Origin of the sequence: Streptomyces sp. NPDC059850, assembly GCF_042731515.1 — a bacterium.
In the GTDB taxonomy this organism is placed as follows: domain Bacteria; phylum Actinomycetota; class Actinomycetes; order Streptomycetales; family Streptomycetaceae; genus Streptomyces.
Genome location: NZ_JBHWJI010000064.1, coordinates 1 through 55,241 on the forward strand (window position 1 = coordinate 1; position 55,241 = coordinate 55,241).

Consider the following 55,241-nt stretch of genomic DNA (forward strand, 5'->3'; position numbering starts at 1 on the left):
GGGTTTGGGGGCGAAGCCCCCACGGGGGCCCGGGGGCGGAGCCTCCGGTTTCGGGAAGGGGCGGGGTGGGGGAAGGCCCCCTCAGCCCACCAGCGCCACCACCGGGGGACGAAGCCCCCGCCGGATGGCCCCTAGCCGGGTTCGGCGCACGCCGGGTCGGGGCCCATGGGCCGGGGTTCGGGGGCGAAGCCTCCACGGGGGCCCGGGGGCGGAGCCTCCGGTTTCGGGGAGGGGCGGGGTGGGGAAGTGCCCCTCTCAGCCCACCAGCGCGCCGCCTAGCCCCGCACGCCCCGCCCGGGTTCGGGGCGCCGGGGCCGGGGATCAGTGTGCGGTCAGGGAGCGTAGGGGGATCGCTTCTGCCATGGCCTGCAGGCCCGCGTCTCCCGGGTGCAGGTGATCGCCGCTGTCGTAGGCCGGGAGGATCCGGGAGGGGCGCGCCGGGTCGCGGACGACCGCGTCGAAGTCCAGGACCGCGTCGAACGCCCCACCGCTGTCGCGGATGAAGGCGTTCACCACGGAACGCCGCGCATCCGCGTCGGCGGTGCACAACGCCTCGCCCTCGCAGGGCGTGATCGTCCCGCCGACGACCCGCAACCCCCGTGCGTGCGCCCGCGCCGCGAGACCCTTCAACCCCGCGATGACGGACTCGGCAGACGTGCCCCACCGCAGATCGTTGATGCCCTGGAAGACGACGACCGTACGGGCCGAGGTCTGGGCCAGGGCGTCCCGCTCCAGGCGGCTGCCCGCGCTCACCCCGCTGGTGACCGTACTGACCCCGTCGCCCGGGTAGACGTCCGTGACCACGCGGTTGGCGGAGATGCCGCTGTTGACGACGCCGTACGCGGGCACGCCCGCCCCCGGCGCGCGCAGCCGACGGGCGAGGACGTCGGGCCAGCGCCGGTTGGCGTCCATCGTGGACTTGGTGCCGTCGGTGATGGAGTCGCCGAGCGCCACCACCGACCCCGGCCCGCCCCGCACGTCGACCCCGGTGAGGAACGGCCACGTCGTGAGGGTGCCGGTGTACGCCTCGCCGCCCGCCTCGCCCGTGCGGTCACCACTGCCCGGCGCGCTCAGAAACGAACGCTGCGTGGCCTGCGTGTGCACCGGCACCGCGGCGACCGGCCCGGGAAGGTGAATGCTGACCAAAAGGTTCGTGTCCGCCGGTACGTCGAAGTTCACGGGGTCGCTGAAGACCTGCGCGCCCGCCGGGATCGACGTACCGGCCCGCCCCCGGAAGGTCAGCGGCACCGGAGTGCCGTGCGCCGCCGCGCCCTTCGACTGGAGGGCGACCGTGGCGTGGCCGATGTCGACGGGCGCGGCGGCGAAGGTGTTCTCCAGCCGCACCCGCGCCCCCGGCCCGCCCGCGCTGGTGTGCACGACGAGCCGCAGTGTCTGGTCGGTCCACGGCCCGACCTTGGTGTAACCGGCGGTGCTCGCCGCCCAGCTGCCGGTCCAGCCCCGCGCGGGCTGCCGCAGCGAGGCGGCGAAGACGTGCAGATCGGCCCCCGGACCGGGGTCCTTCGGCAGGGTCACCGACGCGACCTCCCGGTCGCCGCGCAGGGGAACCGTCACCGCGTACAGCCGGGCCGCCTCCTGCCGCTGCCCGTCGGCGGTGTTGAGGTGGGGGAGGCCGACCGCCTTGGTGGCGGCGGGGCCCGCGCGCCAGTCGGGCGCGCTCAGGGTGTACGTACCGGACGAACCGTCCCGGTAGCGGACCCGGCCGGTGCCGCTCGCCCCGGCGCCGGGGCCGCCCGGCGAACTGCTCGCCACCAGGAAGGTGAGCGCGTCGCCGCGCCCCCGCAGCCGGACCTTCTGCCCATCCGCGATCACGTTGTCCGGCTGGCGCCCCGCGCTCCGCGGCCACGTGAGCCGCGCCGCGTCGAGGGCGATGGCGCGCCCGGGCGTCCAGCCCGCGGCGCGCAGGTCCTGCGCGGAGAGGGAGTTGCCCGCTCCGTCGAAGTCCGCCGTGCCCGGCGCCGCGTCGTCGCCGACCGCCCGGTTGTCGAAAAGCCGCTCCAGAGGGAGCGGCTTCGTGGTGGTGGGGCCTTGGGCCACCGAGGGTGCGGCCGGTGCGAGGAGTACGAGGGCGGCACCTCCCGCGACGATCCCGGCCACCGACCATGGTCTGCCGACGCGCATATGTGTCCCCTCTCGTAACCGACCCGACCGGCGATTCGACAGGTGCATGGCGAACGTAGGAAGTCGGCCGGGTGTCGTCAAGACAAGCAACGGGTCACGGAGCCCACCGCGCGCCCTGTGGTGCGCCCGTGCGCTTGGTGCGACGCTGAGCTGTATGAACATCCCCTTCCTGGACAACTGGCGCAAGCGGCATGGTGCGGCCTCCGGTACGGCGCTGGTGAGCGCCCAGGAGGCGGACCCCCAGGGCGTGGCGCAACTCCTCTCCGAATGCGAACTGCTGCGCGCCCGGGCCGAACAGGCGGGCATCGGGCTCGACGACTCGGCCGGATCGCTGGAGGCGCTGGACCAACTGGTCCCGCGCTGGCGCGACGACCCGGAGGAGTTGCCCTGGCTCGGTAACGACGCCGGGCTCTATCTGGGCACGGTCATCATCCGCACCGTCCCGGGCGCCGTCTGGCAGGTGTGGCCCAACGGCCGCCCCGTGGTCCGGCTCGGCTCCGGCCGGGAGGTCGACGTGGTCGAGGCGGGCCACCAATGGGCCGCCGACGGCGCCCCCGAGCTGTCCCAGCTGTACGCGGAGGTCTCGGAGGCGTAGAACGCCATCACCTAACGGGCGTCATCCGCCCCTCGGTGCGTGTCCTGGCCGAAATGCCGCTTTCGTGCGGATAGTTTGCGCGGTATGCCCGTTGGTGAACCGTTGATCGAGCTGCGCAACGTCAACAAATACTTCGGCGCGCTGCACGTCCTCCAGGACATCGACCTCACCGTCGGCCGCGGGGAAGTGGTCGTGGTCATCGGACCGTCCGGGTCCGGGAAGTCCACGCTGTGCCGGACGATCAACCGGCTGGAGACCATCCAGTCCGGCTCGATCGTCGTGGACGGACGGCCGCTTCCGGAGGAGGGGAAGGAACTCGCGCGGCTGCGGGCCGAAGTGGGGATGGTCTTCCAGTCGTTCAATCTGTTCGCCCACCGGACCGTGCTGGACAACGTGATGCTCGGCCAGGTGAAGGTCCGTAAGCGCGGCAAGGCGGAGGCCGCCCGGCGCGCCCGGGAGCTGCTGGACCGGGTGGGGCTCGCGGACCAGGCGGACAAGTACCCTGCCCAGCTCTCCGGCGGCCAGCAGCAGCGCGTGGCGATCGCCCGGGCGCTGGCGATGGACCCGAAGGTGATGCTCTTCGACGAGCCGACCTCGGCGCTCGACCCGGAGATGATCAACGAGGTGCTGGAGGTCATGCGGCAGCTCGCCAGCGACGGGATGACGATGACCGTGGTCACCCATGAGATGGGCTTCGCCCGCTACGCCGCGAACCGCGTGGTCTTCATGGCCGACGGCCGCATCGTGGAGGACCGCAGCCCGGAGGCGTTCTTCAAGGCGCCGGAGTCCGACCGGGCCAAGGATTTCCTCTCCAAGATCCTCAAGCACTGAGCCGGGCGATGACGCACATGACGCACATGACGCACATGAGGCGCACCCTGACCGCCGTCCTCGCGCTGCTCCTCGCGCTCACCGGAACCGGCTGCGGCAAGGAGGGCAGTCCGCCCGCCAAGGGCCCGAAGGCCGAGCAGCTGCCGCGCTACACGGTGGCCACCGACTTCCGGCTCCCGTCCTCGCCCACCTGGCGCAAGGCCAAGCGGCGCGGCTATCTGAACGTCGGGGTCAAGGAGGACCAGCCGTACCTGGGCGAGAAGGATCCGGCCACCGGCCGCTACTCCGGCTTCGACATCGAGATCGCCAAGATGATGGCGGCCTCCCTCGGCTTCCCGCCCCGGAGCATCCGGTTCCGGGCCGTCGCCTCCGCCAACCGGGAAACCGCGCTCCAGAACGGCCAGATCGACTACTACGTCGGCACCTACACCATGAATCCGCTGCGCAAGCGGCTCGTCGGCTTCGCCGGTCCGTACTACATGGCCGGTCAGGCGCTGCTGGTCCGCACCGATACGGACGACATCCACGGCCCCGCCGACCTGGCGGGCAAGACGGTCTGCTCGGCGGCCGGTTCCACCCCGCTGCAGCGCATCCAGCACGACTACCCCAAGGCCCACGCGGTCGCGTACGACAACTACTCGGTGTGCGTCGACAACCTGCTCAGCTACCAGGTCGACGCGGTCACCACGGACAACGTGATCCTGCTCGGCTACGCGGCCAAGGCCCCCGAGGAGCTGAAGGTCGTGGGCAAGCCCTTCTCCAAGGAGCCCTACGGCATCGGCGTCCCCAGGCGGGACAACGCGCTGCGCTTCGCGCTGGACGACGCCATCGAGGCCCACGAGCGCAACGGCGACTGGAGACGCGCGTACAACGCGACCCTCGGCCTCTCCGGTGTGCCCGCCCCGAAACCCCCCGCCGTCGACCGCTACCACTGAGGTCCGAGCCATGGACGTCCTCACCGACAACTTCTCGCTCTACGGCCGGGGCCTGCTCGGCACCGTCGAGCTGACCGTCTACGCCTCGCTGCTCGCCCTCGCGCTCGGCGTCCTGATGGCCGCCTTCCGGGTCGCGCCGGTCGCGAGCCTGCGCGCCTTCGGCACCGCCTGGGTGGCGGTGCTGCGCAACACCCCGCTGACGCTGCTGTTCTTCGCGGTGATGCTGGGGCTGCCGCGCTTCGGGCTGATCCTGCCGTTCACGGCCTTCGCGGTGCTCGCGCTCGGCTGCTACACCTCGGCGTTCATCTGCGAGGCGGTGCGCTCGGGCATCAACACGGTGCCGGTCGGGCAGGGCGAGGCCGCCCGCAGCCTGGGCATGACGTTCGAGCAGACGCTCGGGGCGGTGGTGCTGCCGCAGGCGTTCCGCGCCGTCATCCCGCCGGTCGGCTCGACACTGATCGCGCTCGCCAAGAACTCCGCCATCGCCGGGTCGTTCAGCGTCACCGAACTGCTCGGCACGTACAAGCCGCTCAATGAGATGGGCTACAGCATCATCTGGTCCTTCGTCTGGATCGCCGTCGGCTATCTGCTCGTGACCCTGACCATCAGCGCGATCTTCACCGTGCTGGAGAAGCGCTGGGGAGTGCCGCGTTGACCGCCACCGCCGTTCTCTACGACGCCCCCGGGCCCCGTACCGTCCGCCGTCACCGCCTCTACGGGGTGATCGCCACGCTGGTGCTGCTGGCCCTGATCGCCTGGGTGATCTATCTCCTTGTCGACACGGGTCAGTTCGCGTACCGGAAGTGGATGCCCTTCGAGTACGTGGGCATCCAGGAGCTGCTGCTGCGCGGGCTGGCCAACACGCTCAAGGCGTTCGGGCTCGCCGCCGTCCTCTCGCTGGCGCTGGGCGGGGTGCTGGCCGCCGGGCGGCTGTCGGATCACCGCCCGGTGCGCTGGCTGGCCACGCTGGTCGTGGAGTTCTTCCGCGCGATGCCCGTGCTGGTGATGATCTTCTTCGTCTTCGTGGCGCTCAAGGTGCAGCCGCTGCCCGCCCTGGTCACCGGGCTGACCCTCTACAACGGCTCGGTGCTCGCCGAGGTGTTCCGCGCGGGCGTGGCGGCGGTGGACCGGGGGCAGCGGGAGGCGGCGTACTCGCTGGGGCTGCGCAAGACGCAGGTCATGGCGTACGTCCTGGTGCCGCAGGGGGTACGGGCGATGCTGCCCGCGATCATCAGCCAGCTGGTGGTGGCCCTGAAGGACACCTCGCTCGGCTTCCTCATCACCTACGAGGAGTTCCTGCACGCGGGCAAGCTCATCGCGTCCAACCTGGACTACGACCTGCCGTTCATCCCCGTCGTGATGGTCATCTCGCCGGTCTACATCGGGATGTGCATGCTGCTGTCGTGGTGCGCGAACTGGGTGGCCAAGCGGCAGCGGCGCAGTGTGAAGACGGAGAAGGTGCACGTGGCGCTGCCCGGCCCGGCCGCGCCGCTGCCGGGCGACACCCGCGGTACTTAGTCCCTGGTTCCTAGTCGCGCACCGGGACCGACAGATACGAGGGGTCGGCCGCCGGGGAGGAGAACGTGAGGTGGGCGCCGTCCGGGTTGTGCTCGATGTAGAGCGGGTCGACGGTGTCGACCACCAGCGCGAGCCGGTGCCCGGCCGGGACGTCGTACGCCGTCGAGAACAGGTCCAGGTCGACCGGGAACGGCCTGCCGGGGGTGCGGTCGTGGAAGGTGACGGGCGCGTTGGTGATGAGCTTGCCGACGCCGAGCGGGCCCACGTCGTAGAGGTAGGCGACCGCGGTGCCGTCGGGCTTGTCGCTGGTGAGGGTGGTGTGGAGCTTCACCGTGCCGCGCACGCGCTGCTGGGTCGCGTACGTACCGGTCTGCCAGACGGCGGCGTACGAGCGCGGCAGCAGCGGGATCGAGGCGAGCGGCGGGAGCTTCAGGAACTGGTCGAGCGCGCCGCTGAGCATGACGGTTCCGGCGTTGGCGCCCGAGTCGTGGTTCGCGGTGACGGTCTCGGCCTTGTCGAGCGCGACCCGGCGCCGCTCCGAGGGCACGGCGGACCAGCTGGCGTAGCCCTCGTAGCCGCCGCCGGTACGGGACATGAGCTGCACCGGCCGCTCGCTGTCGATGCCGTTGCGCTCGCCCTTGAGGTAGCGGTCGAGCCAGCGCTTGCTGTGCTCCCAGGTGTCGTTCGGCAGCCCGAAGAGCCCGCCGAACTCGGCGGTCGCGTGGTCGCCCGGCCGGAACTCCAGCCGCTTGGGGCCGGTGAGCTTGTCGTAGAAGTCGGCGTAGCTGTTGGGCGGGAAGATGGAGTCGCCCCAGGCGTTGCCCAGCATGATGGCCGCGCCATTGGCGTTGATCTTGTCGAGGTAGGTGGCCGCCGAGCGCTTGGCGCCCCACTCGATCATCTCCGGTTCCTTGGCCAGGTTGGAGCCGAGGAAGTCCTTCATGATCTGCTGGAATTCATCGCTGGGGCGGCCGGTGAGCGCCCCGGCGCCGCCGAGCAGCCCGGCGGCCTGGGCGTGCTGGGTGCGGCCGCTGTAGATGGACGCGATCAGATCCGCCCAGCCGCTCATCGAGACAACCGCCTTGACGCGCTTGTCGAAACCGGCGGCGAGCAGGCTGATCCCAGCGCCGTACGACACGCCCGCCATGCCGATGTGGTCGGGGTCGGCGGCGGTGTTGGCCAGCGCCCAGTCGATGACTTTCGACGCGTCGGCGACATCGGGTGGCCCGGCCGTCTCGATCCGGCCGCCGGACTGCCAGAAGCCGCGGGTGTTGTAACTGACCACGACATAGCCGGAGTCGGCGAGCTTCTTGGCCTGCGCGAGGTATTCGATCTGCGGCATGGACCAGCTGGTGGGCAGCACGACGAGGGGGTGGCGGCGCGAGGTGTCCGCCGGGGCGACGACGTTGGCGGCCAGCGTGACGCCGCCGTCGCCCGGGATGTCGACGAACCGTACGGAGGTGTCGGCGGCCGTAGCCGTGGGTGGCGCGGTGGGGGCGGCCGTGGCGGCGGGGGCGAGGACGAAGGTCGCACCGGCCAGGACGGTTGCCGAAAGGGAGGCAGCGGCGGTCGTACGCAGCGCTCGGCGGGCAGGGGTCACTGTGGCTCCAGACGTGGGGATGCCGTGGGGGGCGGGGGAGCACCGGTGCGGGGCTAAGTGACCTGACGGTAACTCCGCGCCTTACCGCTGGTAATAGGGCGGTAAGTTACGCCTGGGTAACGATGCGGGCGTAGCGGGCCCGTGCATCGTCCGCGATGCGATATCCCCCCGGCTCAGCCCTCCTTGAGGAGCGACTTCGTGGACGCCCGGCCGCCTCCCGTGGTGGCCGCCTTGGTGACGTCCGCGACCAGCTCGACCACATCCGGGCCGTACGCCTGCGAGTTGACCACCTTCAGCAGCAGACAGAACGAGCCCTGCGAGCCGTATTTGCGGGCCAGCTTGGCGCGGTTGCGCACCAGGTGGCGTACGGCGGCGCGGTGGGTGACCGGGCGCTGCCCGGAGGCCAGGAAGACGGGACGGCCGCCGTCGCCCGCCGTCAGCCGCGCCACGAGTACGTGTTCCAGCTCGCCGGGCTCCGGGCGGTATTCGGTGCCGCCGATGGTGAAGGCGCCCCGGTTCACGCCGGACTCGTCGCCCGGGTCCACGCTCACGCCCGGCAGCAGGTTCGCCATGTGCGCGGCCAGGCGGCGGTGCGCGATCGGATCGCCGACGCAGAACTCGGTGCGCGCGCCGAAGCCCTGCAGCCCGGTGTCGTGCGGGGCCACCTCGGCGTGCGCCCCGCAGTTCTCCACGACGGAGGCGAGCCCGAGCAGCGCGAGGGCGTCATGGCGGGGGATGGACCAGTGCGCCGAGGTGCTGTCCCGGTGGGTGACCAGAACGCATTCCGAGCCGTCCGGCAGGCCGAAGAAGCGCTGCTCGCGGGCGCGCCCCCGGCGCCGGGCCGCCGCGTGCACGGCCCAGCCGAGCGCCAGCCCCACGATCAGGGCCGCTCCGGAAGCGATCAGGTCCTGCACGGTGTCAGTCATGGCCGCGCATCGTAGCTGCCATACGGGTGGGTGTTCGAGCGAATCCCAAAGGGGCACTCAAGGGGGCGCGCGAGCTGCTACTCAAGGTGCCGTTACAGAGCCACTCCGGGGGTACTCCAGCGGCGCTCCGGGATCACTCGCCCTCTGTCGTGAGCATGAGCGTCGCCGGTAGGCTCCCGCTCTCTGCCGTTCGCCAGGAGGTCCGGATGGGGCACGCCGCACGACCAGCCGCAGCAACCAGCAGCGCCACGGCCCGGGGAGCCGTCCGGCACCGGCTGCCCGCGCTCGCCGCCGCGGCCGGGATGGTCGCCGTGCTCGGCGTCGCCCCGGCCGGTGCGCACGCGGCCCCCTCGGGTGCTGGCACCCCCGCCAAGACGCCGGTGGCCACCGGCTACGGCGGCGCGGTCTCCAGTGTCGACCCGGACGCCTCGGCGGCCGGGATCGACGTGCTGCGGCGCGGCGGCAACGCGGTCGACGCGGCGGTGGCGACGGCGGCCGCGCTCGGGGTCACCGAGCCGTACTCGGCGGGCGTCGGCGGCGGCGGATACTTCGTCTACTACAACGCCAAGCGGCACACCGTCTCCACGCTCGACGGCCGCGAGACCGCCCCGCTCAGCGCGGACAAGGACCTCTTCCTGGACGACCAGGGCAAGCCGCTGCCGTTCGCCGACGCCGTCACCAGCGGGCTCAGCGTCGGCACCCCCGGCACCCCGGCCACCTGGCGGGACGCGCTCCGCGCCTGGGGCACCGAATCGCTCGCCCAGGTGCTGAGGCCCGCCGAGCGGCTGGCCCGCGACGGCTTCACCGTCGACAAGACCTTCCGCCAGCAGACCGCCGACAACGAGGACCGCTTCAAGGACTTCCCGGCCTCCGCCAAGCTGTTCCTGCCCGGCGGAAAGCTCCCGGTTGTCGGCTCGACGCTCCGTAACCCCGACCTCGCCCGCACCTACGCCCTGCTCGCCAAGAAGGGCGTCGGCGCGATCTACAAGGGCGAGGTGGGCCGCGACATCGTCTCCACGGTGCGCAAGCCCCCCGTCGATCCGGAGGCGCGGCGCACCGTGCACCCCGGCGATCTGCGCGCCGAGGACCTGCGGGAGTACGAGGCGAAGCGGCAGGCCCCGACCCGTACGTCCTACCGGGGCCTGGACGTGTACGGCATGGCACCCTCGTCCTCCGGCGGCACCAGCGTCGCCGAGGCGCTGAACATCCTGGAGCGCACCGATCTCTCCAAGCTCGGCGAGCGCGAGTATCTGCACCGCTTCATCGAGGCCTCCCGCATAGCGTTCGCCGACCGGGGCCGCTGGGTCGGCGACCCGTCCGCCGAGAACGTGCCGACCAAGGCGCTCACCTCGCAGCGGTACGCCGACTCCAGGGCCTGCCTCATCAAGCCCGACGCGGTGCTCAAGAGCCCGCTCGCCCCCGGCGACCCGACCGACCCGGGCGCCCCCGGCTCCTGCGACACGCGCGGCCGCGCCGCCCCGACCACGTACGAGGGCGAGAGCACCACGCACCTGACGACCGCCGACAAGTGGGGCAACGTCGTCGCGTACACCCTCACCATCGAGCAGACCGGCGGCAGCGGCATCACCGTCCCCGGCCGGGGCTTCCTGCTCAACAACGAGCTGACCGACTTCTCCTTCGCGCCCGCCGACCCCGCCGTCCACGACCCGAACCTGCCGGGTCCGGGCAAGCGGCCGCGCTCGTCCATGTCGCCGACCATCGTCCTCGACGGCCACAAGCCGGTGCTGGCGCTCGGCTCGCCCGGCGGCGCCACGATCATCACCACCGTGCTGCAGACCCTGCTGAACCATGTCGACCGGGGCATGCCGCTGGTCGACGCGATCGCCGCACCGCGCGCCAGCCAGCGCAACGCCGCCCAGACCGAGCTGGAGCCCGGGCTCTGGAACAGCCCGGAGCGGGCCCGTCTTGAGGCGCTGGGCCACGCCTTCAAGCAGAACCCCGAGATCGGGGCCGCGACCGGCGTCCAGCGGCTCGGCGACGGCCGGTGGCTGGCCGCCGCCGAGACGGAGCGGCGGGGCGGCGGCGCGGCGATGGTGGTGAGGCCGACGCGCTGATCGCCGGGCCCGCTTCACACTTCCCGCTTCCCACAGGAACCTCACAAGGTTGCCTGTCGTGTACGAATCCGGAAATCTACTCGTAGCGCATCAGTATCCAGGTCCGTAGCATGCGGGTGTCGAACGCGGGGGTGGCGATGGCGGGCAGGCAACTCCCGGCGGCGATCGAGGAGTTCGCGAGCTATCTGCGTGCGTTGACACGGCGGATCGACCCGGACACGGGCTGGTACGCCGTCTTCGCGCAACGCGACCCGGAGGGGCTGCGGGCCTGTCTGGACGGCGAGGAGATCCCGCCGTGGGACGTCGTCCAGGCGCTCCTCCAGGACCTCTCCGCTCAGCGTGGCGCCCAGACGGCGAACGTGGCGGCGGCCCGCGCGGCCACCCTGTACCGCGCCTCGATCACCGTCCACGACGCGGCCCCCGGCACCCGCGAGGCGCTCCGCGCCCGCCTGGCCGCGATGCACCGCGAACGGACCGCCGCCGCCGACCGCGAACGCGAGCTGCAGGCGGCCCAGCGCGCCGGTGCCGACGCCACGACGGATGGCGAGCCCCTGGACGCGGCCCTGGCCTGGGCCCAGGACGACCACCACCGCGCCACGGCCCGCTGCGAAGAACTGACCGCCCGCCTGGAAGCCCTCCCCGGGGCCGCGACCCCACCGCCCCCGGGCACGCCACCAGGCCCCGGCCCGGGGCGCCCGGCGGCGGACGCTGCCCCTGCCAGGGAGCCCGCCGGTGCCCCGCCCGGGCCCTGGCCCGGCCCGGAGCCGGGGCGACGGCCGATGGCAGGCGCGGATCCCGCCGCACGACCTGCGGGCGCCGCGCCCGGCGAGGCGCCCGGGTCGGGGCGGCGCCCGGCGGGGGGTGCAGATCCCGCCGCAAGGCCCGCTGGCACCCGGCCCGGTCCTGGCCCGGCACCGTGGCCGGTAGCGGGTGCAGAACCCGCCACAGGGTCTGCGGGCGCCGGGTCGGGGCCCTGGTCCGGCCCGGCGCGACAGCCGGGGGACCGTTCGGATCCCGCCGTGGGGCCTGCGGGGGGCGCGCCTGGGTCGTGGCCCGGGGTGGTGTCCGGTGCGGGGCGGGGGCCGGTGGCGGGTGCTGATCCGGCCGGGACTGCGGGTGCCCCGCCCGGTGCGGAGTCTGGGGCGGCGCCCGGTCCGGCGCGGCGACCCGTGGCGGGCACAGGGTCTGCGGGCGCCCCGCCCGGGCCGTGGTCCGGCCCGGGGCCCGGGTCGGCGCCTGGCCCGGATCAGTGGTCGGGGGCGGGCGCCGCCCCTGCCGGAGGGTCCGGGGACGCCTCGCCCGGCTCGGTGCCCGGCCCGGCACCGTGGCCGGTGGTGGGCCCGGACCTCGCCGCGCGGTCTGCGACCACCCCGTCTGCATCGGGGCCCGGCCCGGCACGGGGACCCGTGGCGGGGACAGGCCCCGCTGGCCCGGCGTCCGGATCGGCGTCTGGCCAAGATCGGTGGCCGGGGGCGGATGCGGACTCCGCCACAGGTCCCGCGGGTGGCGCGCCCCGGGCGGATCCTGGCGGTGGGCCCGCAGGCGCGCCATCCAGACCGGCGCCCGGGCCCGCGTCCGGAGCCGGGCGGGCGTCCTGGATGGCGGGTGGGTTGCAGGATCCCTCGATCGCGGGGCTTGCTGGGCGGTCCCAGACGGATCGGTCGCCGTCGCAGGCGGATGGGGCGCCGCCCCCTCGGCCTCGAGGGGCTCGGTTCGCCGCGGCGTACGACGACGCCCCGGGCCCGGCCGCCGAGGCGGCGCCACCCTCGCGGCCGCGCGGGGCGCGGTTCGCGGGGGCGGAGGCCGCGCCCGCGAAGAGTCGGTGGGGCGGGGGGCGGAAGCGGGGGCGGGAGGCGGAGCTGCGGGCTCGGGCCAGTGAGCAGCAGGAGCTGGCCGAGGCCCGGCGGGCGGCCGCCGGGGCCGTGACGCGGCTGGGGCGGCTGCGGGCGGAGGGCCGCAGCGGGGAGGCGCACGCCGTGCTGTGCGAGACGGCCGTCTGGCCCGCCGGACGGCTGCCGGTGCTGGCGGGGGAGCTGGAGCGGGCGGGGCTCGGGGCCGACGTGGCCACGCTGCTGTGGGAGATGGCCTGCCTGCCGCCCGAGCCGCTCGCCGCCGCCGCGCAAGCGCTGATCGCGGCGGGCCGCGAGCCCGACGGGGAGCGGCTGCTGCGGCAGAGCGTCGCGCGGCCCCTGCCCGAGGTGGCACAGACGGCGCTCGCGCTGCTGGGGAGCGCCGCGCACAGCGAGGTGGCGTTGCTGCTGACGGCGCTCATACGGGCCCGTACGCCCGCCGAGGTGGCCGAGGCGGCGGCCGAGGACCCGGGGGCGCTGGTGCCCCTGCTCCTGGACGCGGCGGGCTCGGTGTCCGCGGGCAGTCAGCACGATCTCGCCCATGCCTTCCGTGTGGCAGGGATACAGCACACCAGCTGAAGGCCCACCGGCTCAAGGTCCCGATTAAGCGCGACATCACACGAAATGTGATCGTCTTCGTTGAGTAACGGCGGCGGTATTGCCAGAGTGGTGAGTGCGCTTCTACGTTCTTCACCACAGCGAGACTCTACGTGCGTAGACACAGGCTGACGACGGGGGCGAGCCCCCGGAGCACTGCTGTGAAGGAGCTGATCATGGCCAATCTCGTCCGTGCCGCGCTCGTCCAGTGCACCTGGACCGGCGACACCGAATCGATGATCGCGAAGCATGAGGAGTACGCCCGCCAGGCGGCCGCCCAGGGCGCCAAGGTGATCGGCTTCCAGGAGGTGTTCAACGCCCCGTACTTCTGCCAGGTGCAGGAGCCGGAGCACTACCGGTGGGCGGAGCCGGTCCCGGACGGGCCCACGGTGCGGCGGATGCGGGAGCTGGCCCGGGAGACCGGGATGGTGATGGTGGTCCCGGTGTACGAGGTCGAGGGGTCCGGCTTCTACTACAACACCGCCGCCGTGATCGACGCCGACGGCAGCTACCTCGGCAAGTACCGCAAGCACCACATCCCCCAGCTCAAGGGGTTCTGGGAGAAGTACTACTTCAAGCCGGGCAACCTCGGCTGGCCGGTGTTCGACACCGCCGTCGGCAAGGTCGGCGTCTACATCTGCTACGACCGCCACTTCCCGGAGGGCTGGCGCGCCCTGGGGCTGGCCGGTGCGCAGCTCGTCTACAACCCGTCCGCCACCTCCCGAGGACTCTCCTCGCACCTGTGGCAGCTGGAGCAGCCCGCCTCGGCGGTCGCGAACGCGTACTACATCGCGGCGATCAACCGCGTCGGCACCGAGGAGTACGGCGACAACGACTTCTACGGCACCAGCTACTTCGTCGACCCGCGCGGCCAGTTCGTCGGGGACGTGGCCAGCGACAAGGCGGAGGAGCTGATCGTCCGCGACCTCGACTTCGACGTCATCGACGAGGTGCGGCGGCAGTGGGCCTTCTACCGGGACCGCCGCCCCGACGCCTACGACGAACTGGTGCAGCCATGACCACCGGCGACCAGCTGTACGCACGCCACCGGGCCGTCCTCCCGGACTGGCTGGCGCTCTACTACCAACGCCCCATCGAGATCACCCACGGCGAGGGACGCCACGTCTGGGACGCGGACGGCAACCGCTACCTCGACTTCTTCGGCGGCATCCTCACCACCATGACCGCCCACGCGCTGCCCGAGGTCACCAAGGCGATCACCGAGCAGGCGGGCCGCATCCTGCACAGCTCCACGCTCTACCTCGACCGCCCGATGGTCGACCTCGCCGAGCGCGTCGCCCGGCTGTCCGGCATCCCCGACGCGCGGGTCTTCTTCACCACCTCCGGCACCGAGGCCAACGACACGGCGCTGCTGCTCGCCACCACGTACCGCCGCTCCAACCAGATCCTGGCGATGCGCAACAGCTACCACGGCCGGTCGTTCTCGGCGGTCGGCATCACCGGCAACCGCGCCTGGTCGCCGACCAGCATCTCCCCGCTGCAGACGCTGTACGTACACGGCGGGGTGCGGAGCCGGGGGCCGTTCGCTGAGCTGTCGGACGGCGCGTTCATCGCGGCGTGCGTGGCCGACCTCGAAGACCTCCTCGGCCAGGCGCACGGCAACGTGGCCGCGCTGATCGCCGAACCGATCCAGGGCGTGGGCGGCTTCACCTCCCCGCCGGACGGGCTGTTCGCCGCCTTCCGCGAGGTGCTGGACCGGCACGGCATCCTGTGGATCACCGACGAGGTGCAGACCGGCTGGGGCCGCACCGGCGACCACTTCTGGGGCTGGCAGGCCCACGACGCCGCCGGTCCGCCGGACCTCCTCACCTTCGCCAAGGGCATCGGCAACGGCATGTCGATCGGCGGCGTCGTGGCCCGCGCGGAGGTCATGAACTGCCTCGGCGCCAACTCCATCTCCACCTTCGGCGGCAGCCCGGTCACCATGGCCGCCGGGCTCGCCAACCTCAACCACCTCGTCGAGCACGACCTCCAGGGCAACGCCCGCCGCGTCGGCGGACTGCTCATCGAGCGGCTGCGCGCGGCCTGTGCCGGGCTCGACGCCGTACGCGAAGTACGCGGCCGGGGGCTGATGATCGGCGTCGAACTGGTCGAGCCGGGCACCGGCGAGCCGTCCCCCGAGGCCGCCTCGGCCGTCCTGGAGGCCGCCCGCGAACGCGGGCTGCTCCTCGGCAAGGGCGGCGCCCACAACAGCAGCGTCCTGCGCATCGCCCCGCCGCTCAGCCTCACCGTGGCGGAGGCGGATGAGGGCGCGGACATCCTCGAAGCCGCCCTGAACACTACCCAGTCGGGAAGGAGTGCGGGCTGATGCCTCGTACCGTGATCCGCGGCGGGCTCGTCATCACCGCCGCCGATGAGACCCACGCCGACGTCCTGATCGAGGACGAGCGGGTGGTGGCGCTGGCCGCGTCCGACAGCGACATCGCACGCGGCTGGACCGCCGACCGTACGATCGACGCGACCGGCAAGTACGTCATCCCGGGCGGCGTCGATCCGCACACCCACATGGAGATGCCGTTCGGCGGCACCTTCGCCGCCGACACCTTCGAGACCGGCACCCGGGCCGCCGCCTGGGGCGGCACCACCACCATCGTGGACTTCGCCATCCAGACCAAGGGGCACGCCCTGCGGGAAGGGCTGGACGCCTGGCACCTGAAGGCGGGCGGCAACTGCGCCATCGACTACGGCTTCCACATGATCCTCTCCGACGTCGACGAGGGCTCGCTCAAGGAGATGGACCTTCTCGTGGACGAGGGGGTGACCTCGTTCAAGCTCTTCATGGCCTACCCCGGCGTCTTCTACAGCGACGACGGGCAGATCCTGCGCGCCATGCAGCGCGGCGCCGCCAACGGCGGGCTCATCATGATGCACGCCGAGAACGGCATCGCCATCGACGTCCTGGTCGAACAGGCCCTCGCCGAGGGCAAGACCGACCCCCGCTACCACGGCGAGGTCCGCAAGGCGCTGCTGGAGTCCGAGGCCACCCACCGCGCCATCCAGCTGGCGCGGGTGGCCGGGGCGCCGCTGTACGTCGTCCATGTGTCGGCCGAGGAGGCCGTCGCGGAGCTGACGCAGGCGCGCGACAAGGGGCTGCCGGTCTTCGGCGAGACCTGCCCGCAGTATCTGTTCCTGTCCACCGACAACCTCGCCGAGCCGGACTTCGAGGGCGCCAAGTACGTCTGCTCGACACCGCTGCGGCCGCGCGAGCACCAGGCCGCGCTGTGGCGGGGGCTGCGCACCAACGACCTCCAGGTCGTCTCCACCGACCACTGCCCGTTCTGCTTCACCGGGCAGAAGGAGATGGGCCGCGGCGACTTCTCCAAGATCCCCAACGGGATGCCGGGCGTCGAGAACCGCATGGACCTGCTCCACCAGGCCGTCGTGGACGGCCATCTGACCCGCCGCCGCTGGATCGAGATCGCCTGCGCCACCCCGGCCCGGATGTTCGGCCTCTACCCCAAGAAGGGCACCATCGCGCCCGGTTCGGACGCCGACATCGTCATCTACGACCCGGCCGCCGAGCAGACCATCTCCGCCGAGACCCACCACATGAACGTCGACTACTCGGCCTACGAGGGCAAGCAGATCACCGGGCAGGTCGAGACCGTGCTCTCGCGCGGCCTCCCGGTCATCGACGGCCGCGCCTACGCCGGGCGCGCCGGGCACGGCCAGTTCGTCCGCCGCTCCACCTGTCAGTACCTCTAGGGGGCTCGTCCATGGACTTCGGACTCGTACTGCAGACCGATCCGCCCGCCTCGGACGTCGTCGAGCTGATGCGCCGCGCCGAGCGCAACGGCTTCGGCTACGGCTGGACGTTCGACTCCGCCGTGCTCTGGCAGGAGCCGTTCGTCATCTACAGCCGCATCCTGGAACACACCGAGCGGATGACCGTCGGCCCCATGGTCACCAACCCCGGCACCCGCACCTGGGAGGTGACCGCCTCCACCTTCGCCACCCTCAACGACATGTACGGCAACCGCACCGTGTGCGGCATCGGCCGCGGCGACTCCGCGCTGCGGGTCGCGGGCCGCAGACCGAACACCCTGGCCCGGGTCGGTGAGGCCATCGACGCCATCCGCGACCTGGCGGAGGGCCGGGAGGCCGAGGTGGACGGCACCCGGATGCGCATCCCCTGGATCAAGGACGGCCGGTTGCCGGTGTGGATGGCGGCGTACGGGCCCAAGGCGCTCGCCCTCGCCGGGCAGAAGGCCGACGGCTTCATCCTCCAGCTCGCCGACCCTTATCTGACGGAGTGGATGGTCCACGCGGTCCGCACCGCCGCGTCCGACGCGGGCCGCGACCCGGACGCGATCACCATCTGCGTCGCCGCGCCCGCGTACGTCGGGGACGACCTGGCCCACGCCCGGGAGCAGTGCCGTTGGTTCGGCGGCATGGTCGGCAACCACGTCGCCGACCTGGTCTCCCGCTACGGCGACCACTCCGGCGCCATCCCCGAGTCCCTGACCGCGTACATCGCCCAGCGCCAGGGCTACGACTACAGCCACCACGGCCGCGCCGGAAACCCGGACACGGCCTTCGTCCCGGACGACATCGTGGACCGCTTCTGCCTGCTGGGCCCGGCGGAGGCCCATGTGGAGAAGCTGCGCACGCTGCGGGGGCTCGGCGTGGACCAGTTCGCGGTGTACGCGATGCACGACGCGAAGGAGGCGACGATCGACGCGTACGGGAGGGACGTCATTCCCGCGCTGAACGGGTGACCGAGCGGGTGACCGGTCGGCGATAGGCTTGATCCATGCTGAACAGGGTCGTGCGCGCACTCGCCTGCCCCCACTGCGGTGCCGCACTCACCCAGCGGGAACGGGCCCTCCTCTGCTCCGCCGGTCACACCTTCGACCTCGCGAAGCAGGGCTATGTGAACCTGCTGCCGGGCGCGACGAAGCACAGCGCGGACACCCGGGAGATGGTCGACGCGCGCGCCGATTTCCTGGCGGCCGGGCACTACGCGCCCATCGCCGACGCGCTGGTCGCGCTGGCGCGCCGTACGGCCGGGCCCGAGGTGTCCGGCTGCGTCGTCGACATCGGTGGTGGCACCGGCTACTACCACGCGCGGGTCATGGACGCGTTTCCGGACGCCGGGGGAGTGCTGCTCGACATCTCGAAGTTCGCCGCCCGGCGCGCGGCCAAGGCGCATCCGAGGATCGGCGCGGCGGTGGCCGACGCCTGGCAGGAGCTGCCCCTCCAGGACGGCGCCGCCTCGCTGGTGCTGAACACGTTCGCCCCGCGCAACGGCCCGGAGCTGCGGCGGATTCTGGCGCCGGGCGGCGCCCTGCTGGTCGTCACCGCCCGCCCCGGCCACCTCCAGGAGCTGATCGACGCGCTCGGCCTGCTGAGCGTGGACGACCGCAAGGAGTCGCGGCTGACCGACCAGCTCGCCCCGTACTTCACGGTCGCCGGGACCGAGCGGCTGACCCGCACGATGACGCTCGATCACCAGGCGCTGGCCCAGTTGGTCGCCATGGGCCCCAACGCCTGGCACCACGACCCCGAGGACGTCCGGGCCCGGATCCGCGAACTCCCGGACCCGTGCCCGGTCACCCTGTCCGTCACCCTGACCGCGTACCGCCCGCTGGCTTCCGCCAGATGACGCTGTAACGGAACAGCGCGTGGCGGCGGTACCGGGCGCCGGGCAGCGTCCCGGCGGCCAGCGCCCGCATCTGCGGATACGTCACCGGCGGCGGCCACACCGTGGGGGAGGGGTGCTGCCAGTAGCCCTTCACGGCGCGGAGGGCGGTGCCTGCGACGACCCCGCCCAGCACGTACGGCAGATCGCGCGGGGTGTCGCGGGCGAGGCCGACGACGGCGAGGACACCGCCCGGGCGCAGCAGGTCGCGCATGCGGGCCAGCCCGGCGGCGGCGTCCATGTGGTGCAGGGTGGCGACGGACGCGATGACGTCGAACGAGGCCGGTTCGAAGGGGTGGGTGAGGAAGTCCCCGAGGACGTAGTCGATGCCATCGCCCGGGTGCGCGCGGGCCTGGTCAAGGCTGGGGGCGTCGAGGTCGATGCCGGTGACCTGCGGTACGGACCGCCGGAGTTCACGGGCGAGCATGCCCTCGCCGCAGCCGACGTCGAGGGCGTGCCGGGCGCCCTCGGGGACCGCGCGGAGGATGCGGGGGTGGTAATGGATGTTGTGGTTCCATCGCCTGCCGTTCTTCGCCGTCATGCGGCCATTCTGCGGGGCACCGGCTCCCCGGCGGGGGCAAGGGGGCCGGTCAGGATGAACTCGTCGCGGCGGAACGCGCCAGCACGTCGCCGATTCCCTCGGGCGAGAGGACGTGTTCCACGCCGACCACCGTTCCGCCGACGACACCGGCGGACATCCCCAGCACGCTCTGGGTCAGCGACAGTTGACGGGTGGCCAGCGGGAGCGCCCGCCGGTAGACGACACCCCGGATCCTGGCCAGCAGGTCGTCGCTGGCGGCGGCGATGGCGCCGCCGATGACGATCCGCGCCGGGTTGTAGACGTGCACGAGCAGTGCCACCACCTCGCCGATCGTCACCGCGGCCTCGCGGACGACGCGTACGGCCCCGGGGTGGCCGTCGCGGACGAGCCGTGCCAGGTCGGCGGCGCCGCGCGGCCGGTCCTGCTCGGCGAGGCCCGAGTCCTCCCGGCGGAGCCGGGCCGCCATCGCGGTGGCCGAGGCCACGGCCTCGACGCAGCCGATGTTCCCGCAACTGCACACGGTGTCGTCGGCGCCCGGCACCCGTACATGTCCGATGTCGCCCGCCGCCCCCTCCGCGCCCCGGTGCAGTTCGCCGGAGGCCGAGACGAGGCCGCCGCCGATGCCGGTGCCGATCTTGATGAAGAGCAGCGGCGCCTCGCTCTCCGGCAGGGCGCGGGCCTCGCCGAGGGCCATCATGTTCACATCGTTGTCGACGAACGTCCGGCAGCCGAGCCGCTCGGTCAGGGTCCGGCCGACCGGGAAGCCGTCCCAGCCGGGCATGATGGGCGGCCGTACGGGCGTACCGGCGCGCGCGTCGACGGGCCCGGGGAGGCCGACGACGAGGGCGGAGGGCCCGTCGCCCGCCGCCGATTCGGCCAGCATGCCGCGCAGCCGTTCGGTCAGCAGGTCGAGCGTGGCTTCGGGGCCCCGCGCCACGTCCAGCGCGATCTCCTCCTGCGCGACGGGGTTCTGCGCCAGGTCGGCGAGGGCCAGCCGGGCGCTGTGGGCGCCGACGTCGGCCACCGCGACCACCCCGGCGCGGGGGTTGAGCGCCAGCCGCAGCGGCGGGCGGCCCCGGCCGGGCCGGGTGACGGTTCCGCTCTCGGTGACGACCCCGGCGTCGATCATCGTGTCCAGGTGCCGGGTCACCGTGGACCGGGCCAGACCGGTGGCCTTGACCAGGTCGGCACGGCTGTCGGCGAGGCCCGACGCGATGAGCCGGGCCAGCGAGCTGTGGACGGGGCCGCCGGTGTTCTGCGCCCGCAGCCCGGCGACCGACAGCCGGGGTATCGGGCGGGGGTCCGACGTCTGCGCTCCCATGACCGTTCCCATGGCCGGTCACCGTACAGCAATTCCGGCCGCTTTTATGACTCACAAGATGCCGAATTCCATGCCTTGTGAGGCGCTAATCGCCGTCTTAGGCTCACCGCCGTACGACGTCACGGGAGGCTGTCATCACATCTCCACCGCACGGCACAGCAACCGGCACAGCAATCGGCACCGCCATCGTCGGCGCCGGGATGATCGGCGCGATCCACCGCAGGGCCGCAGTGCTCGCCGGTGCCCGGATCACCGGCGTCCTGGCCTCCACACCCCCACGGTCCGAGCGGGTGGCCGCGGAGTGGCAGGTCCCCGCCTACCCGTCCTTGGACGCGCTCCTCGAAGATGACTCCGTGGACGTGGTCCACATCTGCTCGCCCAACGCCACCCACGCGCCCTACGCGCTGCGCGCGCTCGCCGCCGGGAAGCATGTGGTGTGCGAGAAACCCCTCGCGGTCTCCGTCGCGGAGGCGGAGCGCATGGCGGAGACGGCCCGCAGCGGCGGGCTGGTGGCCGCCGTCCCGTTCGTCTACCGCTACCACCCCCTGGTCCGGGAGATCCGGGCGCGCCGGATCGACGGCGAGTTCGGCGGCTGGCATCTGATCCACGGCAGCTACCTGCAGGACTGGATGCTCTCGCCGCAGGCGTCCGGCTGGCGCGTGGACCCGGTGGCCGGAGGCCCGTCCCGTGCCTTCGCGGACATCGGCTCCCACTGGTGCGACCTGGTCGAGTGGGTGTCGGGCGAACGGTTCGCCGAGGTCGTCGCCTCGACGTCGATCGCCGTGGACAAGCGGCCCGCCGCCGGTGCGCGCACCTTCTCGGCCGACTCCCCGGACCCGTCGTCGGCGGAGTACATGGACGTCCGTACCGAGGACTGCGCCGCACTGCTGCTGCGCACCGCCTCCGGCGTCCTGGCGTCCACCACCGTCTCCCAGGTCTCCGCCGGGCGGAAGAACCGGCTGTGGTTCGAGCTGGACGGCGCGCGGGCCAGCGCGGTCTTCGACCAGGAGAACCCGGAGACCATCTGGCTGGGCGGCGAGGACGGCGCCCGGCTCATCAGCCGCGATCCCGGCCACGGCTCGGCCGAACAGCGGCGTCTGTCGGTGCTGCCCCCGGGCCACGCCCAGGGGTACGCGGAATGCTTCGCGGCGTTCGTCGCCGACACGTACGCCGCGATCGGCGGCGACCGGCCGGAGGGCCTGCCGACGTTCGACGACGGACTGCGCGCCGCCCGCATCACCGAGGCGGTTCTCCGATCCTCCCGTAACAGCTCGTGGACAGAGGTGTGAACGCATGAAACTCGGGTTCCTGACGGCCTGTCTCCCCGGCTGGTCCCTCCCGCGCATCGCGGAGTGGGCCAGCGGCAACGGCTACGAGGCGCTGGAGGTCGCCGTCTGGCCGAGGACCGGCGGTCGCGACTTCGAGGCGAGCCATCTGCCGGTCGCCGACTTCTCGGCGGAGCACGCGGAGGAGACGCTCGCGCTGTTCGCCAAGCACGGTCTCGACCTGTCCGCGCTCGCCTACTACGAGAACCAGCTGCACCCCGACCCGGAGCGCCGGGCGGAGATCCGTACCCACTTCAAGCACGCGGTGGACGCGGCCTCGGCGCTCGGGGTTCGTTACGTCGGCACGTTCATCGGCCGGGACTGGACCAAGCCCGTCGCGGACAACCTCAGGGAAGCCGAGCGGATCTTCCCCGAGCTGGTCGACTACGCGGGCGAGCGCGGTGTGAAGGTCATCATCGAGAACTGCGTCATGGAGGGCTGGCACCCCGACGGCTACCCGGGCAACCTGGCCTACTCCCCGGAGCTGTGGGAGTGGATGTTCTCGCTGGACCTCTACCTCAACTGGGACCCCTCGCACCTCACCTGGATCGGCATCGACCCGGTGAAGACCATCGCGCCCTACATCGACCGCATCGTGCACGCCCAGGCCAAGGACGTCGAGCTGGGCAGCGGCGACCTCGACCGGTACGGCTTCTTCGGCAAGGCCGTGGACCGCCCCGACCCCTGGGACAACGGCTGGTGGCGCTACCGGGTGCCGGGGCTCGGCCAGGTCGACTGGGCGCGCGTCGTGGACCGCCTCTACGAGCACGGCTTCACCGGGACGCTCTCCGTGGAGCACGAGGACCCGGTCTGGGGCGGCACCGACGAGAAGGTCGTCCAAGGACTGCGCATTGCCCACCGCACCCTGCGCCCCCTGATCATCGACTGAGCACGCGCCCCCTCCGAGAGGAGCACCATGGTCCGCCTCGCGGAGATCGGCTTCCGCTACGTCGAGCCCTACGGCCTCGGGGCCGCGGCCAAGAGCGCCGCGGACCGGCTGGCGGCGTTCACGGACGCCATGAACGCCGCCGGGCAGGCCTTAGCCGGTGCCGGGCTGCGGCTGGGCTACCACAACCATGACTTCGAATGGGCGACGCTGCCCGACGGACGCAGCGCCGTGTCCGTCCACCTCAAGGACGGCCCCGCGCGCCGCGGCGAGCCGCAGACCCCGCTCGGCACCGGCGACATCGCTGGGTCTGAATCCCCGAGGCGGCCTGCGGGCCATTACACCGGGGTTTCCGGCCGCGCGCCATTGAAGGCCTCTTCGGGCATTCGGAATGGGGAGGTCGAGTTCAGGGAGCGGTATCCCTTGCTTCGAAGGTCCCCGATCTCGCCGGAGAGACTGGGGCCTTCGGATTCAGCTCGCGCTCGGCGGGGTCTGGGCCGCCTTCTTCGCGGGGCGGCCGCGCTTCTTGGCGGTGGGCGCCTCCGCCGGCCTCGACACCGCCGCGAAGGGCTGGAGCGCCTCCTGAAGAGCCTTCAGGGAATCCGGCCCCAGGTCCACGGCCCGGCGCTCCGCCGTCAGGGACGGCCGTACGGCGATGGTGTTGCTGCCGTCCTCGTTCTTCTCCCCGGTTTCGTACTCCTCGTCGATCCAGGTGGGAACGAGAATCTCCACCGAATGCACATCCGAGATGACATCCGAGATGACATCAGGGTCGAGATCGCACTGAATAACCGTACGTCCGTAGATTCGTGTTTCGACCGTCTGTCCGTTGACGACAACCGACGTGACGGTTTCCTGAACCCCTTCCTCATCCTTCTGGGTTTCCGGAACCTGAACAAAGCGAACTGCCACTGCTTCCCCTTTTCTTGGAACCGCTCAAATTCTAGCGGGGCAGCCGCTGTTGGCGCCAATCCGGAAATGCGGAAAGCCCCTTCCGGACGGAGGGGGCTTTTCCGGCGCACACGGCTGGAAATGCGTGAACGCGGTCTCAGGCGCAGTCGTTGCGGGAGCCCCCCGCCTACCAGCAGGTGACCCCGCCGTCCACCAGCAGATCCGCACCGGTGACGAAGCTCGCCGCGTCGCTCAGCAGGAACACGGTCGGGCCCACCATCTCGTCCACCGTCGCCATGCGGCCCAGCGGGGTGTCCGCCTCGAACTGGGCGACACGTTCGGCCACTTCGGGGCGCAGGTTCATCGGCGTGGCCGTATAGCCGGGGCTCACGCTGTTGACCCGGACGCCGCGGGTGCACCACTCCGTGGCCAGGCTCTTCGTCAGGTGCATCACGGCCGCCTTGGAGGCGTTGTAGTGGGCCTGGGTCAGCCCCCGGTTGGCGATGGTGCCCGACATGGAGGCGATGTTCACGATGGCGCCGCCACCGTTGCGCAGCAGCGCCCGGCCCTCGGCCTGGCACGAGAGGAACACACCGGTGAGGTTCACGTCCACCACCCGGCTCCACTGCTCCGGCGGCATGTCCTCGGCCGGGGCGGCGTTGGCGATACCCGCGGCGTTGACCGCGAGCCGGAGGGGCCCCAGGTCGCGTTCGGTCACGGCCACCGCTTCCGCCAGGTCCTCCGCCCGGGTCACATCGGCGGGGAGGGCTACCGCGCGCCGCCCCGCGGCCTCGATCGCCGTGACCGTACCGGCCAGATCGCTGCCCGGCAGGTCCAGGCATCCGACATCGGCTCCCGTCTCGGCGAGCCCGATCGCCAGCCGCCGGCCGATGCCGCTGCCGGCTCCGGTCACCAGGGCCACGCTGTCGTCGAGGCGGAAGGAGGGGACGGGCATGAGGACTCCTTGAGTGAGGCCGCCGCGGCGCTCGTCGCCGCTACGGCGCTTGTCGTTCCGTTCGGTCGGGGCGGCCCGCCAGCCGGCGGGCCACACCCAGGTCGGTGATCAGGACATCGACCCAGCCGCCCAGCACCGCGGCCCGTATCGCCGCGAACTTGCGGTCGCCGCCGGCGACCGCGACGCGGCGCGGCACGGCGCGGTAGACGTCGGGGGTGATACCGATGACGCGGTCGTTCAGCTCGGTGTCGAGCAGGGTGCCGTCCTCGTCGAAGAAGTGCAGGCAGATGTCGCCCACCGCGCCGAGCCCGCGCAGCTGTTGCTGGTCGTCGTCGGAGAAGATGTTGCCGCTGCGGCGCAGCAGCGGTGACGGTTCGAGGCTGCCGATGCCCACGATGGCGATGGTGAGGTTCTTCCACGCCGCGGCCACGGTGCTCACCTTCGGGTCGGCGAGTATGGCGTCCCGGACGGTGGCGTCGGCCACCAGCCCCGGGGCCGACATGAAGACCGGGTCCGCGCCGGTCAACTCGGCGAGCCGCCCCATCAGCCGGGTCGCCTGGACCTGGACCTGCGGATCGCCCACCCCGCCCATCAGCTGGACGACCTCCTCCAGGAACCGCCCGCCCGGCCGGGAGCGCATGGCCTCGACCGCCGCGAGCAGGGTGGCGCTCCACGACGAGATGCCCAGCCGGTCACCCTCCATGAGCGTGGTCTCCAGATAGACCGCGGTCGCCGCGCCGAGCGCCGGGATGACGGAGTCGGCCTCGCCCTCGACGTCGACGACCACCACGTCGCGCAGCCCGTACCGCGCCGCGAGCTCCTCCTCCAGCTCGGCGAAGACCCCCTCGGGCGGCACCACGATGGTGCGCACGATCCCGAGTTTGGCGGCCTGGGTGAGCAGTCTGGAGACGCGCGCCTGGGAGATGTGCAGCTCCTCGGCGATACGCGGCTGCCGCATCCCCTGCTCGTGGTAGAGCCGGGCGATCCGGGTCATCAGCCGCAACTGCTCGTCGCTGGTCGCCATGCGCGTGGTGCGGGTCATGGGGATGCCGGTCCTGTCGCGGTGATTCATAACGGCATCATGCCGTGGCCAGGCGCATGACCGCGGCGTCGGTCGCCTCGGCCGCCGGAAGGATGCCCCGCTGCCGCCCCCGGCTGAGGACGAGCACCCGGTGGGACAGGCCCAGGACCTCGTCGAGGTCGGAGCTGACCACGACGACGGCCATGCCGGACCGGGCCAGGTCCGCGATCACCTCGTAGATCGCGGCGCGCGCACCGACGTCGATGCCGCGGGTCGGCTCGTCCAGGATGACGACCTTGGGCTTGCGCTCCAGCCACTTGGCGATGACGACCTTCTGCTGGTTGCCGCCGGAGAGCGTCCGTACCGGCTGCCCGGCCCGTCCCTTGACGGTCATCAGGCTGATCGCCTCACCGGCGACCGCCGCCACCCGGCGCGGGCTCAGCCAGCCTCGGTGGGAGATGCGGTCGAGGTTGGGCAGAGCCACGTTGTCGCCGATCGACAGGTCCAGGACGGCGCCCTGGCCCTTGCGGTCCTCGGGCACCAGCACCACACCCGCCTCGATGGCGTCCTTGGGCCCGCGCAGCCGCAGGGCCCGGCCCTCGACGGCCACCGTGCCCCCGGTCACCGGATCGACGCCCGCGACGGCCCGCACCAGTTCGGTGCGGCCCGCTCCCACGATGCCCGCGATGCCGAGGATCTCGCCTTCATGGACGCTGAACGACACGTCCTGGAACGAGGGGCCGGCCAGGTTCCGCACCGTGAGCACTTCCCGGGGGCGGGCGGTTCCGGTATCGGGGAAGATGCGCTCGATGCTGCGCCCGACCATCTCCTCCACCAGCTGGACCACCGGCACCTGCGCGGTGTCGTGGGCGGCGACGAGCTGTCCGTCGCGCATCACCACGACGCGGTCGCAGATCCGGGCGATCTCCTCCAGCCGGTGGCTCACATAGACGAACGACATGCCCTCGTCGCGGAGGGCGTCGATCCGCTCGAAGAGGTGATCGGTCTCCTCGCCGCCGAGGGCGGCCGTCGGCTCGTCGAGGATCAGGAGGCGCGCATTGAGGGTCAGCGCCTTGGCGATCTCGACCTGCTGTTGCTCGGCCACCCGCAGGGTGCGCACCAGGCGGGTCGGAGAGATGTCGAGGCCCAGCCGCCGCAGCTGTTCCCGGGCCCGCCGATTCATCTCGCCGCGGTCGATCCGCCCGCCCCGGCGCAGCAGTCGCCCCAGGAACACGTTCTCGGCCACGGACAGGTCCGGCAGCAGGCGCATCTCCTGGTGGATGAGGCCGATGCCGTGGTTGATGGCGTCCCCGGGGGACTTCGGCTCGTACGGCCGTCCCTGCCAGGTCATCTCGCCGGTGTCGGAGGGGAAGGTGCCCGCGATGACGTTGGATACGGTGGACTTGCCCGCGCCGTTCTCGCCGAGCAGCGCCACCACTTCCCCGGGGCGCACCTCCAGGTCGAACCGGTCGAGTGCCTGGGTGACCCCGAACCGCTTGGATATCCCCCGTACGACCAGGCCCGGGGAGGGCTCCGCCGCCGGGTGCCGACTGACGTCTCTCATCGTCGCGTCTCCGCCCTGCCGCCGTTTACGGGTGGGTGTTGATGAACTGGGTGGCCTTCTTCTTGTCCTTGCTGGTCAGAAGGAAAGCGGGCTGCAGCTGTTCGGCCGGGACCTTCTTGCCCTTGATGATGTCCACGGCGGTGTTCACCGACATCCGGCCCATCTTGCGCGTCTGCTGCACCATGGTGGCGTCGATGGTGCCCCGGCGGACGGCCTTGAGCCCGGCGATGTCGCCGTCGAAGCCGACGATGAGGTGCTTCTTCTTCGAGCCGGACGCCTTGACGGCCTGGGCGGCGCCGAGCGCCATCGCGTCGGCCTGACCCCACAGGATGTCGATGCCGGGGTGGGCCTGCAGCATGTCCTGGGCGACGGAGTACGCCTTGTCCTGCGCCCAGTCGGCGGGCTGCTGGGACACCACCTTGATGCCGGGCGCCTTCTTGAGCGCCTGGCCGAACCCCTTCTGCCGGTCCACCTGCGGGGTGGTGCCGATCTGGCCCTGGAGGACGGCGAGCTGCCCCTTGCCGCCGGACTCCTTGGCCACGTAGTCGCCCAGCGTCCGCGCGGCCGCGACGCTGTCGCTGGCGATGAACGACTTGCCGGGCTCGCCGGGTGGGTTGCGGTCCACGGTGACCACGGGGATCTTGGCGCGGTTGGCCGCCTTCACGGGGACGCCCGCCGCCGTGGCACCGGCGGGGATGTAGATGATGGCGCTGACCTGACGGCTGATGAAGTCCTGGATCTGGTTGACCTGGGTGGCCGCGTCGCCGCGGGCGTCCGAGACGACGACCTTGATGCCCTTCTTCTTAGCCTCGGCGGTCACGGACTGCTTGATCTGGTTGAAGAAGTCGGCCTGGAGGTTGGCCACGGCCAGCCCGATGGTGATCTGTTTGCCGTCGGCGGTCTTCGCGCCGTTGCCACCGCGTCCGCAGGCGGTGGCGCTGACGACCATGGTGGCCGCGACTCCGGTGGCTATCACGATGCGTGTCGTCGCTCGTGCCTTCATGGGAACCAACTCCTTGGCTTGTGCCCGGGGGAGATAAAGAGAAGGGGAGAGGGGAGGAGGGTCAGCGCGCTTCGCGGCGGCGGAGCACGTCGAGCATGACGGCCAGCGCGATCACCAGTCCGATGACGATCTGCTGGATGAACGGCGAGACCCCCAGCAGATTGAGGCCGTTGCGCAGGACCCCGATGATCAGCACGCCGAACAGGGTCCCGGTGACCGAGCCGACCCCGCCGCTGAGGCTGGCCCCGCCGATCACCACGGCGGCGATGGTGTCGAGTTCGTAACCGGTGCCCGCGCTCGGCTGGGAGGAGTCCAGGCGCATCGTCAGGAAGATCCCGGCCACGCCCGCCAGCAGGCCGGTCACGGTGTAGACCAGCACGGTCCGCTTCTTGACGTCGATTCCGGCGAGCCGGGCGACCTCGGCACTGCCGCCGATCGCGTAGAGGGCACGGCCTCCGCTCCGGTAGCGCATATACGCCCACCCCGCCACGTACAGCGCGGCGAGCACGGCGGTGCACGCGGTGAAGATGCCGACGTACCGCGTGGTGGACAGGTTGTCGAACCAGTCGGGGAACCCGACGATCTGCTGACCGTCGGTGATGACGTTGGCCAGGCCGCGGGCGATCGACATCATGGCCAGCGTGGCGATGAACGGCGGCAGCTTGGTATAGGTGATGCCGAGTCCGTTGGCGAGCCCGCAGCCGCCCGCGACACCGATCGCGACCACCGCGCTCAGCCACAGCGGCCAGCCCTGGTCGTGCGAGAGCCAGCCGACGACCATGGTCGCGAGGGCCAGCACGGCGCCGACCGAGAGGTCGATGCCGCCCATCACGATGACCGCGGTCATGCCGAGCGCGAGCAGACCGAGGACGGCGGTCTGGTCGACGATGTTGAGCAGATTGCTCTGGGTGAGGAAGTACGGCGTCGCGATGAAGAAGACGACGCACATGGCGAGCAGGCCGAGGGCGGGACCGCGCGATCCGGTGAGGACGCCCGTCACCCAGGACGGCAGCCGGGGGCGGCGGGCGTCCGGGGAAGGTGGTGGTGTGTCAACGGCCGTTGCGGCGTTGCCGGTCGTGCTCATCGAAACCTCCGAGTGGTCTCCGACGTCGTCGGAGCTAGTTCATGAACATCCCGCCGTCGACGTTGATCGTCTGGCCGGTGATGTACTCCGCCTCCGACGAGGCGAGGAAGAGCAGCAGGTTGGCGATGTCGTCATGGGTGCCGGCGCGCCCGAGCGGGATGCCCGCGATCCACTCGGCCATCAGTTCCCCGGGCGCGTAGTCGCCGAGCAGCCCGCCCCACGCGCGGTCGTTGTAGTCCCACATCTCGCTGCCGACGATTCCGGGGCAGTAGGCGTTGACCGTGATCCGGTCCCCGGCCAGCTCCTTGGCCAGGGACTGGGTGAGGCCGACCACCCCGAACTTGCTGGCCGCGTAGTGCGGTGTGTAGACGAACCCCTGCCGCGCCTGTCCCGAGGCCGCGTTGAGGATGCGCCCACCGCGTCCGTACCGCCGCATGGCGGCCGCGGCGGCCTGGGCGCACAGGAAGGTTCCGGTGGTGTTGACGGCGAGGACCTTCTGCCAGTCGTCGTGGGTCAGGTCCTCGAGCCTGCTGATGGTGATGGTGCCCGCGTTGTTGACCAGGACGTCGAGCCGCCCCCAGACGGATTCGGCGAGCGCGAAGGCACGGGCCACGTCCTCGGGGGAGGTGACGTCCGCCCGGACGCCGAGGGTGCGGGTGCCGCTGTCGTCGGCCAGTTCCCGGGCCGTGTCCTCGACGGAGGCGGCCGCGTCCACCAGCAGGACGTTCGCGCCCTCGCCCGCGAACCGGGCGGCGATGCCCAGCCCGATGCCGCGCGCGGCCCCGGTGACCACGACGCCCTGTCCCGCGTATCGCGCTGTCATGACGCTCCTTTGGCGGCCGAGGGTTCGGGGGTGCGGTGCGGTGCGGCGGTGGTCCGCGGCGGTGTTGGGGCCGGGTCGCTGTCGCCGGGCGTGGCCCGGAGGCGGGCGCGCCGTACCGCCGTGTGCCAGTGCGCGACCCTCCGGGCCCGGGCGGCCTCGCCGTCGGACGGCGCGTAGCTCTCGCGGGGGCGGTCCATCCGTTCCAGGGCGTCCCGGTCCCACACCCCGCGGGTCAGCCCCGCGAGGTGGGCGGCGCCCAGCGCCGACAGGTCGCGGGCCAGGGCCCGTTCGACGACGCGCCCGCTGGTGTCGGCCTGCAGCCGCATCAGCACCGGGTTGCCGGTCGGCCCGCCGTCCGCGAGCAGCCGGGTGACGGGGCCGGTTTCCCGTTCGACCGCCGCCACCACGTCCTCGACCTGGAACGCGATCGACTCCAGCGCGGCCCGCGCGAGATGCCCGGCGTGGGTGCCCAGGGTGAGACCGCTGATCAGCCCCACCGCGTTCTCGTCCCACCAGGGGGCGCCGAGCCCACCGAAGGCGGGGACGATGACCACGCCCTCGCTGCTGTCGGCGGCCAGCTCCGCCAGCTCGGCGGGGCCGCGGCCGAGCACGCCCGCCAGCCAGTTCACCGTGGCGCCGGTGGAGCGGACGTTCCCCTCCACCGCCCAGGTCGGGGAGCCGCCGGTCTGCCAGGCGACGGTCAGGCACAGCCCGGAGGAGACCCGGGCCGCGGAGGGGACCACGGCCATCACCGACGACCCGGTCCCGTACGTCGCCTTGACCGTCCCCGGCGCCCAGCCCGCGTGGGCGAACAGCGCCGCGTGGGAGTCGCCGAGCACCGCGGTGACCGGCACCCCGTCGGCCAGTGGCGCCAGTCCGCGGGTGCTGGGGAACGGGCCCTGCGACGGTACGACCTCGGGCAGCACCTCCGGCGGTACGTCGAAGATCTGGGTGAGCCGCCGGTCCCAGGCACATCGGCGCACATCGAGCAGCTGGGTGCGCGCCGCGTTGCCGACCTCGATGAGGTGAGCGCCGCCGAGCTTGAACAGCAGCCAGGAGTCGACCGTGCCCAGGCACAGTTCGCCCGCGGAGGCGCGGCGGCGGTCGGGGTCGTACCGGTCCAGCAGCCAGGCGGCCTTCGGGGCCGAGAACATCGGGTCCAGCGGCAGCCCGCTGACCTCGCGGACCAGCTCCGCACTGGGCACGGCCCGCAGCAGCGCCGGATCGCCCGCGGTGCGCTTGTCCAGCCAGCTCACCAGCGGACTCAGCGGTTCCCCGGTCGCCCGGTCCCACAGCAGCAGCGATTCGCGCTGGGTGCTCAGGCCGATGGCGGCGACGCGCGAGGCGTCCTGGCCGTCGAGGCAGGCGGCTACGGCCCGCCCGCAGCCGGCCCAGATTTCCTCTGCCGACTGTTCGACCCAGCCCGGGGCGGGGGTGGACAGGTCCAGCGGGACGGCGGCGCGGGCGACGATGCCTCCGAACCGGTCGACCAGGATCGCCTTGGTCGCGCTGGTGCCCTGGTCGATGGCGAGGACGAGCGGTTCAGCGGTGCTCATGGGACAGCAGCTCCCGGACGGCGACGGCGATGCCGTCGGCGGTCAGGCCGAAGTGTTCCAGCAGGAAAGAGGCGCTGCCGGTGGGGGCGAACCTCCGGTGCACCCCCAGGATCCGCATGGGCACCGGACGGTTCTGGGCGACGAGGCTGGCCACCGCCGCGCCGAGCCCGCCCGTGGTGGTCGCCTCCTCGGCGGTGACGATGCCGCGGGTCTCGCGGGCGGCGCACAGCACCGCGTCGACGTCCATCGGCTCGACGAAGGTCATGTTCAGCACCCGGACGCCGATGCCCTCGGTGCGCAGCGTCTCGGCGGCGGTGAGCGCCCGGGAGACCATCGTGCCGACGGCCATCACCGTGATGTCGTCCCCGTCGGTCAGCTGGAGGGAGCGCCCGGGGCGGAACGGCGCGTCCTGCGGGGTGACGGCGGGGATCTTGAACCGTGGAATGCGCAGATAGACCGGGCCGTCGTGGGCGGCCGCCCAGCGTACGGCGGCGCGGGTCTGGGCCGGGTCGGCCGGGACCGCGACGGCGAGGTCCGCGATGGCCCGCATCCACGACAGGTCCTCGATCGAGTGGTGGGTGGGCCCCAGCTCCCCGTACGCCATGCCGGGGCTCTGGCCGCACAGGATGACGGGCAGCCCGTTGTAGGCGGCGTCGGTCTTGATCTGCTCGGTGGCCCGGCCGGTGAGGAAGGGGCCCGCCGCGCTCACGAAGGGGATGAGCCCGCCGTTGGCCAGCCCGGCCCCGACACCGACGAGGTCCTGCTCGGCGATGCCGACGTTGATCAGGCGGTGGGGGTACAGCTCCCGGAAGCGCACCAGGTTGCTCGATCCCACCGAGTCGTTGCAGACGGCGACGATGCGCGGGTCCTCGGCGGCGAGGGCGATCAGCTCCTCGGCGAAGGCCTGGCGGCAGTCGTAGGTCTGGGCGGCGTTCTCGGGTATGAGTCCGGCGGTCATCGGCTCAGCTCCTCCAGTGCGGTGCGCACCTGTCCGGCGTCGGGCACCTTGTGGTGCCACTCGACCCGGTCCTCGATGAACGACACGCCCTTGCCCTTGACCGTGTTCGCGATGACGGCGACCGGTCTGCCGGTGGGGGAGGGGCGCAGCGCTGAGAGCAGCTGCGCGTGGTCGTGCCCGTTCACCTCGCGCGTCTCCCAGCCGAAGCTGGTCCACTTCTCCGCCAGCGGCTCCAGGCGCTTGGTCTCCTCGGTGCGGGCGCCCTGCTGGAGGCGGTTGCGGTCGACGATCGCGGTGAGGGAGCCGAGGTCGTAGTGGGCGGCGGTCATGGCCGCCTCCCAGTTGCTGCCCTCCTGCAGCTCGCCGTCGCCGAGGACGACGTACGTGCGGTACGAGCGGTCCGCGAGCCGGGCGGCCAGGGCGCAGCCGACCGCGACGGGGAAGCCGTGGCCCAGCGGTCCGGTGTTGGTCTCGACGCCCGGGACCTTGGTCCGGTTCGGATGGCCGTTGAGCGCGGAGAGCGGGGCCATGAACGTGGACAGCTCGGAGGGCGGGAAGTAGCCGCAGCGGGCGAGCGTGGCGTACAGGGAGGCCGCGCAGTGGCCCTTGCTGAGGATGAACCGGTCGCGGTCGGGGCTGTGGGGCTGGGCGGGATCCACGTCGAGCACCCGCCCGAAGAGGGTGACGAGGATGTCGGTCACCGACAGGTCGCCGCCGATATGGCCGAGTTGCGCCTTGTCGATCATGTGCACCACGGATCGGCGCACTTCGGCGGCCAATTGCTGCAGCTCGCGGACCTGTGCGTGCGGGGATTGGGTGGCGATGCGGTTGCGGCGCGCCCGGAACTGTTCGGCGCCGGCTGGATCTGTGCTGAGCATCTGCACGTCCTTGGAAGTGAATATCTATTCACTAGTGAATTGTGGTGCTCGAAAAGTAGGTCGCGTTTCAGCCATGTGTCAATGGGTTGCGCAGCGGCCGCAGGCGTTCACGCCGATGCCATCGTCCGGCCGCCGCCCGGTCACCGGTTGTCGGCGGCGCGTGATTCGATGACCACATGTTCGATGACTTTCTCGCCAGTGATCTCGCCGAGGTGGAGCAGGCGGTGCGCTCGGCGGCCGCCGTGGAGATCATGCCGCGCTACCGGCAGCTCGCCGCCCACGAGATCGTGGAGAAAAAGGGCCCGCACGACCTGGTGACCACCGCCGACCGGCAGGCCGAGGAGCACCTCACCGCCTCGCTCACGGCGCTGCTGCCCGGTTCGGTCGTGGTGGGGGAGGAGGGCGTGCACGCCGATCCCGGGATCCTCAAGCACCTCGGCGGCGACGCGCCCGTATGGATCGTCGACCCGGTGGACGGCACCCGGCAGTTCGTCCACGGCGAGCCGGGCTTCTCGACCCTGGTCGCCCTCGCCCACCACGGCGAACTCCTCGCCTCCTGGACCTACGCCCCCGCCCAGGACCTGATGGCCATCGCGCGCCGGGGCCGGGGTGCCGTGCTCAACGGCGAACCGCTGCGGGCCGGTGCCCCGGAGCCCGGCGAGACGCTCGAAGTCGCCATCTCCCACTACGACTTCACCACCGACGGCGAGAAGCGCGCCCTGTCCGGGCTGCGGACCGACGGTGTGGAGCCGCGCCCGTGCGGCTCGGCTGGCCTTGAGTATCTGAACATCGCCCGAGGTCATCTCGACGCGATCGCCTTCACCTGGGAGAACGCCTGGGATCACGCCGCCGGGCTGCTGCTCGTCGCCGAGGCGGGCGGGGCGAGCGCGACGCTTTCGGGCGAGCCGTTCCGTATCGCCGGAGGCAACGCGCTTCCCTTCACAGCGGCGCGGGACGAGGCGACCGTACGGCATATCCTGGGCCTGCTGGCCGCCGCCGGCTGACCGCCCTTTTTGGATAGTTGCTCACGGATAGTTCCTCAACGACGAGGAGGAGGCCGACGTGCCGTCGATGCTCGACGCGGTAGTGGTGGGTGCCGGGCCGAACGGGCTGACGGCCGCCGTCGAACTCGCCCGGCGCGGCTGCGCGGTGGAGATCTTCGAGGCCGCCGACGCGATCGGCGGCGGCTCCCGCACCGAAGAGCTGACCCTGCCCGGCTTCCGGCACGACCCCTGCTCCGCCGTGCACCCCCTGGCCATCGGCTCCCCGGCCTTCGACCGGATGCCGCTCGGGCGGCACGGCCTGGAGTGGCTGCACCCCGAGCTGGCGCTCGCCCACCCCTTCCCGGACGGCAGCGCCGCGGTGCTGGCCCGCTCGGTCGGCGAGACCGCCCGGTCGCTCGGCCCGCGCGACGCGGGCGCGTACCGCAGGCTGGTCGCGCCCTACCTCGGCAAATGGTCCACGTTCGCCCCCGACGTACTGCGCGCCCAGTGGGACGGGGTGCCGCGCGACCCGCTGACCTGGGCCCGCTTCGGGCTGAACGCCGTCCTGCCGGTCTCGCTGCTGAGCCGCCGCTTCCGCGGCGAGAAGGCGCGGGCCATACTCGCCGGGCTCGCCGGGCACGCCATCGCGCCCACCAGCGCCCCCGCCACCGCCGGTCCGGCCCTCATCTTCGCGATCGCGGCCCATGAGGTCGGCTGGCCGATTCCACGCGGCGGCTCGCAGTCGATCGCGGACGCGCTCGGCTCGTATCTGCGCGAAAACGGCGGCGTCATCCACACCGGAGCGCCGGTCAAGCGGCTCGACGAGCTGCCCCCGGCCCGCGCGTACATCTTCGACACCTCACCGCGCGCCCTGGCCCGGATCGCCGGGCTCGGCAACGCGTACCGCGGCTACCGCTACGGGCCCGCCGCCTTCAAGATCGATTACGCGCTGGACGGGCCGATGCCCTGGACCTCGCCGGAGGCCCGCCGCGCCGGGACCGTCCACATCGGCCCGACGGCGCGCGAGATCGGCACCGCCCTGCGCTCCGCGTTCGACGGCCGCCCCCCGGCCGCCCCCTTCCTGATCTCCGCCCAGCCCAGCCTGCTCGACCCGACCCGCGCCCCCGAGGGCAAGCACACCTTCTGGGTCTACGGCCACGCCCCCAGCGGCTGGACGGGCGACCTCACCGACGCCATCGAGCGCCAGCTCGACCGCTTCGCCCCCGGCTTCCGCGATCTGGTGCTGGCCCGCGCGACGGCGGGTCCCCCCGAACTCGCCGCCCGCAACGCCAACTACATCGACGGCGACATCGCCTGCGGCGCCTTCGAGGGGCTGCAGGCCGTCATCCGCCCCCGGCTGGCCCGCGTCCCCTACGCGACGCCCCACCCCGCCGTCTTCCTCTGCTCCTCCGCCACCCCGCCCGGCCCCGGCGTCCACGGCATGTCGGGCCACCACGCGGCGCGTGCGGTGTGGCGGAGGCTGCGGGGCCGTTGACCGCCGGACGGGGCCCAGGACCTAGTACCCGGCGGTCGAGGCCAGGGTCTGGTTGTCGCAGATGAGGACGGCCCGGCTCTGGCGGCCGTTGTCGCCGTCTTCGTCGCCCCGCCGGGCACATAGGGCTGGGCGTAGTGGCCCGAGCACGAGGTCTGCTCGGGGTACAGGCCTTCGCCGGGCTGATTGCCGTAACTCACGCTCTGCCCGGGTGCGGCCTCGGCCGTCAGCGGGGTCAGGGCCGCCAGGCCGAACGCGAGGGCCGCGCCGAACAGAGTGCGCCGCAGGCCGCGTCGGCGGGGGCCCCTCTCGGTCCGGTTCGTCGTCGAGGTCATGTCCGTCTTCCTCCGGGAGGTCGGATGGAACGAGTGGGCTGCAGTGTCGTTAAGGCTGAAAGCGCCTCCAAGGCTGCCCAGTCGCGACCCGGACTTCCATCACCTTCGGTGGGTGCCTAAGTAAGCAGGCCAGATCGTAAAGTGAGGAAATTCAGCCGATCAGACGATCCTCCGGACGTGTCGTGGCATGGCCACTTCACCCTGTGCCCCCCACTATGGGGACGGACCGCCGCACGCGGTATCGGGGGAGGCCACTGTGTTGCGTCTGCACTTCACCTGCGAGGATCTGCTCAGAACCACCGTCGCGACCGGGCCCGACCCGCTGTGGGAGACGGTGCTCAGTGCCAATCTCCTCGGCACCGCCCAGGGCCGGGCCGTGTTCGACCGCTGTCGCCTGCACGCTCGCCCCCGGCTGTGCCGCCTGCCGCCCGGCTCCGTGCGTCTTGTCCGCACCCTGGCCCCGCCGCAGGGCCGGTTCCCCCGACTTCCTCAACCCGCGCGAGGCGGCGAGCGGCCTCACCGAAGGCATCGACGCCGTGCTGTCCACCCCGCGCCGGAGGCTGCGGCGGGAGATCGGCCTGCTGCGCTCGGCCCCGCCGTGGCTGCGCCCGCTCGCCGAGGGCGAACCCGACGCGCTGCGCACCCTCGGGCGGGCGCTCAAGGGGTACTTCGACGCCGCGCTCGCCCCCTGCTGGACGGCGATACGCGCCGAGGCCGAGGCCGACCGCGCGCTCCGGGCCCGGCCGTTGCTCACCGGGGGCACCGAGGCGCTGCTCTCCAGCCTCGGGCCGACGCTGACCTGGCGTTCTCCGGTCCTGGAGGCGGATTATCCGCTCGACCGGGATCTGTACCTCGGCGGGCGGGGGCTGCTGCTGATCCCCTCGGTGTTCTGCTGGCGGAACCCGATCACTCTGGCCGACCCGGGCCTGCCGCCCGTACTGGTCTACCCCGTGCGGCGCGGCCCCGGCTGGTGGTCGCCGCAGGGCGAGCGTCCCGCCAGCCGGAGCGCCCTCGGGTCGCTGCTGGGCCGGGGGCGGGCCGCCGTCCTGCGGGCGGTCGAGGGCGGCTGCACCACGAGCGAACTGGCCCGGCGCACCGGCGTGACCCCGGCGTCCGCGAGCGAGCACGCCCGGATCCTGCGCGACGCGGGGCTGCTGGCCTCCGTACGCGACCGCAACACGGTCCTGCACACGCCCACCCCGCTGGGCACGGACCTGCTGGCCGCGAATGCGCCGGGTGGTTAGTGCGGGATGGTGTCGATGACCTCGCGCGCGCCCTGCCGCAGCAGCGCCACCGCGACCGACGTCCCCAGGGTGGCCGGGTCCAGCGGGCCCGCCCACTCGTGCGCGTCCAGCACCGTCTTGCCGTCCGGGCTGAAGACCCGGGCGCGCAGCGAGAGCCGCCCGTCGCGCTCGGCCTTGGCGTAGCCCGCGATGGGGGAGTTGCAGTGCCCCTGCAGCACGTGCAGCAGCATCCGCTCGGCGGTGATCTCCTTCCACACGTCGGCGTCACCGAGCCCGGCGACCGCGTCGATCGTGGCGGTGTCGTCCTCCCGGCACTGCAGCCCCAGCACCCCGGCCCCGATGGGCGGGCACATCGTCTCCACCGGCAGGATCTCGCTGATCACGTCCGTGCGGTCGATCCGCTCCAGCCCGGAGACGGCCAGCATCAGCGCGTCGCAGTCGCCCGCGTACAGCTTCTCCAGCCGCCGGTTGGCGTTGCCGCGCATCGGGACGCACTCCACATGCGGGTGGGTGACGGCCAGTTGGGCCACGCGCCGCACAGACGAGGTGCCGATGCGGGTGCCCTCCGGCATCTGGTCCAGCGTCAGCCCCTCGGGGTGAATCACCGCGTCCCGGAGGTCGTCCCGCTTGAGGTACGCGGCGAAGACCGTGCCCGCGGGCAGCGGCCGGTCGGCGGGCACGTCCTTGATGCAGTGCACCGCGAGATCGGCCTCACCGGCCAGCAGCGCGGCGTCCACCTCCTTGGTGAACGCGCCCTTCCCGCCCAGCTTCGACAGATCCCCCATCCACCGGTCGCCGGACGTCGTGACCGGCACGACCTCCGTACGGATCCCGGGCCGCAGCGCGGCCAGTTCGGTGCGGACCCGCTCGACCTGGGCCAGGGCCATGGGGGAGGAGCGGGAGACGATGCGGATGAGTTCGGCGGACGACATGGCGTAGAGGATAGGCCCTCCCCGGGGCCGCTATTCCCCGGCCCCGGGGAACCCCTCCGCGACCAGCGCGGCAAGGTCGAGGTAGGCGTCGAGGGTCCTGGGGGCGAGCCGGTCGAGGTCGATCTGGCCTTGGGCGGCCACGTGCTCGTCGTACGGTACGACCACCACGCCACGGCAGCGGGCCCGGAACCCCTCGACCAGGTCGTCGCTCGGCCCGGTTTTGGCCTCGGCCCCTGTGGTGACCACGGTGATGGCGTGCCGCACCAGCTCCGCGTAGTCGTCCTGGGCCAGTCGGCTCAGGGTCGTGTGGGCGCTCCTGTTGTGTTCCGCGGAGGGGGAGGTGACGATGATCAGCTGATCGGCGAGGTCGAGCACGCCCCGCATACGGGTGTGCAGCTCACCGGTGTCCGAGTTGGTGAGGATGATCGGGTACTGCCCGCTCAACGCCTCGATGGCGCGGCGGTATTCCTCGTCGGTAATGAGCGGGCCTCCCGGATGCATGGGGGTGCGGTCCCCCGCGAGGATGTCGAGTCCGGACGGCAGCTGAGTGGCGTAGTGCTGTATGGACTGATGATCGTGGAGCAGCGGGCTGTTGTCCGCCAGATCACGGATGGTTGCCGTGGTCCCCTGCCAGACGCGACGGCTGAGGCTGTTGCCGTAGGGCGCCGCGTCGACCGCGAGGACGTTGTCCCGGCGCTCGCTCGCGAGAACCGCCCCGAGCGCGAGTGTCGTCGCGGTGCTTCCGATGTCGACGCGGCGGCCGATCACCGCGATGCGGTGGGTGGTCGTCAGCGGCCTGCGGATGAGGTCGAGTTTGCGCTGCCGCTGGGCCTTTCCGCCGAAGCGGAAACGGGACGTCAGGCGGCTGGGGCGGGGATGAGGTTCAGGGGTGGGCATGTCTGCTGTGTCGTCGGGGATTTGGGCGTCCGTGGACTGAACGTCGTACGGCAAGGTGGTGTAGCCGGACGCGGACGGCAGGCACCGCACGAAGACGCCCGCCACCTGGCCCGCTGTCGGGCGTCGTTCCGGACGGTCGCTCAGGCATGCGCCGATGACCGAGAGCAGCTGGGGTTCGCGCCATAGTTGTTCGTCCGCGAAAATCGAAGGGGTCGGTTGCGTGTCAGCTATAGCACGGAGCATCACCCCCAAGGCGTAGACGTTGTCCGCGCTGGTTTGGCGGGCGTCGTCGATGGCCGCGTCCGTCCAGCCGGTCAGCTTCACCGTGCGGCGGACGACGAGCACGCTGTCCGCTGTCAGCTTCCGGAGCACGATGCCCTTGAGCGCGCACATGTTGACCGCTTCAGCGAGGCGCAGGCCGATGGTGGCGGCGTGTACGGGATCCAGCTGGGGCGCGCCCGGGTCGAGGAGCGAGGACAGCGTGGGGGCCGGGGAGCCGTCGGGGAGGCTGACGAACTCCGTCGCGATCCAGGGCGGGACGGAATTGCACGCACTGGCGATGAGCAGTGGCGCGTAGTGCCCGGACATCCGCCGCAGCGCCTCCGCCTCGGCCCGCACTTCCCGGTGGGCGCCCGGGGCGGTGCGGATCACCACATCGCGGGACCCGCGTCCCGCGCGGGCCAGATAGACGTCGTACCCCCCGCTGCCGCCGAGCCTGCGATAGCTCTCGAACTCCTCGAACGACGGCAGGCTGCCGACAGGTTCCGGGCGCGGATCGTGGGCAACGGGCGCGGCCGTCGGGGCTTGGGCTTCGGCGACCTCCGGCCGGAAGTCCGTGAGGAATTCCCAGACCTCGTGCGCGGTGGGGCGGTTCCGCCGGGCCAGGCATGCCAGCACCAGGGCGCGGACCGGCGCCCAGGCGTCGCCGTCCCAGCACAGCATGTCGTAGTCGTCGCGGCGGGGCCGGTGCGTGTGGCCTCCGCCGCCGAGGCGCAGCAGGATCTCGCCCAGCGCCGCGACGTTGTCCTCGGGGGTCGGCGGGGGGCGCTGCGAGACCGGGGACGGCACGCCGTCGACGCAGGCCGAGGACCAGCCGCTCAGAATCACCTCCTCACCGGCGAGGTGCACGGTGCTGATGGTGAGGTCGCCGTGCGCTATTCCCTCCGCCGCACACACCCGCACGGCGTCCGCGATCCGCCGGGCGATCCGGAGGGCGGTGAGCGCGTCCCACTCCGTGGTGGTCGAGCGGAGGAGGTCGTCCAGCCGGTCCGCGACGAAGGGCTCCTCCGCGATCCACGGAGGGTCGTCGCCCAGCCCCTCGCGCAGCAGCACGCACGCATGGCGACCGTTCATCCGGCGCAGTGCCTCCGCCTGCACGCCCAGCAGCGCCGCGCCGTAGGGCTGATGCTCGGGGTGGACGACGCTGACGACGGCCTCCTCGCCATACGCGTCCCGTCCCAGGAAGGGGGCGACGCGCAGCCCCGGCGGACCGGCCCGCAGCACCTGGTACGGACCGATGACCTCCCGATCACGAATTCCGAGGCGACGCCACTGCCGCGCCGCCGTACGCGTCGCGAACGCCGAGGACGGCGACGGTGCCCCCAGGCGGGCCGCGAGCCGTCGCTCGACCGTGCTGAAGGGGCGGGCGCCGGGTGGCAGGCGGTCGGGGCCCGCCGTGTGGGCCAGCCAGGCGGGGAAGTCGGGGGAGCGGCCCGCCAGTTCCTCCAGGCGGCGGCCGATCGTGCGGCTGGTCGCGACCAGTTCGGCCAGCGGCACCGCGCCCAGCAGCGCCCGCTGGGCGGCGTCGGTGAAGGCGAAGGGCCGGTGTTCGGGCGGCAGCGGGTCCGGGCCCGCCGAGGCGGGCGGCTCGACCGGGCGCATCAGCCCGCCGAGGAACACCTCGGCCAGCCGACCGGTGTCGGACCGCCCGTCCACCGCCTTCTGCACCATCCGCATCACCGGCACCGGCAGCGGGGCGACCGCCGACAGATGGGCCGCCAGCCGGTACGCCTCCGGGGACGCCGCGTCCCGGAAGAGCTGGACCCGGCCCAGCTCATCGACCGGGGACGGGGACGGGGAAGGGGAAGGGGCTGGGCGCGCGGCCGTGGGGGCGAGCAGCGGGAGGACGGCCGTACCGCTCGCGGAGGCGATCAGCCGGGCCCAGTCGGCCAGCGGCCCGGCCTCCGGTTCCAGGACGGGCACGGGCACCCCGTCGAACCGGGCCAGCGCGGCGGGCAGCACCGGGTCGGCGACCGCCCAGTCCGCGTTGGCCGAGCCGGGCCTGCGGGTCCGTACCTGCCAGCGCCGCGACCGGATGCCGGAGCTGTCCCACAGCCGGGGCGGCAGGGCGTGCACCACCGCGGTGGGCCCCACCCCCGCCCAGCGCGCCAGTACCTCGCCCATCCGGCCGTCGCGCCACGCGGCCCCCACCCCGTCGCTCACCACCAGGACCAGCGTGTGCCCGGACGGGTCGACAAGCGCCGAGGTGGGGAGGTGGGGCGCGTCCGGGTCGTACGGCCGGGTGCGCAGCGCGGGGGCGCCGCCGCCGCGGGTGTGCAGGCCGAGCACCCGTACGACGCGGAAGGCGCCCGAGCGCTGCAGCACCGTACGCAACTCGACGGCGAGCCGCCGCCACAGCAGCATCGACGTGCCGTCGTCGACGACGAGCGCGAGGTCGAGCCAGCGCTCGCGGGCCGGGCGGGTGACTACGTCCGGCAGACCGGTCTCGGCGAGCGCCGCCGCGGTGGCGACCTCGTCGAACTCCCGCTTGAGGGGGTTGGGGCGGTGCTGTTTGAGGGGGCGCAGGGCGCGGCCGATGGAGAGTTCCTGGTGCAGCGCCTTGTCCTCGGGCACGCGCAGCGGCAGCCCGCGCCGCGCGTCGGGCGGCTCGGCGTCCGCGCCGCCGGGCCTGTCGTGCGGCGTGTGGCCGCCGCCGTAGAGGCCGGGCGGAGTGCGCTCGGCGGGGCGACGGTCCGGGGCCTGGTCCTGATGCGCGGCGGTGGGTCTGGGGTGTGCCTCTCGCTTCGGCGGCGGGGGCGGAACGCTCGGCCGGGCGGGCCGTTCGACGGGGGCTACGGCGGTGGGGGCGGCCGGTGCGGTGGGGCGCGCGTCGGGCAGGGGCGCGCCGTCGCGGGTCGCCGCGCGCTCCAAGGGCGCCCCCGCCGCGTCGCGCTCGGGCAGCCTCCCGGCCAGCCAGAGGGCGTCGAGCAGCTCCTCCCGCGACAGATACACGCCGCCGGACGCGAGGACCGTGATGGCCTCGTCCAGCCGCTCCAGTCGTTCAGGACCACCCCCGGCCACGGATCACACCGCCCCGCCCAGCCGGTGCAGCACCGCTTCCAGCAGCCCCCGCGCCGTCACGTCCACCCCGCCAGAGCGCAGGAACACGGCGTTCAGCAGCTGATCGGTGGCCAGCTCGCGCGCCGCGCGCCGCCGCAGGAAGACCTCCAGCAGCTGATCGACCTCCTCCAGCGCTTCCTCCCCCAGATGCGCGGTGACGATCGCCCGCAGCCGCTCCTCGTCGGGGGTGGGCAGTTCCAGCCGTACGCAGCGGCGCAGGAAGGCGGGCGGGAAGTCGCGCTCGCCGTTGCTGGTGATCACGACGACGGGGAACTCCTCGCAGGCCAGACGTCCGCGCCGTACCGTCGCCCGTTCGCCCGCGCGCTCGGTCAGCACCTCCACCACCGACTGCTCCTCCGGCAGCCGGGCCAGCTCGGGGATCTCGAACTCGCCCTCCTCGAACACGGTCAGCAGGTCGTTCGGCAAGTCGACATCGCCCTTGTCGAGTTCGTCGACGAGCAGCGCCCGGGGTCGTTCGCCCGGCACCAGCGCGGTGCCCAGCGGGCCGAGCCGTACGAAGGTGCCGATGTCGGGCTCGGCCTCGCCGCGCTCCCGGATGAGGTTGGTCTCGCGCAGCCGTCCGATCGCGTCGTAACGGTAGAGCGCGTCCTGCACGGTGGAGCGGCTGTTGACGGGCCAGCGCAGCACCTCGCCAAGACCCAGTTCGTGCGCGACCGCCCGCGCGAGGGACGACTTGCCGGTGCCCGGGCTGCCGGTGACGAGCAGCGGGCGGCGCAGGTGCAGGGCCGCGTTGACCACGTCCGCGTGCTCGGGCGAGATCAGATACGGCGACGGGCGCGCGGCACCGGGCGCCTGTTCGGCCTCCGGGTCGCTGCCGAAGCGGCGCCACGGCGGGGCGGGCGGCATCTCCACCCGCCGGGGTACGCCGTCTCCCCGGAACAGCCGCCAGCCGCCCTGCTGTTCGTGCTGCTCCCGTGCGTTCATCGGGGAACCTCCCTTTCGGCCCGCGTCAGCGGACATCGCGCGCGTCTCACCATCACTGCCCGTCACTCCGTGGGATCCACGAGGTCCAGCCGGGGCAGTGCCCGCCCGGCGTCGGCCCACGCCAGGACCGGACGCCCGGGGTACTCGGCCGGTTTCTGCAGGGTCTTCGTGCGGTATCGCCGTATCTCCTCGGGCAGTTCACGCGCCCGCACCTCGGCGGCGTGCCGCACCGCCGGAGAGCCCGGCTGCCCGCCGCGGTCCCACAGGACCACCGGAACGCCCGCCGCCAGGCACATCTGAACGACCCCCGCCCGCCGGTCGGCCGCGACATCGACCGTGACATGGGCGGTCAGCCGCTCCATCAGCAGCCCGCACACCGCCTCCGGGTCGGGGGCCGACGCGTCGTCGATGTGCACGGGCTCCTCGGCGTCCAGCCGGGCCCAGCGCTCGCGCCACTGGTCCAGCATCGCCTCGCCGTTCAGCTCCCGCAGCTCCGGGCAGTTGACGACCAGCGGATACGGCGCGCCGAGGGGGAGGGGGAGCAGCGCCCCGGCCGGTTTCCAGGAGTCGGCGGGCACCTCCAAGGTGTCCCGGTCCACGATCAGTTCGATGACGAAGCGCGGGCCCGCCGGGTCCGGGCGGCGCAGCGAGCCGACCGCGTCCAGGATCTCCCGGGCCGCCTCCTCCGTACTGCGCGGCCGCTCGCTGTCGTCCGACACCTGGCGCAGGCCGTCCCCGTCGTCGCACCACAGCCGCAGCCGGTAGCGCTCCGGCTCGTCCGGGTCCGCCACGGCGGGGCCCGCCGAGGGGCCGCAGGACGACAGCTTCGCCACGACCCGGGGCGGTGCGAAGCCCCGTTCCGGGCCCCGGGCCCACCGGCGCGCGTCGTGGCGGCGGTCCTGCAACGCCGCGTCATGGACGCCCAGACGGCGGGCCACGGCCGCGTTCCAGTGCCGCAGCTCGGCGCGTTGCGCCGCCGACGGGCAGCAGCCCGCGGCCACGAACTCCACGGCGCGCAGCAGCCCCGGGACGGCCATGCCGCCGTCCTCGCCCGGCGAGCCGTCGCCGTACAGCCCCTCCAGATGGGCGATCAGCGCTTCGAAACGCCCGGTGCCGCCGCTCTCGTGGAGGCCGTCGTCGCAGGCCTCGCCACCGAATCCGGCCAGCAGCGCGCTGGGCAGGGCCGCCAGCGACAGCGCCGCCCGCACCGCCCCGGGGACACCGGCGGCCGAGGCCGGGGGCAGGGCGCGCAGCAGCCGCAGCAGCCACTCGTACTCGCCCGGCGTGAGCAGCTTCGGCAGACCGCGCCGGCGCCCCAGGGCGAGGAGGGCGTCGGCGGTCGGCCCCGACGCCGGGCGCACCGCCTCGACCAGCGCCGGGAGGGCGCGCCCCCGGGAGAGCAGCAGCCGGGCGAACTCGTCGGCGGTCGGCGCGCCGTCCGCGCGGTGGTCCAGGCCGCACTGGCGGGCGACCGCGCGGCAGTACCGCACCCAGCCCTCGGACAGCGACAGCGGCCCGTCCAGCAGGGCGGTCAGCTCCGCGTAGACGGGGTGGTCGCGTACGTCCTCGTCGGGGCGCGGCAGGAGGTGGTCGACTCCGGCGCGCCCCAACTCCCGCGCCACCCGCTGCCAGGGGATGCCCCAGGCGCGCCGCATGCTGCCCTGGATGCGCAGCTTCGCCGTCACGAGCCCGACGACCGCGCTCTCCTCGCTCGACCACAGCGGGCCGCCGCTGTAGGCGGGTTCGACGTCGAGGGTGCGCTCGGCCCCGTCGAAGTAGCCGAACCGCCCGTCGCAGGAGCTCACTTCGGCGTCGGCGAACACCCCGGGCTCGCCGCTGCCGTGCCAGGCGCGGACGAACTGCCGCCGGGCCATGGGGTGCCAGCGCGGCGGCTCGAACGCGAGCGGCAGCGCTCCGGGCGCCAGCCGCAGTACGGCGAGGTCGCCGTTCCACTCGAAGGCGCCCAGGCCGCCGTCGTCCCGCCGGGGCGGGATCCAGGCCGTCAGCTCGGCCTCGGCTTCGACGGTGTGCTCCGGTCCGCGCATGCGGACCGGGACGGTGACCGCTCCCGGGTGGTCCGGGGCCAGCATGTCCTTGCCGAGGGCGCTGTTGACCACATGGGCGCAGGTCAGCAGGTGGTGATGGGGCAGCAAGACCCCGGCGCCCGCCGGTCTTCCGTCGTCCTTGGCCAGGATCGACACGGCGGGCCGCGGTGCGGATCCGCGGGGGTGGAACCAGCCCATCGCGTCAGACCGCGGGGTCGGGCGACGGGGGCTGTTGCGGGGGTGTCGGCTGGTCCGGCGGAGGCTCGTCCGGCGGCGGGGGCTGGTCCGGCGGGCGCTCGTCCGGGGGCCCTTGCTCCTCCAGCCGCCAGGTGGCCGAAATGGTGAGGCTGGCGTGCCCGTTCGTCCCCACGATGCCGAGCTTGAGGTCCTGGCCGACCTGCACCCCGAACTGGACGGTGAACTCCTGCGGCGGCTGGGGCGCGGAGCGGACCGCGTCGTGCACGTCCTGGAGCACCGAGCCCAGCCCCCGGAGCACGACCCCCAGGCCGGCGTCGGCGAGCGCGGCCGCCGCCCGCGTCCCGCGCCCCACCGGGGTCACGCCGCCCACGCCCCCTACGCCGCCCACGCTGCCGTGGGCGTCCGCGAGCACGGCGTCTCCCACGGGGGCGATTTCCAGCCGTACGGAGGTGCCGTCTGCCAGAGGTATCTCTCGGTGTTCCGTCACCTCTTCATCATGCCGACCACCAGGCCTCCGGTCTGCTGTTCCGTCGCAAATTCCTCCTACGGGGCGGTCGTTGCGCGCGGCGGGCGTCGCTCGGACGTCGATGTCGGATTCCCGCGAGCCCGGCGGCGCGCGGTGGCCGATGCTGGAGCCATGTACACCGATACCGACCGGTGCCTCAGGGCCGCACGGGCCAAGGACGCCCGCTTCGACGGATGGTTCTTCATCGCCGTCGTCACCACCCGCATCTACTGCCGTCCGAGCTGCCCGGTCGTCGGTCCGAAGCCCGAGAACATGCGGTTCTACCCGAGCGCGGCGGCCGCCCAGCAGGCCGGGTTCCGGGCCTGCAAGCGGTGCCGCCCCGACGCCAGCCCCGGGTCGCCGCGGTGGAACGAGCGGGCCGACCTCGTGGCCCGCGCCATGCGGCTGATCGCCGACGGGGTCGTCGACCGGGAGGGCGTACCGGGGCTGGCCGGGCGGCTCGGCTACAGCACCCGGCAGATCGAACGGCAGCTGCTGGCCGAACTGGGCGCCGGACCGCTCGCCCTGGCCCGCGCGCAGCGGGCGCAGACCGCGCGGCTGCTGATCGAGACCAGCGGGCTGCCGATGGCGGACGTCGCGTTCGCGGCCGGGTTCGCCAGCATCCGGGCGTTCAACGAGACCGTACGGGAGGTCTTCGCGCTCTCCCCGACCGAGCTGCGCGAGCGCGCCCGCAAGCAGCCAGGCCCCGCCGTGCCGGGAGCGCTGACGCTGCGGCTGCCGTTCCGGGCGCCGCTGTGCCCGGACAACCTCTTCGGCCACCTCGCCGCCACCGCCGTACCCGGCGTGGAGGAGTGGCGCGACGGCGCGTACCGGCGCACCCTGCGCCTGCCGTACGGGCCCGGGGTCGTCGCCCTCGCCCCGCGCCCCGACCACATCGCCTGCCAGCTGTCCCTGGCCGACCTGCGCGACCTGTCCGGGGCCATCAGTCGCTGCCGACGGCTGCTCGACCTGGACGCCGACCCGGCCGCCGTGGACGACCTGCTGCGCACCGACGACCAGCTGGCCCCGCTGGTCGACAAGGCGCCGGGGCGGCGGGTGCCGCGCTCGGTCGACCCGGAGGAGTTCGCGGTGCGCGCGGTCCTCGGCCAGCAGGTCTCCACGGCCGCCGCCCGCACCCTCGCGGCCCGCCTGGTGACCGCGCACGGCGACCCGGTCGCCGACCCCGGCGGCGGCCTGACCCACCTCTTCCCGACCGCCCGGGCCCTCGCCGCGCTGGACCCCGAGGCCCTGGCCATGCCCCGCACCCGCCGCGCCACCCTCACCGGGCTGATCGGCGCGCTCGCCGAGGAGCGGGTCGCCCTCGGCGTCGGCAGCGACTGGGACGAGGCCCGGGCGGGCCTCGCCGACCTGCCCGGGCTCGGCCCCTGGACCGTCGAACTCATCGCGATGCGCGGCCTGGGCGACCCGGACGCGTTCCTCCCCACCGACCTGGGCGTCCGCAAGGCCGCCGCCGACCTGTCCCTCCCCACCACCCCCGGCGCCCTCACCCGCCACTCCACCCACTGGCGCCCCTGGCGCGCGTACGCGGTCCAGTACCTCTGGGCCAACGACGCGGCCCACGCCATCAACCGGCTGCCCACGTGAAGCCTGCGATGCGCTGCCGCGCCTGGTCGGTGTCCCGCGCTGCGGTGGCGTCTGCGTATGGCGCTACCGGGCCTGGTCCGCGTGCCGCGCTACCGCGCTGGTCCGCGTGCCGCGCCGCCGGGCCTGATGCCAAGCCGCCTGCCGCCCGACGCGCTCGGCGGCTGCCCCAGCCCGGCCTGGCGGGTGGTGTGCCTCGCCTGTCGCGTCTGGCGGTGTGCCTCGCCCGGCATACACGGCGGACCGAACCGCCCGGTCTACCCGACCCACCCGACCCACCCGACCCACCCGATCCGCCTGCGCAAGGCGGGCCCTCACCAGGAGAATCCACCCGTGACCCGCACCCACACCACCGTCGACAGCCCGTACGGTCCGCTCACCCTCGTGGCCACCGGGGCCGGGCTGTCCGGGCTCTATATGAGCGGGCAGCGCCACCGCCCGCCCGAGGAGGCCTTCGGCGCTCCCGGGGATCCCGATGAGGACCCCTTCGCCACGGCCATCCGTCAGCTCACCGCCTACTTCGCGGGCGAGCTGACCGCGTTCGACCTGCCGCTCCACCTCGACGGCACGCCCTTCCAGCGCCTCGTCTGGGAAGAGCTGTGCCGTATCCCGTACGGCGAGACCTGGACGTACGGGCAGCTCGCCGACCGCATCGGGCGGCCCACCGCCTCCCGGGCCGTGGGGCTGGCCAACGGGAAGAACCCGGTCGGCATCATCGTCCCCTGCCACCGCGTCGTCGGCTCCACCGGCAGCCTCACCGGATACGGCGGCGGGCTCGACCGCAAGCGGCGGCTGCTGGACTTCGAGAGGAGCGGCGTCAGCCGCCCCCGTCGGTGATCCGTTCCAGCAGTGCGGGCAGCGCCGTGCCGATGGGCTCGCGGACGACCTCGTCCGCCAGCGCGTCGTACGGCGTCGGCTCGGCGTTGACGATGATCAGCCGGGCGCCGCTCTCGGCGGCCATCCCGGCGAGCGACGCCGCGGGCTGCACCTGGAGGCTGGTGCCGACCGCGATGAACACCTGGCACGCCCGCGCCACCGCGACCGCCTCGGTCAGCACCTCCGGGTCAAGCCCCTGCCCGAACATCACCGTCGCCGACTTGAGGATTCCGCCGCACTCCCGGCACGCCGGGTCCGCCTCGCCCGCCGCGACCCGCTCCAGCGCCTCGTCCATCCCGGAGCGCTCCTCGCAGTGGGTGCACTCCACGACGCGTGCGGTGCCGTGCAGTTCGAGCACCTTGCGCTCGGGCATCCCGGCCAGCTGGTGCAGCCCGTCCACGTTCTGCGTGATCACGCGCACCGGGACCCCCGACCGCTCCAGCCGCGCCACGGCCTCGTGCGCGCCGTTCGGCCGGGCGTGCAGCGCCTTGCTCTCCCGGCGCATCTGCCAGGAGCGGCGCCGGATGTCCGGGTCGGTCATGTAGAAGTCGTACGTCACGAGCTTCTCGGCCTCGGGGTCGCGCCGCCACAGCCCCTGCGGGCCGCGGTAGTCGGGGATGCCGGAGTCCGTCGAGATGCCCGCCCCGCTGAGGATCGCGACGAGGGGCCGACGCGTCGTCTCGCTGCTCATGCGGCGAGCCTACGCACGGCGCGCGGTCTGCGGCGAACGCGTTATTCCGGACCGGTAGAGTCCGCTCCGCACCAGGTCGGACATGGCGTGACGGGGAGAGTGCGAGGATGGGCCGTTTTCTGTGGCTGAGCGGACAGACGCTGAGCAAGAACGAAGAACCGCCGCAGGACGGGCGCGTCAAGTGGCAGATAAGGATGTCCGGCACCGGCCCCGAGGCGGGCCGCGCCTTCCATCCCCTCGCCTTCCCCGAGCGCCGCGACCCGCCCGGCGGTGACCTGAAGGCGTACCGCACCGCCTGCAAGGACGGCACCCGCGCTTTCACCCTCTGGGCCGACCAGTACCGCGGTCAGGTCTCCGCGCACGTCGTGACCAAGTCGGCGCTCAAGGGCGGCTCGGCCACGTACGAGGTGCTGGGCGCCGCCGGTGAACCCCTCGCCCTCATCACCCGCCAACCGGCCATGAAGGGCGGCACGGTCCGCACCCGCTGGACCGTCCAGCAGGCGGGCGCGCCGACCGCGGTCGGGCTCAAGGGGCGGGCCTTCTGGTGGTTCGTGTGGTGGCTGATCTCGCCCATCCAGCTGGCCATCGCGATCGCCAGCATCCTCGGCGGCGGCGACGTCGCCCGCACCCCGCGCCGCACCAAGTGGCGCGCCGACGGCCGCGTGGTCCTCGACTTCCACAACGGAGTCGGAGCCTTCGAGCTGGAGGTGCTGGCGGACTGGTGGGACGACCGCGTCCTCGCCGCCCTGGTCGCCCTCCTCGGCAGCCACGACGGCTGGCTGGGCAGCCGGTGGGACCTGGCGGCGGACTGACGCCCGTATCGCCCCTCAGATCGCGTGCACGGACTCCTCCCACAGGCGGTCGGCGGCGGCGGTGGCCGCGCCCTGCTCCAGCGTCTTGCGCAGTCCCTCCTCAAGGGTGACGCCCGAGGGCGCGCCCATGTGGCGGGTCAGGTTGGTCGGGACGGAGCCCGGGGAGAGGGCGTTGACGGTGATGCCGTCGTCGGCCCACCGGGCGGCGGCGCCGACCGCGAAGAGGATGTTGGCGGTCTTGGACTGGCCGTACGCGAGCCACGGGTCGTACGGCCGGAAGGCGAAGTGGATGTCGCCGAAGACGACCGGCGAGAGCAGGTGCGCGGAGGAGCTGACCGCGACGACCCGGGCGCCGCCGGCCGCCGCCAGGGCCCGCCGCAGGCCCACCGTGAGGGCGAAGTGCCCCAGGTGGTTGACGGCGAATTGGGTCTCCCGTCCTTCGGGTGTGAGCCGCAGTTCCGGCAGGGCCATGACGCCCGCGTTGTCGACCAGCACATGGAGCGGCCCGTCCCAGGCGGCGGCGAAGTCCGCGACCGAGGCGCGGTCGGCCAGTTCGAGCCGTGCCACGCGCACCTCCTTGTTGCCCGTGGCGTCGGTGATACCGGCGGCGACCGCCGCACCGGCGGTCAGGTCGCGGACCGCGAGGGTGACCTCGGCTCCGGCGGCCGCCAGCTCCCGGGCGGTCTCCGCGCCGATGCCGGAGGACGCCCCGGTGACGATGGCCCGCTTCCCGGGCCGTCCGGCGGCCGTACGGTGGACGGCATGGTGAGCGATCACCGGGCGGACATCCCGCTCGGCGCGTATCTGAGGGCCCGCCGTGAGCTGATCCGCCCGGTAGACGTGGGCCTGCCCTCGGCCGGGCGGCGCCGCGTACCGGGGCTGCGCCGGGAGGAACTGGCGCTGCTGGCCGGGATCAGCGCCGACTACTACCTGCGCCTGGAGCAGGGGCGCGACCGGCACCCGTCCGCCCAGGTCGTCGACGCCCTGGCCTGTGCGCTCCGGCTGGACGACGACGCCACGGCGCATCTGCACCGCCTCGCCGCGCCGGTCCGCCGCCGCCGCGCGCCCTCCCGCCGTCCCCTTCACGCCGGGCACCAACATGCTCCGCGCCCTCTTCCTCGACCCCGCCTCCGGCGCTCCCCATGGCCGCTGGGAGGCCAGCACCGAAAGCTCGGTCGCCGTGCTGCGCGGGCTCGTCGGCCCCGATGTGGACGACCCGGCGCTGATCGAACTCGTCGGCGAGCTGTCCGTACGCAGCGAACGCTTCCGGCGGCTCTGGGCCCGGCACGACGTCCGGCCCAAGCGCAGCGGCCTCAGCACGATCATGAACGCGCAGGTCGGCGAGTTGGAACTGCGGCATGAGAAGCTGCCGGTCCCCGGCACCGACCGCCAGATCCTGGTCATCTACCACGCGGAGCCGGGCACCCCCAGCGCCGAACGTCTCGCGCTGCTGGCCTCCCTCGCCGCGCCGCCCCCGGCTAGTCCTGTATCGCCAGGCGATGCGTACGGGCCGCGAGGTCGCTGACGCGGGCTCCGTCGAAGCCGAAGACGGCGCTGCGGATCCGGTCCTCCAGCGGCTCCGTCCACTGCGGCGGGAGGACGGCCGCGCCGCACAGGACGCCCGCGACGGAGCCCGCGGTGGCGCCGTTGGAGTCGGTGTCCAGGCCGCCGCGCACGGTCAGGGTGATGGTGGCGGTGAAGTCGCCCGCGCCGTAGAGGAGCCCGGCGGTGAGGACGGCGGCGTTCGGGACGGTGTGGATCCAGGGCAGGCCGCTCGTCTCGCGTTCCAGCTGGTCCAGCGCGTCCGGCCAGGTCACGCCCGCGTCGTACAGGGACGCGGCGCGGCGCACCGTACGGGCCAGGCGGCAGCGCGGCGGGATGCGGTCGAGGGCGGCCTCGACCGCCGTACGGGGGCCGTCGGCCGTGAACGCGGCGGCGATCAGCGCGGCCGCCCACATCGCCCCGTACACCCCGTTGCCGGTGTGGGACAGCACGGCGTCGCGGCGGGCCATGGCGGCGGCGCGGGGCGGGTCGCCGGGGTTGACCCAGCCGTGGATGTCGGCGCGGATCAGGGCGCCGATCCACTCTTGGTAGGGGTTGTCGACGGTCGCGGTCAGCGGGGGCCGCACCCCGGCCGCGAGATTGCGGTACGCGGCCCGCTCGGCGGTGAACGTCTGCAGATACGGCAGCCGCAGCAGCCACATCTCGCCCACCTGCTCGGTGGTGAAGCCGAAGCCGTGGGTCTCCAGCAGGTGCAGGCCGAGGACGGTGTAGTCGATGTCGTCGTCCCGAGCGCTGCCGTGGATCCGGCCGCGCACGCATGCCTGCCACTCGGGGCGCAGCTCGAACCCCACCGGATCGGGTGGCGGCTCCAGCGCGGGCAGATAGTCGGTGAGCGGGAGGGCGTCGGCGCGGCGCAGATAGCGGTCGATGCGGTCGCGGGTCCAGACGTCGCCGCGCTCGATGGGCTTGCCGAGCATGTTCCCGGCGATGCGGCCGAGCCAGCCGCCGAGGATCTGGTCCGCCAGTGCCGTGCCTGCGTGGCCCATGTGTCTGGTGTACCCGGATGATGTGGGTGTACCGGGTCGCCGTCCCAGCGGATAGGGTCAGGGCGGCTTCGACCGCCTGAGCGAAAAGCAAGGGGTACCAGGGTGACGGACGCTGCGAAGGCCGAGGCGACGGCAGAAGTGAAGACGTGGGCGCAGGGTCAGGCGACGCCCCCGACGCGGGTGCTGATCGCCGCCGACAAGTTCAAGGGCTCCCTCACCGCCGTCGAGGTCGCCGAACGGGTGACGGCGGGGCTGCGGCGCGGCTGGTCCGGCGGTGACGATCTGCTGCGCATCGACGCGCTGCCGGTCGCTGACGGCGGCGACGGCACGGTGGACGCGGCGGTCGCGGCCGGGTTCGAACGGCGCGAGGCGCGGGTGACCGGGCCGCTGGGCGCCCCGGTCACGGCGGCGTACGCGCTGCGCGACGGGACGGCCGTGGTGGAGATGGCCGAGGCGTCCGGCCTGCGGCACCTCCCGGACGGGGTCTTCGCGCCGCTCACCGCCACCACGTACGGCAGCGGTGAGCTGCTGCGGGCGGCGCTCGACGCGGGTGCCCGCACGATCGTCTTCGGCGTCGGCGGCAGCGCCACGACCGATGGCGGCGCCGGAATGCTGAGCGCGCTCGGCGCGCGCTTCCTGCGCGGCGACGGCACGCCCGTCGCGCCGGGCGGCGGCCCGCTGGGCGAACTGGCGACGGCGGACCTGTCCGGTCTCGACCCGCGGCTCGGGGCGGCGGAGATCGTACTGGCCAGCGACGTCGACAACCCGCTGACCGGGCCGAAGGGCGCGGCGGCGGTCTACGGGCCGCAGAAGGGCGCGAGCGAGGCCGATGTCGCGGCCCTGGACGCCGCGCTCGCCACGTACGTACGCGCCCTGGAGCGGGCCGTCGGGTCCCGCGCCGCCGAGTACGCGGCCGCGCCGGGCGCCGGTGCGGCGGGCGGCATCGGCTTCGGCGCGCTGCTGGGCCTCGGCGCGGCCTTCCGCCCCGGCATCGACGTGATGCTGGACGTGCTGGGCTTCGCGGCCGCGCTGGAGGGGGCCGACCTGGTGATCACGGGGGAGGGCTCGCTGGACGAGCAGACCCTGCACGGCAAGGCCCCGGCGGGTGTCGCGGCGGCGGCGCGGGCGCGGGGCATCGACGTGGTCGCGGTCTGCGGCCGCCTCGCCCTGACCCCGGCCGCCCTGGGCGGCGCGGGGATCCGCCGCGCCTACCCCCTGACCGACCTGGAACCGGACCCCACCCGCTGCATCGCCGAAGCGGGCCCCCTCCTGGAGCGCGCGGCCGAACGCCTGGCGGCAGACTTCCTGGCCTGACGCGGAGGTGCCCCGCCGGGGGCCTGTTCCCCACTCCGCCCCTTCCCGCAGTACCGATATGCGGCTCCGCCGCGTGGCGGGGCAAGCCCCCGGCCCCCACCGGTCTCCACTGGGCTCCGCCCAGGCCCTGCCCCGGGGCGCCCCGGACCCGGACCCAGGGCGGCCTTCCCGACCTGCCTTTGGTACATCTCCCGAATTCAGGGTACGGGTACGGGTGCGTACCCGTACCCTGTTGTCATGAGTGGAGGGAGCATCACCGTGTCCGACGCCAACGTCCGCATTCCCACCGAGGCACGAGATCGGCTGGCCGAGATAGCGGCTTCGGAAGGGCTTTCCCTGCGGGCGTATCTGGCCCGCCTCGCCGAGACCCTGCTCACCCCCGCCGAGCGGGCTGAGCGCGCTGAGCAAGCTCGCGCCGTGCTCCAGGGGTGGAACGGTTACAACCCCAGCGAAGCCGAGGTGGCCGACCTGGACGCCGAGCTGGATCGGCGTCTGGCCGAGGCGGACGCCCGGTGACCGAAGCTCTGCACGTCGTGCTGGACGACACGGCCATGGTGGCCGCCGGGCGCGGCAACATCCTGCTCTCGCGGCTGATCCACCGTGCTCACGCCGAACCGGGCTGGTTCCTCTACGCCCCGGCCTGTGCCCTTGTGGAGGCGGACCGGGCCCGCCCTGGAACGGCGGAGCACATCGCCGCCCTGCCCAGTCTCACCGTCCTTGACCTCGACCTGCCCGCCGCCTTGGCGGTGGCCCGCGACGCCGCCGGCTGGGCGGCTGCCCACACCGCGTACGTGGCGCAGCCGACGCCTGAGCGTCCTGCCGGGGCGGTGGTCGCGACGGCCGCGGCGGACGGGTGGAAGGGACAGCCGGTACGGATCCTCGACGTCGGGGAGTAGCGCCGGCCGCAACCCGGAAACGCCGTGGGCCCCGAGCGGGAAGCTCGGGGCC

Annotated in this window: 45 protein-coding genes and 2 pseudogenes; 24 read left to right on the forward strand and 23 right to left on the reverse strand. The window is 73.1% G+C overall.

What is annotated here, in order from left to right; all coding sequences use genetic code 11:
* Positions 1–321: 321 nt before the first annotated feature.
* The gene (locus ACFV9T_RS35780) at positions 322–2,139 is read right to left on the reverse strand and encodes an SGNH/GDSL hydrolase family protein (protein WP_385446694.1); all 1,818 of its coding nucleotides are present in this window, start codon (positions 2,137–2,139) and stop codon (positions 322–324) included.
* 154 nt (positions 2,140–2,293) lie between these two features.
* Here ACFV9T_RS35780 and ACFV9T_RS35785 point away from each other — a divergent pair, with 154 nt between their 5' ends.
* The 5 genes from ACFV9T_RS35785 (at position 2,294) to ACFV9T_RS35805 (ending at position 6,018) form a co-directional block, all read left to right on the forward strand.
* Positions 2,294–2,734, forward strand: a complete 441-nt coding sequence (locus tag ACFV9T_RS35785) for a DUF6278 family protein (RefSeq protein WP_385446695.1) — start codon at positions 2,294–2,296, stop codon at positions 2,732–2,734.
* Between the two features lie 84 nt (positions 2,735–2,818).
* Entirely contained in the window at positions 2,819–3,565 is a 747-nt protein-coding gene (locus tag ACFV9T_RS35790) for an amino acid ABC transporter ATP-binding protein (RefSeq protein ID WP_385446696.1), read from the forward strand.
* 17 nt (positions 3,566–3,582) lie between these two features.
* Positions 3,583–4,500, forward strand: coding sequence for a glutamate ABC transporter substrate-binding protein (locus ACFV9T_RS35795; protein ID WP_385446697.1), 918 nt, complete (start codon positions 3,583–3,585; stop codon positions 4,498–4,500).
* 10 nt (positions 4,501–4,510) lie between these two features.
* Positions 4,511–5,155, forward strand: a complete 645-nt coding sequence (locus ACFV9T_RS35800; RefSeq protein WP_385446698.1) for an amino acid ABC transporter permease — start codon at positions 4,511–4,513, stop codon at positions 5,153–5,155.
* Positions 5,152–6,018, forward strand: a complete 867-nt coding sequence (locus tag ACFV9T_RS35805; RefSeq protein WP_385446699.1) for an amino acid ABC transporter permease — start codon at positions 5,152–5,154, stop codon at positions 6,016–6,018. The genes ACFV9T_RS35800 and ACFV9T_RS35805 overlap by 4 nt, the downstream gene beginning before the upstream one ends.
* 10 nt (positions 6,019–6,028) lie before the next feature.
* Here ACFV9T_RS35805 and ACFV9T_RS35810 read toward each other — a convergent pair whose 3' ends face one another.
* Together ACFV9T_RS35810 and ACFV9T_RS35815 are read right to left on the reverse strand one after the other, a co-directional pair.
* Complete coding sequence (locus ACFV9T_RS35810; RefSeq protein ID WP_385446700.1) at positions 6,029–7,618, reverse strand: alpha/beta fold hydrolase; 1,590 nt, start codon at positions 7,616–7,618, stop codon at positions 6,029–6,031.
* A 173-nt stretch (positions 7,619–7,791) separates the two neighbouring features.
* Positions 7,792–8,544, reverse strand: a complete 753-nt coding sequence (locus ACFV9T_RS35815) for a hypothetical protein (protein WP_385446701.1) — start codon at positions 8,542–8,544, stop codon at positions 7,792–7,794.
* Between the two features lie 302 nt (positions 8,545–8,846).
* Here ACFV9T_RS35815 and ggt point away from each other — a divergent pair, with 302 nt between their 5' ends.
* The 7 genes from ggt (at position 8,847) to ACFV9T_RS35850 (ending at position 18,692) form a co-directional block, all read left to right on the forward strand.
* Positions 8,847–10,619 carry a gamma-glutamyltransferase gene (ggt, locus tag ACFV9T_RS35820; protein WP_385446735.1) on the forward strand — a complete coding sequence of 591 codons (1,773 nt, stop codon included), beginning with the start codon at positions 8,847–8,849 and terminating at the stop codon, positions 10,617–10,619.
* A gap of 1,610 nt (positions 10,620–12,229) precedes the next feature.
* Positions 12,230–13,048, forward strand: a complete 819-nt coding sequence (locus tag ACFV9T_RS35825; protein WP_385446702.1) for a hypothetical protein — start codon at positions 12,230–12,232, stop codon at positions 13,046–13,048.
* A gap of 194 nt (positions 13,049–13,242) precedes the next feature.
* On the forward strand, positions 13,243–14,085 hold the full coding sequence (locus tag ACFV9T_RS35830) for a nitrilase-related carbon-nitrogen hydrolase (protein ID WP_385446703.1): 843 nt from the start codon (positions 13,243–13,245) through the stop codon (positions 14,083–14,085).
* Positions 14,082–15,395, forward strand: a complete 1,314-nt coding sequence (locus tag ACFV9T_RS35835; RefSeq protein WP_385446704.1) for an aspartate aminotransferase family protein — start codon at positions 14,082–14,084, stop codon at positions 15,393–15,395. Before ACFV9T_RS35830 ends, ACFV9T_RS35835 begins: the two co-directional genes overlap by 4 nt.
* Positions 15,395–16,792: a dihydropyrimidinase gene (hydA, locus tag ACFV9T_RS35840; RefSeq protein ID WP_385446705.1), complete on the forward strand. Its 1,398-nt coding sequence runs from the start codon at positions 15,395–15,397 to the stop codon at positions 16,790–16,792. Before ACFV9T_RS35835 ends, hydA begins: the two co-directional genes overlap by 1 nt.
* Positions 16,793–16,803: 11 nt before the next feature.
* A complete protein-coding gene (locus tag ACFV9T_RS35845) occupies positions 16,804–17,805 on the forward strand; it encodes a TIGR03842 family LLM class F420-dependent oxidoreductase (RefSeq protein WP_385446706.1) in 1,002 nt (333 codons plus the stop codon).
* Between the two features lie 35 nt (positions 17,806–17,840).
* A complete protein-coding gene (locus ACFV9T_RS35850) occupies positions 17,841–18,692 on the forward strand; it encodes a putative RNA methyltransferase (RefSeq protein WP_385446707.1) in 852 nt (283 codons plus the stop codon).
* On the opposite strand, the gene ACFV9T_RS35855 is transcribed toward ACFV9T_RS35850, so the two are convergent.
* Positions 18,652–19,269: a class I SAM-dependent methyltransferase gene (locus ACFV9T_RS35855; RefSeq protein WP_385446708.1), complete on the reverse strand. Its 618-nt coding sequence runs from the start codon at positions 19,267–19,269 to the stop codon at positions 18,652–18,654. The genes ACFV9T_RS35850 and ACFV9T_RS35855 overlap by 41 nt on opposite strands.
* Before the next feature lie 49 nt (positions 19,270–19,318).
* Positions 19,319–20,602 carry an ROK family protein gene (locus ACFV9T_RS35860; RefSeq protein ID WP_385446709.1) on the reverse strand — a complete coding sequence of 428 codons (1,284 nt, stop codon included), beginning with the start codon at positions 20,600–20,602 and terminating at the stop codon, positions 19,319–19,321.
* A gap of 173 nt (positions 20,603–20,775) precedes the next feature.
* Here ACFV9T_RS35860 and ACFV9T_RS35865 point away from each other — a divergent pair, with 173 nt between their 5' ends.
* Entirely contained in the window at positions 20,776–21,879 is a 1,104-nt protein-coding gene (locus tag ACFV9T_RS35865) for a Gfo/Idh/MocA family protein (protein ID WP_385446736.1), read from the forward strand.
* A 4-nt stretch (positions 21,880–21,883) separates the two neighbouring features.
* Positions 21,884–22,804, forward strand: a complete 921-nt coding sequence (locus ACFV9T_RS35870; protein ID WP_385446710.1) for a sugar phosphate isomerase/epimerase family protein — start codon at positions 21,884–21,886, stop codon at positions 22,802–22,804.
* Positions 22,805–23,272: 468 nt separating this feature from the next.
* Here the strand turns inward: ACFV9T_RS35870 and ACFV9T_RS35875 are convergent, their stop codons facing one another.
* The 10 genes from ACFV9T_RS35875 to ACFV9T_RS35920 form a co-directional block, all read right to left on the reverse strand.
* The gene (locus ACFV9T_RS35875) at positions 23,273–23,713 is read right to left on the reverse strand and encodes a hypothetical protein (RefSeq protein WP_385446711.1); all 441 of its coding nucleotides are present in this window, start codon (positions 23,711–23,713) and stop codon (positions 23,273–23,275) included.
* A gap of 166 nt (positions 23,714–23,879) precedes the next feature.
* Positions 23,880–24,647 carry an SDR family oxidoreductase gene (locus ACFV9T_RS35880; protein WP_385446712.1) on the reverse strand — a complete coding sequence of 256 codons (768 nt, stop codon included), beginning with the start codon at positions 24,645–24,647 and terminating at the stop codon, positions 23,880–23,882.
* 40 nt (positions 24,648–24,687) lie between these two features.
* Positions 24,688–25,689, reverse strand: coding sequence for a sugar-binding transcriptional regulator (locus ACFV9T_RS35885; protein ID WP_385446713.1), 1,002 nt, complete (start codon positions 25,687–25,689; stop codon positions 24,688–24,690).
* A gap of 37 nt (positions 25,690–25,726) precedes the next feature.
* Positions 25,727–27,232, reverse strand: coding sequence for a sugar ABC transporter ATP-binding protein (locus ACFV9T_RS35890; protein ID WP_385446714.1), 1,506 nt, complete (start codon positions 27,230–27,232; stop codon positions 25,727–25,729).
* A gap of 25 nt (positions 27,233–27,257) precedes the next feature.
* Positions 27,258–28,235, reverse strand: a complete 978-nt coding sequence (locus ACFV9T_RS35895) for a sugar ABC transporter substrate-binding protein (protein ID WP_385446715.1) — start codon at positions 28,233–28,235, stop codon at positions 27,258–27,260.
* A 61-nt stretch (positions 28,236–28,296) separates the two neighbouring features.
* Positions 28,297–29,319, reverse strand: coding sequence for an ABC transporter permease (locus ACFV9T_RS35900; protein WP_385446716.1), 1,023 nt, complete (start codon positions 29,317–29,319; stop codon positions 28,297–28,299).
* Positions 29,320–29,353: 34 nt separating this feature from the next.
* On the reverse strand, positions 29,354–30,142 hold the full coding sequence (locus tag ACFV9T_RS35905; protein WP_385446717.1) for an SDR family oxidoreductase: 789 nt from the start codon (positions 30,140–30,142) through the stop codon (positions 29,354–29,356).
* Positions 30,139–31,698, reverse strand: a complete 1,560-nt coding sequence (locus ACFV9T_RS35910) for an FGGY family carbohydrate kinase (protein ID WP_385446718.1) — start codon at positions 31,696–31,698, stop codon at positions 30,139–30,141. The genes ACFV9T_RS35905 and ACFV9T_RS35910 overlap by 4 nt, the downstream gene beginning before the upstream one ends.
* On the reverse strand, positions 31,685–32,656 hold the full coding sequence (locus ACFV9T_RS35915; RefSeq protein ID WP_385446719.1) for a transketolase family protein: 972 nt from the start codon (positions 32,654–32,656) through the stop codon (positions 31,685–31,687). Before ACFV9T_RS35915 ends, ACFV9T_RS35910 begins: the two co-directional genes overlap by 14 nt.
* Complete coding sequence (locus ACFV9T_RS35920) at positions 32,653–33,534, reverse strand: transketolase (protein ID WP_385446720.1); 882 nt, start codon at positions 33,532–33,534, stop codon at positions 32,653–32,655. Before ACFV9T_RS35920 ends, ACFV9T_RS35915 begins: the two co-directional genes overlap by 4 nt.
* 176 nt (positions 33,535–33,710) lie before the next feature.
* Here ACFV9T_RS35920 and ACFV9T_RS35925 point away from each other — a divergent pair, with 176 nt between their 5' ends.
* From ACFV9T_RS35925 to ACFV9T_RS35935, 3 genes are all read left to right on the forward strand, one after another.
* Complete coding sequence (locus ACFV9T_RS35925) at positions 33,711–34,538, forward strand: inositol monophosphatase family protein (protein ID WP_385446721.1); 828 nt, start codon at positions 33,711–33,713, stop codon at positions 34,536–34,538.
* A gap of 67 nt (positions 34,539–34,605) precedes the next feature.
* Entirely contained in the window at positions 34,606–36,012 is a 1,407-nt protein-coding gene (locus tag ACFV9T_RS35930) for a phytoene desaturase family protein (protein WP_385446737.1), read from the forward strand.
* A 775-nt stretch (positions 36,013–36,787) separates the two neighbouring features.
* Positions 36,788–37,588: an ArsR/SmtB family transcription factor gene (locus tag ACFV9T_RS35935; RefSeq protein WP_385446722.1), complete on the forward strand. Its 801-nt coding sequence runs from the start codon at positions 36,788–36,790 to the stop codon at positions 37,586–37,588.
* On the opposite strand, the gene hemC is transcribed toward ACFV9T_RS35935, so the two are convergent.
* The 5 genes from hemC to ACFV9T_RS35960 all read right to left on the reverse strand — a co-directional run bounded on the left by hemC (position 37,585) and on the right by ACFV9T_RS35960 (position 46,431).
* Entirely contained in the window at positions 37,585–38,520 is a 936-nt protein-coding gene (gene hemC / locus ACFV9T_RS35940) for a hydroxymethylbilane synthase (protein WP_385446723.1), read from the reverse strand. The genes ACFV9T_RS35935 and hemC overlap by 4 nt on opposite strands.
* A gap of 30 nt (positions 38,521–38,550) precedes the next feature.
* Complete coding sequence (locus ACFV9T_RS35945) at positions 38,551–42,717, reverse strand: SAV_2336 N-terminal domain-related protein (protein ID WP_385446724.1); 4,167 nt, start codon at positions 42,715–42,717, stop codon at positions 38,551–38,553.
* A gap of 3 nt (positions 42,718–42,720) precedes the next feature.
* On the reverse strand, positions 42,721–43,701 hold the full coding sequence (locus ACFV9T_RS35950; RefSeq protein WP_385446725.1) for an AAA family ATPase: 981 nt from the start codon (positions 43,699–43,701) through the stop codon (positions 42,721–42,723).
* Positions 43,702–43,763: 62 nt separating this feature from the next.
* Entirely contained in the window at positions 43,764–45,902 is a 2,139-nt protein-coding gene (locus ACFV9T_RS35955) for a trypsin-like peptidase domain-containing protein (protein ID WP_385446726.1), read from the reverse strand.
* A 46-nt stretch (positions 45,903–45,948) separates the two neighbouring features.
* A complete protein-coding gene (locus ACFV9T_RS35960; protein WP_385446727.1) occupies positions 45,949–46,431 on the reverse strand; it encodes a CU044_2847 family protein in 483 nt (160 codons plus the stop codon).
* A 150-nt stretch (positions 46,432–46,581) separates the two neighbouring features.
* On the opposite strand from ACFV9T_RS35960, the gene ACFV9T_RS35965 reads away from it, so the two are divergent.
* Positions 46,582–48,054, forward strand: coding sequence for an AlkA N-terminal domain-containing protein (locus ACFV9T_RS35965; protein WP_385446728.1), 1,473 nt, complete (start codon positions 46,582–46,584; stop codon positions 48,052–48,054).
* A gap of 330 nt (positions 48,055–48,384) precedes the next feature.
* A complete protein-coding gene (locus ACFV9T_RS35970; RefSeq protein ID WP_385446729.1) occupies positions 48,385–48,888 on the forward strand; it encodes a methylated-DNA--[protein]-cysteine S-methyltransferase in 504 nt (167 codons plus the stop codon).
* Here ACFV9T_RS35970 and ACFV9T_RS35975 read toward each other — a convergent pair.
* Positions 48,869–49,618 (reverse strand): NAD-dependent deacetylase, encoded by a 750-nt coding sequence (locus ACFV9T_RS35975; RefSeq protein ID WP_385446730.1) that lies wholly within the window; start codon positions 49,616–49,618, stop codon positions 48,869–48,871. The genes ACFV9T_RS35970 and ACFV9T_RS35975 overlap by 20 nt on opposite strands.
* Positions 49,619–49,725: 107 nt before the next feature.
* Between ACFV9T_RS35975 and ACFV9T_RS35980 the strand changes: the two genes are divergently transcribed.
* The gene (locus tag ACFV9T_RS35980; protein ID WP_385446731.1) at positions 49,726–50,430 is read left to right on the forward strand and encodes a hypothetical protein; all 705 of its coding nucleotides are present in this window, start codon (positions 49,726–49,728) and stop codon (positions 50,428–50,430) included.
* A gap of 57 nt (positions 50,431–50,487) precedes the next feature.
* On the opposite strand, the pseudogene ACFV9T_RS35985 reads toward ACFV9T_RS35980, so the two are convergent.
* Positions 50,488–51,162: pseudogene (locus ACFV9T_RS35985) on the reverse strand (SDR family NAD(P)-dependent oxidoreductase); the annotation flags it as partial.
* 30 nt (positions 51,163–51,192) lie between these two features.
* Here ACFV9T_RS35985 and ACFV9T_RS35990 point away from each other — a divergent pair.
* Positions 51,193–51,955: pseudogene (locus ACFV9T_RS35990) on the forward strand (helix-turn-helix transcriptional regulator).
* On the opposite strand, the gene ACFV9T_RS35995 reads toward ACFV9T_RS35990, so the two are convergent.
* Positions 51,909–52,979 (reverse strand): ADP-ribosylglycohydrolase family protein, encoded by a 1,071-nt coding sequence (locus ACFV9T_RS35995; protein WP_385446732.1) that lies wholly within the window; start codon positions 52,977–52,979, stop codon positions 51,909–51,911. The pseudogene ACFV9T_RS35990 and the gene ACFV9T_RS35995 overlap by 47 nt on opposite strands.
* A 180-nt stretch (positions 52,980–53,159) precedes the next feature.
* Between ACFV9T_RS35995 and ACFV9T_RS36000 the strand changes: the two genes are divergently transcribed.
* From ACFV9T_RS36000 to ACFV9T_RS36010, 3 genes are all read left to right on the forward strand, one after another.
* Positions 53,160–54,293, forward strand: a complete 1,134-nt coding sequence (locus tag ACFV9T_RS36000; protein ID WP_385446738.1) for a glycerate kinase — start codon at positions 53,160–53,162, stop codon at positions 54,291–54,293.
* Between the two features lie 237 nt (positions 54,294–54,530).
* Positions 54,531–54,809 (forward strand): hypothetical protein, encoded by a 279-nt coding sequence (locus ACFV9T_RS36005; protein WP_385446733.1) that lies wholly within the window; start codon positions 54,531–54,533, stop codon positions 54,807–54,809.
* Positions 54,806–55,189 carry a hypothetical protein gene (locus tag ACFV9T_RS36010; RefSeq protein ID WP_385446734.1) on the forward strand — a complete coding sequence of 128 codons (384 nt, stop codon included), beginning with the start codon at positions 54,806–54,808 and terminating at the stop codon, positions 55,187–55,189. The genes ACFV9T_RS36005 and ACFV9T_RS36010 overlap by 4 nt, the downstream gene beginning before the upstream one ends.
* Positions 55,190–55,241: the final 52 nt, after the last annotated feature.

Excerpts from the sequence above, each read along its gene's own strand:
- ACFV9T_RS35845 (WP_385446706.1), top strand. The coding sequence starts at position 16,804 with ATGGACTTCGGACTCGTACTGCAGACCGATCCGCCCGCCTCGGACGTC.
- ACFV9T_RS35890 (WP_385446714.1), bottom strand. The coding sequence starts at position 27,232 with ATGAGAGACGTCAGTCGGCACCCGGCGGCGGAGCCCTCCCCGGGCCTG.
- ACFV9T_RS35795 (WP_385446697.1), top strand. The coding sequence starts at position 3,583 with ATGACGCACATGACGCACATGAGGCGCACCCTGACCGCCGTCCTCGCG.
- ACFV9T_RS35920 (WP_385446720.1), bottom strand. The coding sequence starts at position 33,534 with ATGCTCAGCACAGATCCAGCCGGCGCCGAACAGTTCCGGGCGCGCCGC.
- ACFV9T_RS35835 (WP_385446704.1), top strand. The coding sequence starts at position 14,082 with ATGACCACCGGCGACCAGCTGTACGCACGCCACCGGGCCGTCCTCCCG.
- hemC (WP_385446723.1), bottom strand. The coding sequence starts at position 38,520 with ATGTCGTCCGCCGAACTCATCCGCATCGTCTCCCGCTCCTCCCCCATG.
- ACFV9T_RS35980 (WP_385446731.1), top strand. The coding sequence starts at position 49,726 with ATGGGCCGTTTTCTGTGGCTGAGCGGACAGACGCTGAGCAAGAACGAA.
- ACFV9T_RS36005 (WP_385446733.1), top strand. The coding sequence starts at position 54,531 with ATGAGTGGAGGGAGCATCACCGTGTCCGACGCCAACGTCCGCATTCCC.
- ACFV9T_RS35995 (WP_385446732.1), bottom strand. The coding sequence starts at position 52,979 with ATGGGCCACGCAGGCACGGCACTGGCGGACCAGATCCTCGGCGGCTGG.
- ACFV9T_RS35800 (WP_385446698.1), top strand. The coding sequence starts at position 4,511 with ATGGACGTCCTCACCGACAACTTCTCGCTCTACGGCCGGGGCCTGCTC.
- ACFV9T_RS35885 (WP_385446713.1), bottom strand. The coding sequence starts at position 25,689 with ATGACCCGCACCACGCGCATGGCGACCAGCGACGAGCAGTTGCGGCTG.
- hydA (WP_385446705.1), top strand. The coding sequence starts at position 15,395 with ATGCCTCGTACCGTGATCCGCGGCGGGCTCGTCATCACCGCCGCCGAT.
- ACFV9T_RS35975 (WP_385446730.1), bottom strand. The coding sequence starts at position 49,618 with ATGAGCAGCGAGACGACGCGTCGGCCCCTCGTCGCGATCCTCAGCGGG.
- ACFV9T_RS35900 (WP_385446716.1), bottom strand. The coding sequence starts at position 29,319 with ATGAGCACGACCGGCAACGCCGCAACGGCCGTTGACACACCACCACCT.
- ACFV9T_RS35930 (WP_385446737.1), top strand. The coding sequence starts at position 34,606 with ATGCTCGACGCGGTAGTGGTGGGTGCCGGGCCGAACGGGCTGACGGCC.
- ACFV9T_RS35895 (WP_385446715.1), bottom strand. The coding sequence starts at position 28,235 with ATGAAGGCACGAGCGACGACACGCATCGTGATAGCCACCGGAGTCGCG.
- ACFV9T_RS35905 (WP_385446717.1), bottom strand. The coding sequence starts at position 30,142 with ATGACAGCGCGATACGCGGGACAGGGCGTCGTGGTCACCGGGGCCGCG.
- ggt (WP_385446735.1), top strand. The coding sequence starts at position 8,847 with ATGGTCGCCGTGCTCGGCGTCGCCCCGGCCGGTGCGCACGCGGCCCCC.
- ACFV9T_RS35915 (WP_385446719.1), bottom strand. The coding sequence starts at position 32,656 with ATGACCGCCGGACTCATACCCGAGAACGCCGCCCAGACCTACGACTGC.
- ACFV9T_RS35790 (WP_385446696.1), top strand. The coding sequence starts at position 2,819 with ATGCCCGTTGGTGAACCGTTGATCGAGCTGCGCAACGTCAACAAATAC.
- ACFV9T_RS35830 (WP_385446703.1), top strand. The coding sequence starts at position 13,243 with ATGGCCAATCTCGTCCGTGCCGCGCTCGTCCAGTGCACCTGGACCGGC.
- ACFV9T_RS35850 (WP_385446707.1), top strand. The coding sequence starts at position 17,841 with ATGCTGAACAGGGTCGTGCGCGCACTCGCCTGCCCCCACTGCGGTGCC.
- ACFV9T_RS35855 (WP_385446708.1), bottom strand. The coding sequence starts at position 19,269 with ATGACGGCGAAGAACGGCAGGCGATGGAACCACAACATCCATTACCAC.
- ACFV9T_RS35815 (WP_385446701.1), bottom strand. The coding sequence starts at position 8,544 with ATGACTGACACCGTGCAGGACCTGATCGCTTCCGGAGCGGCCCTGATC.
- ACFV9T_RS35925 (WP_385446721.1), top strand. The coding sequence starts at position 33,711 with ATGTTCGATGACTTTCTCGCCAGTGATCTCGCCGAGGTGGAGCAGGCG.
- ACFV9T_RS35780 (WP_385446694.1), bottom strand. The coding sequence starts at position 2,139 with ATGCGCGTCGGCAGACCATGGTCGGTGGCCGGGATCGTCGCGGGAGGT.
- ACFV9T_RS35785 (WP_385446695.1), top strand. The coding sequence starts at position 2,294 with ATGAACATCCCCTTCCTGGACAACTGGCGCAAGCGGCATGGTGCGGCC.
- ACFV9T_RS35860 (WP_385446709.1), bottom strand. The coding sequence starts at position 20,602 with ATGGGAACGGTCATGGGAGCGCAGACGTCGGACCCCCGCCCGATACCC.
- ACFV9T_RS35965 (WP_385446728.1), top strand. The coding sequence starts at position 46,582 with ATGTACACCGATACCGACCGGTGCCTCAGGGCCGCACGGGCCAAGGAC.
- ACFV9T_RS35880 (WP_385446712.1), bottom strand. The coding sequence starts at position 24,647 with ATGCCCGTCCCCTCCTTCCGCCTCGACGACAGCGTGGCCCTGGTGACC.
- ACFV9T_RS35950 (WP_385446725.1), bottom strand. The coding sequence starts at position 43,701 with ATGAACGCACGGGAGCAGCACGAACAGCAGGGCGGCTGGCGGCTGTTC.
- ACFV9T_RS35910 (WP_385446718.1), bottom strand. The coding sequence starts at position 31,698 with ATGAGCACCGCTGAACCGCTCGTCCTCGCCATCGACCAGGGCACCAGC.
- ACFV9T_RS35870 (WP_385446710.1), top strand. The coding sequence starts at position 21,884 with ATGAAACTCGGGTTCCTGACGGCCTGTCTCCCCGGCTGGTCCCTCCCG.